This window comes from Paraglaciecola hydrolytica, assembly GCF_001565895.1.
GTDB classification, from domain to species: domain Bacteria; phylum Pseudomonadota; class Gammaproteobacteria; order Enterobacterales; family Alteromonadaceae; genus Paraglaciecola; species Paraglaciecola hydrolytica.
The window spans coordinates 270,551-328,221 of sequence record NZ_LSNE01000009.1; the positions used below are offsets into that span (position 1 = coordinate 270,551).

Annotated in this window: 47 protein-coding genes and 2 tRNA genes (1 of these 49 cut by a window edge); 32 read left to right on the top strand and 17 right to left on the bottom strand. The window is 42.6% G+C overall.

The window, feature by feature from the left end; all coding sequences use genetic code 11:
- A partial coding sequence (locus AX660_RS16925; protein WP_131811828.1) for a TonB-dependent receptor occupies positions 1 to 1,219 on the bottom strand: 1,219 nt, incomplete at its 3' end.
- Between the two features lie 326 nt (positions 1,220 to 1,545).
- On the opposite strand from AX660_RS16925, the gene AX660_RS16930 reads away from it, so the two are divergent.
- The 5 genes from AX660_RS16930 (at position 1,546) to AX660_RS16950 (ending at position 6,536) form a co-directional block, all read left to right on the top strand.
- On the top strand, positions 1,546 to 2,223 hold the full coding sequence (locus AX660_RS16930; RefSeq protein WP_068379318.1) for a histidine phosphatase family protein: 678 nt from the start codon (positions 1,546 to 1,548) through the stop codon (positions 2,221 to 2,223).
- Between the two features lie 44 nt (positions 2,224 to 2,267).
- Positions 2,268 to 3,494, top strand: coding sequence for an acyl-CoA dehydrogenase family protein (locus tag AX660_RS16935; protein WP_068379321.1), 1,227 nt, complete (start codon positions 2,268 to 2,270; stop codon positions 3,492 to 3,494).
- A gap of 14 nt (positions 3,495 to 3,508) precedes the next feature.
- A complete protein-coding gene (locus AX660_RS16940) occupies positions 3,509 to 4,549 on the top strand; it encodes a phosphotransferase family protein (protein ID WP_068379985.1) in 1,041 nt (346 codons plus the stop codon).
- Positions 4,550 to 4,570: 21 nt separating this feature from the next.
- Positions 4,571 to 5,545 carry an NADPH:quinone oxidoreductase family protein gene (locus AX660_RS16945; protein WP_068379324.1) on the top strand — a complete coding sequence of 325 codons (975 nt, stop codon included), beginning with the start codon at positions 4,571 to 4,573 and terminating at the stop codon, positions 5,543 to 5,545.
- Positions 5,546 to 5,633: 88 nt separating this feature from the next.
- Complete coding sequence (locus tag AX660_RS16950; RefSeq protein ID WP_068379327.1) at positions 5,634 to 6,536, top strand: aspartyl protease family protein; 903 nt, start codon at positions 5,634 to 5,636, stop codon at positions 6,534 to 6,536.
- A gap of 132 nt (positions 6,537 to 6,668) precedes the next feature.
- On the opposite strand, the gene AX660_RS16955 is transcribed toward AX660_RS16950, so the two are convergent.
- Positions 6,669 to 7,064, bottom strand: coding sequence for a DUF3718 domain-containing protein (locus AX660_RS16955; protein WP_068379330.1), 396 nt, complete (start codon positions 7,062 to 7,064; stop codon positions 6,669 to 6,671).
- Between the two features lie 387 nt (positions 7,065 to 7,451).
- Here AX660_RS16955 and AX660_RS16960 point away from each other — a divergent pair, with 387 nt between their 5' ends.
- Positions 7,452 to 9,065 (top strand): GMC family oxidoreductase, encoded by a 1,614-nt coding sequence (locus AX660_RS16960; RefSeq protein WP_068379333.1) that lies wholly within the window; start codon positions 7,452 to 7,454, stop codon positions 9,063 to 9,065.
- 31 nt (positions 9,066 to 9,096) lie between these two features.
- On the opposite strand, the gene AX660_RS16965 is transcribed toward AX660_RS16960, so the two are convergent.
- From AX660_RS16965 to AX660_RS16975, 3 genes are all read right to left on the bottom strand, one after another.
- Positions 9,097 to 9,303 carry a DUF2061 domain-containing protein gene (locus AX660_RS16965; RefSeq protein ID WP_068379336.1) on the bottom strand — a complete coding sequence of 69 codons (207 nt, stop codon included), beginning with the start codon at positions 9,301 to 9,303 and terminating at the stop codon, positions 9,097 to 9,099.
- A gap of 110 nt (positions 9,304 to 9,413) precedes the next feature.
- Positions 9,414 to 10,283 carry an alpha/beta hydrolase family protein gene (locus AX660_RS16970; protein WP_082768975.1) on the bottom strand — a complete coding sequence of 290 codons (870 nt, stop codon included), beginning with the start codon at positions 10,281 to 10,283 and terminating at the stop codon, positions 9,414 to 9,416.
- A gap of 1 nt (position 10,284) precedes the next feature.
- Positions 10,285 to 10,905: a TetR/AcrR family transcriptional regulator gene (locus tag AX660_RS16975; protein WP_106404101.1), complete on the bottom strand. Its 621-nt coding sequence runs from the start codon at positions 10,903 to 10,905 to the stop codon at positions 10,285 to 10,287.
- A gap of 179 nt (positions 10,906 to 11,084) precedes the next feature.
- On the opposite strand from AX660_RS16975, the gene AX660_RS16980 reads away from it, so the two are divergent.
- The 4 genes from AX660_RS16980 (at position 11,085) to AX660_RS16995 (ending at position 15,852) form a co-directional block, all read left to right on the top strand.
- Positions 11,085 to 11,936, top strand: a complete 852-nt coding sequence (locus tag AX660_RS16980; RefSeq protein ID WP_068379345.1) for a crotonase/enoyl-CoA hydratase family protein — start codon at positions 11,085 to 11,087, stop codon at positions 11,934 to 11,936.
- Between the two features lie 56 nt (positions 11,937 to 11,992).
- Positions 11,993 to 14,038: an NADPH-dependent 2,4-dienoyl-CoA reductase gene (locus AX660_RS16985; protein WP_068379348.1), complete on the top strand. Its 2,046-nt coding sequence runs from the start codon at positions 11,993 to 11,995 to the stop codon at positions 14,036 to 14,038.
- 883 nt (positions 14,039 to 14,921) lie between these two features.
- Positions 14,922 to 15,269 carry a hypothetical protein gene (locus AX660_RS16990; protein ID WP_082768976.1) on the top strand — a complete coding sequence of 116 codons (348 nt, stop codon included), beginning with the start codon at positions 14,922 to 14,924 and terminating at the stop codon, positions 15,267 to 15,269.
- A 115-nt stretch (positions 15,270 to 15,384) separates the two neighbouring features.
- On the top strand, positions 15,385 to 15,852 hold the full coding sequence (locus AX660_RS16995; RefSeq protein WP_068379355.1) for a hypothetical protein: 468 nt from the start codon (positions 15,385 to 15,387) through the stop codon (positions 15,850 to 15,852).
- A gap of 541 nt (positions 15,853 to 16,393) precedes the next feature.
- On the opposite strand, the gene asnB is transcribed toward AX660_RS16995, so the two are convergent.
- On the bottom strand, positions 16,394 to 18,067 hold the full coding sequence (gene asnB / locus AX660_RS17000) for an asparagine synthase B (RefSeq protein ID WP_068379988.1): 1,674 nt from the start codon (positions 18,065 to 18,067) through the stop codon (positions 16,394 to 16,396).
- A 303-nt stretch (positions 18,068 to 18,370) separates the two neighbouring features.
- The gene (locus AX660_RS17005) at positions 18,371 to 20,020 is read right to left on the bottom strand and encodes a M28 family metallopeptidase (RefSeq protein WP_068379358.1); all 1,650 of its coding nucleotides are present in this window, start codon (positions 20,018 to 20,020) and stop codon (positions 18,371 to 18,373) included.
- Between the two features lie 67 nt (positions 20,021 to 20,087).
- Here AX660_RS17005 and AX660_RS17010 point away from each other — a divergent pair, with 67 nt between their 5' ends.
- Positions 20,088 to 20,900 carry a DUF3025 domain-containing protein gene (locus AX660_RS17010; protein WP_068379361.1) on the top strand — a complete coding sequence of 271 codons (813 nt, stop codon included), beginning with the start codon at positions 20,088 to 20,090 and terminating at the stop codon, positions 20,898 to 20,900.
- A 14-nt stretch (positions 20,901 to 20,914) separates the two neighbouring features.
- Here AX660_RS17010 and AX660_RS17015 read toward each other — a convergent pair whose 3' ends face one another.
- Positions 20,915 to 21,622: a YIP1 family protein gene (locus AX660_RS17015; protein ID WP_068379364.1), complete on the bottom strand. Its 708-nt coding sequence runs from the start codon at positions 21,620 to 21,622 to the stop codon at positions 20,915 to 20,917.
- 164 nt (positions 21,623 to 21,786) lie between these two features.
- On the opposite strand from AX660_RS17015, the gene AX660_RS17020 reads away from it, so the two are divergent.
- From AX660_RS17020 to AX660_RS17040, 5 genes are all read left to right on the top strand, one after another.
- Positions 21,787 to 22,575 carry an ATP-binding cassette domain-containing protein gene (locus tag AX660_RS17020; protein ID WP_068379367.1) on the top strand — a complete coding sequence of 263 codons (789 nt, stop codon included), beginning with the start codon at positions 21,787 to 21,789 and terminating at the stop codon, positions 22,573 to 22,575.
- 12 nt (positions 22,576 to 22,587) lie between these two features.
- Entirely contained in the window at positions 22,588 to 23,781 is a 1,194-nt protein-coding gene (locus AX660_RS17025; protein WP_068379370.1) for an ABC transporter permease, read from the top strand.
- A gap of 242 nt (positions 23,782 to 24,023) precedes the next feature.
- On the top strand, positions 24,024 to 25,304 hold the full coding sequence (locus tag AX660_RS17030) for a diguanylate cyclase (protein WP_068379373.1): 1,281 nt from the start codon (positions 24,024 to 24,026) through the stop codon (positions 25,302 to 25,304).
- 19 nt (positions 25,305 to 25,323) lie between these two features.
- Positions 25,324 to 26,151 (top strand): substrate-binding periplasmic protein, encoded by an 828-nt coding sequence (locus tag AX660_RS17035; RefSeq protein ID WP_235594771.1) that lies wholly within the window; start codon positions 25,324 to 25,326, stop codon positions 26,149 to 26,151.
- Between the two features lie 381 nt (positions 26,152 to 26,532).
- The gene (locus AX660_RS17040; protein WP_201027461.1) at positions 26,533 to 27,735 is read left to right on the top strand and encodes a cation:proton antiporter; all 1,203 of its coding nucleotides are present in this window, start codon (positions 26,533 to 26,535) and stop codon (positions 27,733 to 27,735) included.
- 94 nt (positions 27,736 to 27,829) lie between these two features.
- On the opposite strand, the gene AX660_RS17045 is transcribed toward AX660_RS17040, so the two are convergent.
- From AX660_RS17045 to AX660_RS17055, 3 genes are all read right to left on the bottom strand, one after another.
- A complete protein-coding gene (locus tag AX660_RS17045; RefSeq protein ID WP_068379382.1) occupies positions 27,830 to 31,387 on the bottom strand; it encodes an ABC transporter permease/M1 family aminopeptidase in 3,558 nt (1,185 codons plus the stop codon).
- A 10-nt stretch (positions 31,388 to 31,397) separates the two neighbouring features.
- Positions 31,398 to 32,279, bottom strand: a complete 882-nt coding sequence (locus AX660_RS17050; RefSeq protein ID WP_068379990.1) for an ABC transporter ATP-binding protein — start codon at positions 32,277 to 32,279, stop codon at positions 31,398 to 31,400.
- 249 nt (positions 32,280 to 32,528) lie between these two features.
- Positions 32,529 to 34,670: a M3 family metallopeptidase gene (locus tag AX660_RS17055; protein WP_068379993.1), complete on the bottom strand. Its 2,142-nt coding sequence runs from the start codon at positions 34,668 to 34,670 to the stop codon at positions 32,529 to 32,531.
- A 446-nt stretch (positions 34,671 to 35,116) separates the two neighbouring features.
- Between AX660_RS17055 and aspS the strand changes: the two genes are divergently transcribed.
- The 14 genes from aspS (at position 35,117) to AX660_RS17125 (ending at position 45,865) form a co-directional block, all read left to right on the top strand.
- A complete protein-coding gene (aspS, locus tag AX660_RS17060) occupies positions 35,117 to 36,883 on the top strand; it encodes an aspartate--tRNA ligase (protein ID WP_068379385.1) in 1,767 nt (588 codons plus the stop codon).
- A gap of 15 nt (positions 36,884 to 36,898) precedes the next feature.
- On the top strand, positions 36,899 to 37,372 hold the full coding sequence (gene nudB / locus AX660_RS17065; RefSeq protein WP_068379388.1) for a dihydroneopterin triphosphate diphosphatase: 474 nt from the start codon (positions 36,899 to 36,901) through the stop codon (positions 37,370 to 37,372).
- Positions 37,372 to 37,893 carry a crossover junction endodeoxyribonuclease RuvC gene (ruvC, locus tag AX660_RS17070; protein ID WP_068379391.1) on the top strand — a complete coding sequence of 174 codons (522 nt, stop codon included), beginning with the start codon at positions 37,372 to 37,374 and terminating at the stop codon, positions 37,891 to 37,893. The genes nudB and ruvC overlap by 1 nt, the downstream gene beginning before the upstream one ends.
- Before the next feature lie 31 nt (positions 37,894 to 37,924).
- Complete coding sequence (gene ruvA, locus AX660_RS17075) at positions 37,925 to 38,548, top strand: Holliday junction branch migration protein RuvA (protein ID WP_068379396.1); 624 nt, start codon at positions 37,925 to 37,927, stop codon at positions 38,546 to 38,548.
- A gap of 122 nt (positions 38,549 to 38,670) precedes the next feature.
- Positions 38,671 to 39,678: a Holliday junction branch migration DNA helicase RuvB gene (gene ruvB / locus AX660_RS17080; RefSeq protein WP_068379398.1), complete on the top strand. Its 1,008-nt coding sequence runs from the start codon at positions 38,671 to 38,673 to the stop codon at positions 39,676 to 39,678.
- A gap of 622 nt (positions 39,679 to 40,300) precedes the next feature.
- Positions 40,301 to 40,702 carry a tol-pal system-associated acyl-CoA thioesterase gene (gene ybgC / locus AX660_RS17085; protein WP_068379401.1) on the top strand — a complete coding sequence of 134 codons (402 nt, stop codon included), beginning with the start codon at positions 40,301 to 40,303 and terminating at the stop codon, positions 40,700 to 40,702.
- Positions 40,692 to 41,402, top strand: coding sequence for a protein TolQ (gene tolQ, locus AX660_RS17090; RefSeq protein WP_068379403.1), 711 nt, complete (start codon positions 40,692 to 40,694; stop codon positions 41,400 to 41,402). Before ybgC ends, tolQ begins: the two co-directional genes overlap by 11 nt.
- A gap of 12 nt (positions 41,403 to 41,414) precedes the next feature.
- A complete protein-coding gene (gene tolR / locus AX660_RS17095) occupies positions 41,415 to 41,852 on the top strand; it encodes a protein TolR (protein WP_068379406.1) in 438 nt (145 codons plus the stop codon).
- A gap of 10 nt (positions 41,853 to 41,862) precedes the next feature.
- The gene (gene tolA / locus AX660_RS17100) at positions 41,863 to 42,753 is read left to right on the top strand and encodes a cell envelope integrity protein TolA (RefSeq protein ID WP_068379409.1); all 891 of its coding nucleotides are present in this window, start codon (positions 41,863 to 41,865) and stop codon (positions 42,751 to 42,753) included.
- Positions 42,753 to 44,111, top strand: a complete 1,359-nt coding sequence (tolB, locus tag AX660_RS17105; RefSeq protein ID WP_068379413.1) for a Tol-Pal system beta propeller repeat protein TolB — start codon at positions 42,753 to 42,755, stop codon at positions 44,109 to 44,111. The genes tolA and tolB overlap by 1 nt, the downstream gene beginning before the upstream one ends.
- A 44-nt stretch (positions 44,112 to 44,155) precedes the next feature.
- Entirely contained in the window at positions 44,156 to 44,722 is a 567-nt protein-coding gene (pal, locus tag AX660_RS17110) for a peptidoglycan-associated lipoprotein Pal (RefSeq protein ID WP_068379415.1), read from the top strand.
- 11 nt (positions 44,723 to 44,733) lie between these two features.
- The gene (gene ybgF / locus AX660_RS17115; protein WP_068379418.1) at positions 44,734 to 45,480 is read left to right on the top strand and encodes a tol-pal system protein YbgF; all 747 of its coding nucleotides are present in this window, start codon (positions 44,734 to 44,736) and stop codon (positions 45,478 to 45,480) included.
- 167 nt (positions 45,481 to 45,647) lie between these two features.
- Positions 45,648 to 45,723: transfer RNA gene (locus AX660_RS17120), tRNA-Lys, on the top strand.
- Between the two features lie 66 nt (positions 45,724 to 45,789).
- Positions 45,790 to 45,865, top strand: a tRNA-Lys gene (locus AX660_RS17125).
- 636 nt (positions 45,866 to 46,501) lie between these two features.
- On the opposite strand, the gene AX660_RS17130 is transcribed toward AX660_RS17125, so the two are convergent.
- The 3 genes from AX660_RS17130 to AX660_RS17140 all read right to left on the bottom strand — a co-directional run bounded on the left by AX660_RS17130 (position 46,502) and on the right by AX660_RS17140 (position 52,227).
- The gene (locus AX660_RS17130) at positions 46,502 to 47,839 is read right to left on the bottom strand and encodes a serine hydrolase domain-containing protein (RefSeq protein WP_106404102.1); all 1,338 of its coding nucleotides are present in this window, start codon (positions 47,837 to 47,839) and stop codon (positions 46,502 to 46,504) included.
- 440 nt (positions 47,840 to 48,279) lie between these two features.
- Positions 48,280 to 50,040 carry a sensor domain-containing protein gene (locus AX660_RS17135; protein WP_068379424.1) on the bottom strand — a complete coding sequence of 587 codons (1,761 nt, stop codon included), beginning with the start codon at positions 50,038 to 50,040 and terminating at the stop codon, positions 48,280 to 48,282.
- An 873-nt stretch (positions 50,041 to 50,913) separates the two neighbouring features.
- A complete protein-coding gene (locus AX660_RS17140) occupies positions 50,914 to 52,227 on the bottom strand; it encodes a cation:proton antiporter (RefSeq protein WP_068379427.1) in 1,314 nt (437 codons plus the stop codon).
- A gap of 317 nt (positions 52,228 to 52,544) precedes the next feature.
- On the opposite strand from AX660_RS17140, the gene AX660_RS17145 reads away from it, so the two are divergent.
- Both AX660_RS17145 and AX660_RS17150 read left to right on the top strand, forming a co-directional pair.
- The gene (locus AX660_RS17145; protein ID WP_157884348.1) at positions 52,545 to 53,591 is read left to right on the top strand and encodes a cellulase family glycosylhydrolase; all 1,047 of its coding nucleotides are present in this window, start codon (positions 52,545 to 52,547) and stop codon (positions 53,589 to 53,591) included.
- Positions 53,592 to 53,789: 198 nt separating this feature from the next.
- Entirely contained in the window at positions 53,790 to 54,884 is a 1,095-nt protein-coding gene (locus AX660_RS17150; protein ID WP_068379433.1) for a GGDEF domain-containing protein, read from the top strand.
- 146 nt (positions 54,885 to 55,030) lie between these two features.
- On the opposite strand, the gene AX660_RS17155 is transcribed toward AX660_RS17150, so the two are convergent.
- The 3 genes from AX660_RS17155 to AX660_RS17165 all read right to left on the bottom strand — a co-directional run.
- Positions 55,031 to 55,960, bottom strand: coding sequence for an META domain-containing protein (locus tag AX660_RS17155; RefSeq protein WP_068379436.1), 930 nt, complete (start codon positions 55,958 to 55,960; stop codon positions 55,031 to 55,033).
- A gap of 220 nt (positions 55,961 to 56,180) precedes the next feature.
- The gene (locus AX660_RS17160) at positions 56,181 to 56,696 is read right to left on the bottom strand and encodes a CBS domain-containing protein (protein ID WP_068379439.1); all 516 of its coding nucleotides are present in this window, start codon (positions 56,694 to 56,696) and stop codon (positions 56,181 to 56,183) included.
- Between the two features lie 410 nt (positions 56,697 to 57,106).
- Positions 57,107 to 57,671, bottom strand: the 3' portion of a protein-coding gene (locus AX660_RS17165) for a polysaccharide deacetylase family protein (protein WP_082768978.1). 224 nt of this gene lie beyond the right edge of the window; the window shows 565 of its 789 coding nt (coding positions 225-789); its start codon lies off the right edge, out of view — the gene reads right to left on this strand; the stop codon is at positions 57,107 to 57,109.

A 57,671-nucleotide genomic window follows, 5' to 3' on the forward strand; every position in this document is an offset into this window, starting at 1 on the left:
TATAAGCCAGATCTAAATCTTGTTCGAAATAATAAGCACCCAAAATATAGTTAAGTTTGTCGCTGGTGTAATCAAGGCGTAATTCTTGAGAAAATGACGTTTGCTGAGAATCGTTACTGGTACCAAACAGATCAACATCAGTAAAGTCAGTGTCTATATCGTCGTAAGATTCAAATTTACGCGATGCAGTAATGGATACAAAAGTGTAGTTTTCATCTAAGTCCCAATCTAACTGAGCCGATAAACCGCGGTCTTTCATGCTTGATTCAGGTAAAAATGATACCGCTATTTCACGGTCAAAAAATGCTTTTCCTCCTGGGAAAGCTGTACCACCAAGGCTGGCGATAGCCGCATCAGAACCGTACTTACCGGGGATTTCATTGGCTTCAAAGTTAGTCATTTGTACCGGAGCACCACAGCAAATTTCATTGATTTCAGCATAATCGGCAATGATACGTAAGGTTACATCTTCATTAGGGGTATATAAGGCTTGAGCACGAGCACCCCAGCGATCTCTGTCATTAACTTTATCCTCACCTAATGCAATGTCACTAATAGTGCCATCACGCTGGCTGGTAAAAGCGGTAACCCGGAATGCCAAAACATCTTCAATGGCAGATATTGAGGTGGCACCAGAAAAATTCATTAAACCGTAATTACCAAAAGTCGCTTCGACAAAGGCATCTCCACCGCTATGGCTCGGTGCTGCGGTGGTAACTAAGACGGCGCCAGAAGGCGTGTTTTTACCAAATAAAGTACCTTGTGGGCCACGTAATACTTCAATTGCTGACATATCCACTAAGTTATTGATCAAAGAGTTTTGTCTGGCACGATAAACACCATCAACATACAAACCCACTGAGGATTCAAGCCCAAAGTTTTGCGATGAGGTACCTACACCACGAATAGAGAAACTAGAGTTAGTTGCGCTTTGACTTTGAAATGCGCCCAAACCTGGCACATTGGTTTGTAAGTCATACATATCTTTAATAACAGATTCTGCCATTTCGTCGCCGGTAAAAGCGGTAACAGCAACCGGTACTTCTTGTAAGTTTTGGGCGCGCTTTTGGGCGGTAACGGTAATGGTCTCTAGGCCTTGTTTTTCGGCTTTAGATGTTTGTTCTTGCGCAAAGCCAACAGAGCTTTGCATGGCTAAACTTAAACCTATTAGTAACGATAAGGGATGGCGAGTAAAGTGTTGTGGAAGGCTTTTTGTCATTGTGTGTGCTCTCTGTGTGTGCCAAAAAAATCTGCGTTTAACAGCTATTTTTATACTTATTTGACTCAAACAAGTTGTTGGAAAACATTCAACTGGTCTGCGCTCTTACCACTACGCTACCAAGTTTTGTATGTAAAAGTAAAACAATTGTTTATGAAATGTTATTTTTTGCACTTTTTATCATGCTTTAAGCGACTAATGGAGAGCTATTTTGCTGAATAGAATTGTTAAATCACTTTGGGTGATAAAGTCATATTGAAATAATTAATTAAACTAATAGATGGAACCTGCATACACTCAGGCCACTGTTAGTTTAAGGACATCTTATGTCAGAACTATTTTTGGTGCGTCATGGACAAGCTTCATTTGGAGCTAAAAATTATGACAAATTAAGCCCTTTAGGCCTGCAACAAAGTGTGTGGCTTGGTGAGTATTTTAAGCAACGAAATATCTCGTTTGCACAATTGTGGAGGGGAGATTTGCAACGCCAACAAGAAACCGCGCAAGGCATAGTGTCGCAGCTATCTGAGCCCATCGTTCATTCTGCTAACGTTGCATTAAATGAGTTTGATTTTCAGGTTGTCGCACGAGCTTATTTGAATTTATATCCGCAAGATGCTTTGGCTGCAAATGCTGCTCCAAGTGATTTTTTACGGCTGTTAAAAAAAGCCATGCTGGCTTGGTCACAAGGGGTGTTGGCCACAGAAAATTTAATAGAAAGTTGGGATAGCTTTAGGCAAAGGGTCGTGGATTGTTTATCTCTCATTACTCAACAACAATTAAGCAAACCTATCTTGGTTGTGAGTTCTGGCGGTGTCATCGCTATGATGATGGGCATAGTACTGGGGCTAGATGCTCGTCAGATAATTGAGCTTAATTTACAAATTCGTAATAGTAGCCTAAGCCATTTTCATTTTAATCAACACAGTATCCGTTTAAGTAGTTTTAATAATATTACTCACTTAGACACCCCTGAACGCCTGTCATCAATCACCTTTAGTTAGGTTTTTTGTGTGTCAATACAATAGTTTATCCAAGGGAGAGTAATATGAATTTTGAATATTCTGATAAGACCAAAGGACTTATCGCAAAATTAAATGCTTTTATGCAAGAGCACATTTATCCAATTGAACAGGCATATATCGAGCAAGTATATACCAATGCACGTCAAGAAAGTACTCGTTGGTCTACTCCCAAGTTGATGGAGCAACTTAAACAGAAGGCTCGTGATGCAGGCTTGTGGAATTTGTTTTTACCCCATGAATACCTGCCTTATGGCGCGGGCTTAACAAATCTGGAATATGCCCCTTTATGTGAACTTATGGGGCGAGTAATGTGGAGTTCAGAAGTATTCAACTGTAGCGCGCCTGATACCGGCAATATGGAAGTATTGGCAAAATATGGCTCAGCGCAACATAAAAAAGACTGGCTTGAGCCCTTATTAAATGGAGAAATTCGCTCGGCTTTTGCCATGACCGAACCTGCTGTCGCCTCTTCAGATGCCACTAATATTGAAACGTCTATTGTTAGGCAAGGTGACAACTATGTGATCAATGGTCGTAAGTGGTATACCAGCGGAGCCATGAACGACAAGTGCCAAATCATGGTGGTCATGGGTAAAACCGATCCTAAAGCTGAGCGCCATCAACAACAGTCACAGATTTTGGTACCCATAAATACCCCAGGAGTCACAGTGGTAAGGGCTATGGCTGCCATGGGACATTATGACGAGCCGGTAGGCCATGCTGAAGTGCTGTTTGATAACGTTAAAGTACCCGCTGCCAATTTATTGGTGGGTGAGGGTGAAGGTTTTGCTATTGCCCAAGGACGTTTGGGGCCGGGTCGTATTCATCATTGTATGCGTTTAATCGGTTGTGCTCAGCGTGCTTTAGATATGGCCTGTAAACGTGTTGAAGAAAGAGTGGCGTTTGGTCAGCCACTAAGTAAACAACAATCGATTCGTGAACGTATTGCGCAAATGCATTGTGATATTGAGCAAGCGCGTTTATTGACCCTAAAAGCCGCAGATAGTATGGACAGACATGGCAACAAGGTCAGTCGTGACATTATTGCGGCGATTAAAATTGTGGCACCCAAAATGGCTTGTAATGTGATTGATCAGGCTATTCAAATGCATGGGGCTGGTGGTACTAGTCAAGACTTTATCCTCGCCTCAACCTATGCTTATGCCCGTACTATACGTTTGGCTGACGGGCCTGACGAGGTGCATATGATGCAACTAGGGCGGAATTTAATTAAAGACTATAACAGCTGACAGGAGTGAGCGAATTGAGTGCCACCAATGCAGTAGAACAATTAGACATCAAGGTATTAGAAGCTTATCTACAGCACCACCTTGAGGACTTTTCAGGCCCAATTAAGGCCACAAAGTTTTCGGGTGGACAGTCTAATCCGACGTTTAAGCTTGAAACACCCACACAAACTTATGTGCTTAGGCGTCAACCTCCGGGGAAATTACTTAAATCGGCTCATGCTGTCGATCGAGAGTTTAAAGTGCTGGCAGCACTACAAGATGCAAATGTGCCAGTGGCAAAAGTGTATCACTTGTGTGAAGACCCAAGTGTACTTGGCAGCATGTTTTACATCATGGAATATGTCGCAGGACGGGTTTTTTGGGATAGCTCCTTGCCTGACATAGCTGATAACCAGCAACGTACACAAATGTATCAACAAATGCTCGAGGTCTTGGTGGCCTTGCACAGTGTTGATATTAATAAGGTGGGATTAAGTGACTATGGCCGAGCCGGTAACTATTTTGAGCGCCAGTTTAGCCGTTGGAGTCAGCAATATGAGTTAACGGTAATTCATGATATCCCCGAAATGAACGCACTTATTTTATGGTTAGAGCAACATTTGCCTGAGGACGATGGCAGGGTGTCTTTAGTACACGGTGATTATCGTATGGACAATTTGATGTTCCATCCTAGCGAGCCCAAAATACAGGCGGTATTAGACTGGGAATTATCTACCTTAGGTCATCCTTTTGCAGATCTCGCCTATCAGTGTATGCAGTTACGTTTACCTGAAAATGTAGGCAAGGCTACTGGCCTAGGTGGTGTAGATCGTGCTGCCCTAGGGATCCCAAGTGAAGAGGAGTACGTTGCTCGGTATTGCCAATTAATGGGTATTGATAAGATTGGTAATTGGAATTTTTATTTAGCCTTCAGTTTTTTTAGATTGGCTGCTATCGCCCAAGGTGTGGCAAAAAGGGCACAAGAGGGTAATGCGTCAAATAAAGAAGCGCTCAAAATTGGCGCTTTAGTGCAGCCCTTAGCCCAATATGCCTTAAAGCTGACCAAGGGCCAATAACACAATGAAAACGGAGTAGGCATGAAAGCTATTGTATGTAATGAATTTGCCCCAGTTGAGCAACTTACGTTTATCGATGTACCTGATCCACAGCCTAAAAAAGGTGAGGTAGTCATTGATATCAAAGCCTGTGGGGTTAACTTTCCTGACGGTTTATTGGTCCAGGGTTTATATCAGTTAAAACCGCCAAGGCCTTTTATTCCTGGTGGAGAAGTGGCGGGGGTTATCAGTCAACTTGGTGAGGGCGTAAGTCATCTTAAAATAGGTATGCGTGTTATCGCGCTATGCATGTTAGGTGGTTATGCGCAAAAAGTGGCGTGTCCCGCTACTCATGTACTACCTATCCCTGATGCCATCCCTGATGATGAGGCCGCCGCTTTAGTTACTGCCCATGCCACAGCCCATCACGCCTTAAAACAGCGTGCCCAGATTAAACCTGGTGAAACTTTGTTAGTTACCGGCGCTGCTGGTGGTACGGGCCTAGCGGCTGTGCAGATTGGCAAATTAATGGGCGCTAAGGTCATCGCAGTCTGTTCCACCCAAGAAAAACTTGATGTGGCCAAAGCCAATGGCGCTGACATTCTGATTAATTACAGCGACACCGATCTGAAAACCGCCATTAAAGAAGTCACCAATGGCAAAGGTGTGGACGTAGTGTATGAATGTGTAGGAGGTAATACTTTTCACGCATGTTCACGCAGTATGGCGTGGAACGGACGATTATTGGTGGTGGGTTTTGCTGGCGGTACAATTCCAGAATTGCCGGTTAATTTGTGTTTAGTTAAAGGTTATTCAGTAGTGGGGGTATTTTGGGGCTCCTTTACCCAACATCAACCTAAGGATTTTGCAGACAATATGCACGAGTTACTGATGTGGTATGTACAGGACAAAGTCAAAGTAAACATTGATGAAGTGGTCCCTTTAGAACAAGCTAAAGATGCCCTGAATAAAGTGATGGGCCGTAAGGTGAAAGGGAAAATAAGTTTGCGTCCATAAGACTCTTTTTATACTCTAAACTTGATTGTTAGTCAGCACTTGTTTGCTGGCTTTTTTTTAAGTTTCACTAACAAGGACAGTGGGTCTTATGAAGTATTTGTGTACTTTTCTGTTGTTTCTTTTTTGTAATTCAGGTCATGCAAGCGTTTCAACTTGGGTCGATGTTACTATCGATAACGGTCATATAAAATTCCCTGTCGTAGTACAAGGGTATGCTGGTATGGCCATTTTAGATAGCGGTGCTTTTACCAATGGATTGAATGAAAATTTCAAACTTAAACATAATATTAATGTTGTAGAGGGTAAAAAAATCGATATTCGTGGCGCTTATGGACACGATAAACGTGCTACTTATGTCGACTTTTCTGTTGAAATGTTTGGTGCAAATTTAAGCTTTGAGAACTTACTTAGTGTTTCATTGGGACATTCTGATAATGCGATATTATTAGGTGCTGGTTTTATGAAGCAATTTGTTTTTCAGATTGATTATGTCAATAAACGTATGCGTATATTAGGGCGGGATTCTATAGATTTAAAAAAAGTACAAAACCTCGACATGAAAAGTCAAAGGAGCAGTGGTGTTCCTATTGTCAAGGTTGGCTTAAATAACGAAGAGAATGTTTGGCTATTATTGGATACTGGCAATAATGGTAGCGTTATGCTTGAACGATCAATTGCTATTGCACACCACTGGTTGGATAAATACCCCACTAAGAGCTCTATTATACATGGCGCGATCAGGGCTGGTTACAATGACACCTTCAATTTACCTGAGTTAAAAATAGGCCCTTATACATTAGAAAATGTATTTGTTAGTGTGCCCGCTAAAGGGCAACAGAGTAATTTAACTAAACAGTATCAGGAACCTTTAAGTCGTATAAAGAGTAAAAAAGTTGAGGGTATTTTAGGCTACGATGTATTAAAACATTTTGTCCTGACTATTGATTATGCAGAGGGATTGGGGCATCTCGGAATTCCTGAAAAAGAATAAAAAAACGGCCTCAAAAGAGAGGCCGTTTTCTAAGGAAGAGAAGTTAATCCCCACCCACCATGTTGAACTGTTTCACATGATTGAATTTTTTGCTGTTCACTAGTAACTATTTACTAGTATCTAGCTACTTGCTTAAATACGTTCGTTTAAGGCAGCAACGATAGGTGAGCTGTCTAAACCATTTTCTGCGGCCCAAGCAACAATAGTTTTGCCATCTGATTCTGGGTTGCTTAAGTCACCTTTAGGCATTTTCTTAACCATCATGGTGCCGGTTTCTACTGCGTTGTTAAGCATCGCAGTACGAATTAAACTTTGACCACCACAAGAAATACCTGAGTAATAATCTTGTAATTGCATACGGTAGTCAGATTGTACCATTTTCATTTTTTTGCGTAATTCGCCTTTATCGTCAGCTTTTACGATGGTACAAATGTTTTGTAATGCTTCGTTGATATCAGCATGAGCGCTACCAGCAACGATGAAAGAAGCGGCGGCGATAGCGATAGAAGTTTTAACAATTTTCAACATGGTCAATTCCTCGGGTATTAAAGTTAAGTTGGTTTAGTTTTGAAACGAAGCCTTGTTAATGTTTGCCCCGTTTCGATGGATTCATTAAACCCCAGAGAAAGTGATGAAAAAACCTACAATGTGATACTTAGGTATTTGTAAATATACCAAAATCTTATAAATATGATAATAAAGTTAATTAAAACAGTGTGATACATTAATTTAGCATGATTGATGTTTTTCGTTTTTATTGGATTTAATTGGCAATTTTCGATTAGTAGCGTTTATTTTATAGGCAATTTTCACTTAAAAGGTACTGGGACAGTGTGTTTTAGTACCAAATTGAGTCAAATTTCCATTGACTAAGGCTTTACACTGTCTAACTAATACCTAATTACTTGGAGCTATATGCCATACCCCTCAACAAAATATGATTTTATCATCATAGGTGCCGGCTCTGCGGGTGCAACTTTAGCGGCAAGACTGTCAGAAAACCTAAACTACTCAGTATGTCTTATCGAAGCAGGTGTTAAAGACAGTAACCCATTTATCCATATCCCCTTTGGTTTGGCCCTGTTAGCTCGTTTGCCTAAGTTGAACTGGAATTACGATACAGTGGCGCAGACCGAGTTGAACAATCGTTGTTTGTATTGGCCGCGGGGGAAAGTCTTAGGTGGCTCAAGTTCTATTAACGCCATGTGTTATATCCGTGGTGTTGAACAAGATTATCAAGCTTGGAGTGAAGCGGGTGCCAAAGGCTGGGATTGGCAATCAGTATTACCTTATTTTATTAAATCTGAAAAACAGCAACATGGTGCCAGTGAATATCATGGCGTTGGTGGATTCTTGAGTGTCAGTGACTTACGTCATACTAATCCACTGTCGCAGGCTTTTGTGAAGTCAGCCAAACAGGTAGGTTTGCCCGAAGTGACTGATTTTAACGGTGCAGAGCATCAAGGTTTAGGTTTTTATCAAGTGACTCAAGTAAATGGCCAGCGCTGTTCGAGCGCCAAAGGCTATTTAAGTGAGGCTAAAAAACGCAGTAATCTGACGATATTGACACAAGCTGTGGTAGAAAAAATTCTGATCGATAAAGGCCGTGCCTCGGGGGTGCAGTTACAACTAAAACAACAGCGCTTAAGCTTACATGCCAATAAAGAAGTGCTGTTGTGTGCAGGGGCGATTAACTCGCCAAAACTGTTAATGTTATCTGGCATCGGCCCCAAAGAGCATCTCGCCGAGCAGGGTATCGATACGCTTGTTGATTTACCGGGCGTGGGGCAAAACCTGCAAGATCATCTGGATGTTTTGGTGCAATATCGCTGTAAAAGCCGCACCGCTTATGGGGTGGCATTGAGTGCTATTCCGGCTTATTGCAAAGCGGCTTTTGCCTATGTGTTTAAACGTAAGGGCATGTTGTCGAGTAATATCGCCGAAGCAGGCGGCTTTGCCAGTACGGCCTATGCCGGTGATATCCCCGATATTCAATATCACTTTTTACCGGCCATTTTAGAGGACCACGGCCGTAAAAACGTTTTTGGTTATGGCTATGGTTTGCATGTATGTGCTCTGTATCCTAAAAGTCGTGGCGACATTCGTTTGCAGTCTATGGATCCACAAGCACCGGCGTTGATAAATCCCCAATATTTGAGTCATCCTGATGATCAAAAAGTCGCCATTGCAGGGCTGCGCCAAGCCCGCGAAATATTATCAAGTAGCCAATTTAAACCCTACCAAGGCAAGGAAGTTTCTCCTGGGCCAGAGTTACAAAGTGATGAAGAGCTTTTAACTTTTATTCGTAACAAGGCAGAAAGTATTTATCATCCTGTAGGTACCTGTAAAATGGGGCAGGTTGATGACCCGACTACTGTGGTGGATGAAAACTTAACAGTAAAAGGCATTGCAGGTTTACGGGTTGTGGATGCCTCGGTAATGCCAACGTTAATTGGTGGTAATACTAACGCGCCGACTATCATGATCGCCGAACGAGCGGCAGATTTGATAAAACAGCATTATGTTTAAACCTATCCATCCACTGATTTTGCGGTTTTACTTAGGCGCTAATAGGAATACCAGCCTGTTTTAGCGTCTTTTTCTCCCAAATTTTTTCGTGAATAACATAAGCCACTGTATTAATGGCGGGCTCGACCATGGCAATCAATCCGCCAATTAAAATATTGCCCGTCAATAACCAAGCAACCGTAAAGGCTACTGTAAAATGGGTGATGGCAAAAGTTGTTGTTTTTAATCCAGTTTGCATAATGTACCCCGTGGTTAATTTGTCTTAATTGCTAACCAGTGTAAGGCCACGGGAAAAATAATAAATTGAATAGAAACGATAGGTTTAATCTTAAAAAACTATTAAGGGAGTTATTGAGCAGAACTTTGTAGGGGTAAAAGCAACTCAGGTAACAGAATTTGTGGCCATAAGTTATCTTTAAATTGCGCGCGAAAAAATCCTAAGTGTCCAATGCGGTCTACACCCACCTGCTGTGGTGTATAACATTTAAGTTGTTTGTTATTAGTGCCAAATAAGGCATGTAAGTCCTGCATATTTTGCCAAGATAACATCTCATCATCGCTAAAACACACAGACGTCAGTGGCACTTGTAGCTGAGTAAATTGTTGTCTGACTGCGGCCGACTCTACGCCAACACAGTATTCGGGATGCAAACACCATCTGCGCCATTGATAGATAACCTGTTTGGGTAAGTCGCCTACCATGCCAAGTTTTCTACCGGGAAAATAACCAAAGATACTGGTAAGCAAAGGCACAATGACATACCAAAATAGCGGTGCCTTGCGACGTAATGCGGGGGCGTTATGTTTCCAATAACCTGTGCCCGAGGCAATAGTAATCACTTTAGTCACTTGTTCGATTTGTTTGATCAGCGGAAATATTTGCCCACCTAAACTGTGGCCTAACCAATAAATCGGCAACTTGCTTGGCTGCTTGATGACATTGGCCAAAACCACTGAGCAGTCCTCTTGAGCCCAGTTCAAAATATTTAGGGAATATTCGCTTAAGGCTTTGTCTTGTGATGAACCCATAGCGCGATAATCAAAGGTGGTTACGGCATAACCTTGCTGGTTTAACCATAGTGCCAGCGCTTGATAAAATAGCTGACTCACGCCCATGGCCGGGGCGATTATGATATGGGCTATGGCAGCAACACTTGGCTCAAAACGTGTTAGTTGAATGGATTCAGTGGCATTGATGTTAAGGGCAAAACGCTGCATCTTAGTGCTCGCTACAAAACAAGTTAACGGCACAGTCACACATTTCATCTATGTGGCTGCGATCAGCATAAATCCCATCAATTAATAAACGCGCGATGCCATGAATGGTGCCCCAAGTGACTTGGGCTAGTCGCAAAGTATCTTCACCGGCGGGCATTAAACCTTGTTGTTGCCATTGGCGAGTCATGGTGACCTGTTGATGAAAACTCGGGTAGGCCACATCGCGTAAACTTTGGGTGGCGGTATTTTGTTTCCAAATTGTACGGCCAAACATCAAGTCATACAGCTCGGGATTATCTGCCGCATAGGCAATATAACCTTGGATAAATTGCCGATACTTTTCTCGTGGACTTAAGTCGTGTTGATTAAATATTGCCGTGGCATCCTGTTGCCAACGACTAAATCCGCCCTCGGCTATGGCACAGAGTAATTCATTTTTATCTTTAAAATGATGGTAGGGCGCGGTGCGTGACACGCCCACTTTGTCGGCCAATTTACGCAAGGAGAGGCCATCGATGCCGCCTTCCTTGAGCATGTTACTGGCCGCATCAACTAGGCTACTGCGTAGATCACCATGGTGATAGGTATTCTTTTCGAGCTTAGTTTCTGGCTTGGTGTCCACGGTTTTTACCCTTGTCATTGTACTTAATAAACTTAACTGTGCTGTAGATGCTTTAATACCCCAGCTATCTTGACAGCGTCAACATAAACTCTTATCTTGACGCTGTCTAGTTTAAAATAATGTTAACAGATTTTGGTTGGTTAATATCAAAACCCTGTGTAAGCAAAAGGATAACGCCCGTGTCAGATCTTGATTTTTCATCACTTGAAACCTTAGAAGTCAGCATAGAACAGCACATTGCCCATATTCAATTGTGTCGTCCAGCAGCATTAAACAGCATGATCCCGGCTTTTTGGCGAGAATTACCCAAGGTCGTAAGGCAGATTGATCAAGATGCCAGTGCCCGCGTTATAGTTATTTCATCTCAGGGCAAACATTTCAGTGCCGGTATGGATTTAGCGGTATTTACCGAGATGGGCAAGAGTTTTACTGGCGAGCCTGCACGTCGTGCTGAGCGTACGCGTCGCATGGTGCTGGAGCTACAAGATAGTTTTAATGCCTTAGAAGAGATTCGCATTCCCGTATTAGTTGCTATGCAAGGCGGTGTAATAGGTGGGGCAGTGGATATGATAAGCGCAGCAGATTGCCGATATTGTAGCGAGGATGCCTTTTTTACTATTAAAGAAACCGAGCTAGGTATGACAGCCGATGTGGGCACTTTGCAACGTTTGCCCCATTTGATCCCCCAAGGTTTAGTGCGTGAATTAGCTTTTACCGGACGCAATATGGCGGCGGCCGAAGCCAAAGACTGCGGTTTAGTAAATCAAGTATTTAGTGATCAAGCCACTATGCTCAAAGCCGTCATGGCGATAGCGCAAAAGATCGCGATGAATTCACCCATGGCGGTGGCGGGTTGCAAAGAAATGCTCAATTACACGCGCGATCATAGTGTCAACGACAGCCTCAATTATATGGCTACTTGGCAAGCCGGCATGTTTCAAATGCCAGATGTGCAAGAAGCCATGGCCGCGGGTCAGCAGAAACGCCTGCCCGAATATGCGCCTCTCCATAAAAAAACACCAAACATGTAATACCTCGTGTATTTAAAAACACCTTGTTTAAAGTAACAAATCAGGACACCAATAGAATGAGTAATGCAGTACAAACAGCAGGCCTAGCTAACTATTCCCATTTACTTCAGCCCTTGGATCTTGGTTTTACCACCCTCAAAAACCGCGTATTGATGGGCTCCATGCACACCGGTTTAGAAGAAGCACCCAATGGCCATGTGCGTATGGCTGCCTATTTTGCCGAGCGCGCTAGAGGTGGAGTGGGTTTAATTGTGACGGGTGGCATAGGTCCAAATGATGAAGGTGCAACCCATAAAAATACTCAACGTTTAGACGATAATGAATCTGTCGCCCAGCACAAAGTGATTACCGATGCTGTGCATAAAGAGGGTGGCAAGATATGCATGCAAATCTTGCATACTGGCCGTTATGCCTACAATCCTGCTTTGGTTGCTCCTTCGGCAGTACAAGCGCCCATCAACCCTTTTAAACCTAAAGCACTTGATCAGGCAGGCATCGAAAAACAAATAGACGACTTTATTTTTACTGCCACTCAGGCACAAAAAGCGGGCTATGATGGCGTCGAAATCATGGGCTCTGAGGGTTATTTCCTCAATCAGTTTATTGCCAAACGCACCAATCACCGTGAAGATGAATGGGGCGGTGACTACCAAAACCGTATTCGTTTACCCATAGAAGTGGTGCGCCGTGTGCGTGAAGCAGTCGGCAAAGAGTTTATTATTATCTACCGCCTGTCGATGCTCGATTTAGTCGAAGGCGGCTCAAATTACGACGAAGTGATTGAGCTGGGTTTAGCCATCGAACAAGCGGGGGCGACTATCATTAATACCGGCATAGGTTGGCACGAAGCCCGTATTCCGACCATAGCCACTAAAGTGCCTCGTGCGGCTTTTACTTGGGTAACAGCAAAATTCCGCAAGGCCTTGTCTATCCCTGTTATTACCTCAAACCGTATTAATACACCCGAAGTGGCCGAGCAAGTGCTGGCCCGTGGTGATGCGGATATGGTGTCGATGGCTCGCCCGTTTTTGGCGGATCCTGACTTTGTGATCAAAGCCATGGAAAACCGTGCAGATGAAATCAATACCTGCATAGGCTGTAACCAAGCCTGTTTAGACCATGTATTTGCCGGCAAGATGACCAGTTGCTTGGTTAATCCGCGCGCTTGCCATGAAACCGAAATGAATATCCAGCTCAGCGATGAGGTGCTTAACATCGCAGTGATTGGAGCCGGTCCTGCTGGTTTGGCGGCTGCAGTAACTGCCGCAAAACGCGGGCATAAAGTCACCTTGTTTGACTCTGCCAGTGCCATTGGCGGGCAGTTTAATATTGCCAAGCAAATCCCAGGAAAAGAAGAGTTTTACGAAACCCTGCGTTATTACCAGCGCCAACTCGAACTGCTCCACGTTACCGTTAAACTCAATACCCGTATTGACGTGCAAAGTCTGAATAACAGCGACTTTGATCAAGTATTATTAGCTACCGGCATTAAACCTCGTACTCCGCCATTAGAAGGCATTGAGCACCCAAAAGTATTGAGTTATATCGATGTGATAGTGCATAAAAAAGCGGTCGGTCATAAAGTGGCGGTGATAGGCGCTGGTGGTATTGGCTTTGATGTGTGTGAATATCTTTCACACGGTAGTCAAACACCCAGCTTAGACATACCAGCGTTTATGCAAGAGTGGGGCATTGATATGAGTTTTACTCACCGCGGAGGTATTGAAGGTATGCAAGCTCAGCCCGAGGCCTCACCCCGTGAGTTAGTGTTGCTGCAACGTAAAAGCACCAAAGTAGGCGCAGGCCTAGGTAAAACCACAGGCTGGGCACACCGCACAGGTTTGCTCAATAAGGGTGTGATTATGTTGGCAGGCGTTGAATACCTAAAAATCGATGATTCTGGTTTGCACATTAAAATCAACGACGAAGTCAAAGTGCTAGCCGTAGATAACGTGATCATCTGCGCTGGCCAAGAGCCACTACGCGAGTTGGTGGAAGGTTTAACTAAGCCTTATCAGTTAATAGGTGGAGCAGATGTAGCCACTGAGCTAGATGCCAAACGCGCCATTAAACAAGGTACTTTGGTAGCAATGGAGGTATAAAGGCTGCTGCGCAGCCGCAAGGCTGCGGTACAGCATATTGCTGCGCAACACATGGCCTGCGGCCACTAAGACTATGCGCTGCGCGCGCTAAGGCATGCACTTCGTGCACAAAGTATTCGCTGCGCGAACTGTATGGCCTGCGGCCATCAAGATTATGTGCTACGCACACTGCCATCCATGGCGTTTTTCAAGCCTCGTCCCGAGGCCCGACTTACTTTTTACCAACAGCCGTAAAAAGTAAGCAAAAAGGGCCGCTCTCCGGCCAACTTACTATTCCAATTTAAGCCGCAACTTGTTATCAAACCGGTACGGAGAGCACGTCCGTGTGCTCACCTCACCTTACCCAGACATCCTGTCTGGTCATTTGACAAGTTGTGCCTAAAATTGGGTAAGTTGGAGTCGAGGATAAAGGCATCGCTGCGCGACACAGCATGCGCTGCGCTTACGTCATCCATGACGATTTTTCAAACCACGTCCCGTGGCTCGACCGTACTTTTCTTCAACAGCTAAGAAAAGTAGGCAAAAGAAGCCGCCCCCACTAAACGTTCTATTCCTGATTAGCTTGAATTCCCTAAGCCGCTTTGATGTGTTCCCGACACAACAAAGCTAAACTGGCTTTCCCTGCCAGTTTACTCAGTGAATTCTGGCGCTACTCAGGGAACGTTTATACGGGGAACAAAAGCGCAATTTCTTCGATATCATTCCGCGTTTTAGCACATAAACAGATTCTGGTTAAATACAAAAAATGGCGTTAAAAATTACCGCTTCTATTTTGTTTGAGAGTAGGTATATTAAGTTAATTAAATTTTGAATCGTGAAAAATCCAATTCATGTTAAATCCGGATTTAACATGAATTCCGACTAATTAACCAAGGAAATGTTAATGAAGTTTGTCATATTGTTAAGCGTTACTGTTTTACTTTTTGGTTGTGGATCACTAGACAAGAAAGCACTGCTTGTTAATTCTGGAGATACCAAAGAGCAAGTTACTGCTGTTATGGGTGCACCTGATGACCGTCAATTTAAAGGTGATAATGAAGCATGGCAATACTGTCAGACAGGCGCTGGCTTCGGGTATCATGATTATCGAGTTATATGGTTTTACAAAGGGCAGGTTTCAGGAATTAATTCTTATAAAAGCTCTCGTCCAGCATCATCATGTGTAACAGATATTAAGCAAATAAATTGGGAAGATGCTCCTGATATGTCTTTAGAAATACGTAATAGGTAACTTAACAAGTTGCTACATATCGTTCGTAAACTCATTGGGAAAATAACTGCTGGCCGTTCCGGCCAAAGCGCAGTATTTTCCCATTAGAAAAGCGTTACATTTATAGGAGAGCAATGTGCCCAACCACCCATCACTAAATGATGTACTTGAAGGAAGATGCAACGTTGAGTGGATAGCGCTTTCTGCAGAAAAGTTGGTCATCCGCGATTGGGCTGATTCCGAAAACTCAAAAGGCGATATTTGCAACATGGAGTTGTCAATATTATGTGGGCCATGCTCCTCAGAGTATGAGATTTACAATTTCGGCAGTGTGTCATTGAATATCTATTCCGTTGAAGAAGAACAGATACAGAACCTTGAAGGTGATTCCCCATTGGGAAGCATCAACTTCTATGAGGAGGCCTGCCCAACAATCAATGTGAAGCTCTCTAAGAAGCTAGTGGCACACCTGCTACCCTTCATCGCGAACGATCTGTCGGGTCTTCGAGTGCGCATTTCAATCCCAGACTGGGAGGACAAGCTTGCTAAGTTTCTTCCATTAATGAGCTACCAAGTGTTTTATGAAAAAGATCAAAAAATGTAACAAGGCCATTAAATTCGCTCCCTGCGGTCGCCCGACGTTCGCAAGCTCGCGTGGTTTATGGTGGCGTTAATTCGAAGAACGGTTTCTTTGCTTGCGACTCCGACTTTCCCGATAGAAGTTTCGGCTTGTCAAATGTCCAAACAGGACGTTTGGACAAGGCGAGGCTTACAGGGAGGTTACATCTCGCCGTTTTGACATAAAAGCCGGGACTTATAGCGGATGAGAAAGTCGGTTAGAGCCGGCTTCTTTCTGGTTACTCTATTCTTAGCTGTTGAAGAAAGAGTAACTGGCTCTCACGGATGTGAGACATAAACCAGCATGGATGCTGGTAAGCGTAGCGCATGATCTTAGTCGCGTAGCGATAAATAAGCGAAGCGCATGCTTTGTGCGCGCAGCGCATGCTTTGTCGCGTAGCGATGCTTTGTCGCGTAGCGATGCTTTGTAAGTGAAACGCATGCTGTGTCGCGTAGCGATGAAACCAGCTTTTGCTTCTACAAAAAAGCCAGCTAAGTCGCTGGCTTTTGTTTGTTCATTTGTAAACTTATTTATTCGCTTGTAAATGAACGTTGCGCATAGCGCGTCCTGAAGGGTCAGCATTGCCTTTAAAACTCGCATCCCACTCTAAGGCTTCTACCGTACTACAAGCGATAGACTTGCCACTAGGCACGCATTTAGCGGCTGTTTCTTGTGGGAAGTAGCCTTCAAAGATGGTGCGGTAGTAATAACCTTCTTTGGTATCCGGCGTATTAATCGGGAAACGGAAGGCTGCTGAGGCCATTTGCTGATCAGTCACTTGTGTTTCCACATATTCTTTTAACGAATCAATCCACGAATAACCTACGCCATCGCTGAATTGTTCTTTTTGACGCCATAAAATTTCGGCTGGCAAATATTCGTTATTATCAAAGGCTTTGCGTAATACCCATTTTTCCATTTTGCCATCAAGACACATTTTGTCTTGTGGGTTTAAACGCATGGCCACGTCCATAAATTCTTTATCTAAGAAAGGTACACGACCTTCTACACCCCAAGCTGAAGTGGATTTATTGGCGCGGGCACAGTCAAACATGTGCAAACGTTTAAGTTTACGGATGGTTTCTTCATGGAATTCTTTAGCGTTTGGTGCTTTATGGAAATACAGGTAACCACCAAATATTTCGTCTGCACCTTCACCCGACAATACCATCTTAATACCCATGGCTTTGATTTTACGACTCATCAAATACATAGGGGTAGAGGCGCGGATGGTGGTCGTATCGTAGGTTTCAATGTGGTAAATCACGTCACGTAAGGCGTCTAAACCTTCTTGTACGGTAAAGTGAACTTCGTGATGCACGGTGCCAATCATTTTAGCCACTTTTTGTGCCGCGATTAAATCAGGTGCGCCTTCAAGGCCAACAGCAAAAGAGTGCAAACGAGGCCACCAAGCATCGGTTTTATCGCCATCTTCTACGCGCTTAGCGACGTACTTGGCAGCAACTGCTGATACTAATGAAGAATCTAAACCACCTGACAGTAATACACCGTAAGGCACATCTGACATCAGATGAGACTTAACTGCTTTTTCGAAAGCCACTTTTAAGTCTTCTAAATTAGTTGGGTTGTTTTTTACGTTTTCGTAATCCATCCAGTCACGTTTGTAGTATTCGGTTAACTTACCGTTTTTACTCCACAAGTAATGCCCTGGAGGGAATTCTTGAATGGTTTTACAAACAGGCGCTAAGGCTTTCATTTCTGAGGCAACATATAAATTGCCGTGTTCGTCATAACCGGTATACAAAGGGATAATACCCATGTGGTCACGGGCAATCAGGTAGGCATCTTGTTCTTCGTCATATAAGACAAAAGCAAACATACCTTCAAGTTCATCAATAAAATCAAGGCCTTTTTGTTGATACAAAGGTAGGATGATTTCACAGTCAGACTTGGTTCTGAAGTCGTAAGGGGTGGCCAAATTTTTCTCAAGAGTCTTGTGGTTATAGATTTCGCCATTAACGGCTAACACTTGATTATTATTTCGGCTGATTAAAGGTTGAGCGCCGGTGTCAACGTCGACTATCGCCAAACGTTCATGACACAAGATGGCATTATTATTATTCCAGATACCTGACCAATCAGGGCCGCGATGACGCAGCAATTTGGAAAGCTCTAACGCTTGTGTTCTAAGTTCTGCCACATCAGTTTTGATGCCCAGAATGCCGAAAATACCACACATAAAAAAGTTTCTCTTGAGTTGCGGGTTAGATAAAATTAGCTGGTTACATTGGCGGGTAATGCGTAATGAACCCCTAGGTTCGCGTAAAGTTGACTGTAAAAACATTTCCTCTCGCGCCCTTGAATTTGCCAGTCTGAGCGAAAAAAGCAAGCGGAAACTGTAATTTTTTTACAGTAAGTTATTATCGCAAAGTATAACGGTTTTTTTTAGCGCTTATAATTGGCTTTTTGACACAAAAAATGGCTGATAAATAAGTTTTATCAGCCATTGATGATAACGTGAATTTTAACTTACTTAAGTCTGTTATTTAGCTCGTTGAAACTCGCTAGTTGGGCTCCACTGGGGCCAATCATCGGTATTGGCAACACTGTAACCCACCTCAAATAACAACTGAGCATCTTGGGTTATACCACTTAAATCCCAATTTTCACGGAACTGGTCACAAACCTGATGATAACAGCCCGTAACTATCACATTAGTACGCTTACGATAGTTGGCGGTTTCTTCGTCTATAGGCTCACTACCGCCTTTAGCATAAAGAGCTGGTACACCTTGTTTAGCAAAACTGAAATGATCAGAGCGGAAATACGATCCTGCCTCTGGACGGCTTTCTTGCACTATGACGCGATTTTGGCGCATGGCGGCTTTAGTCAGATAGTTTTCTAATTCAGATTTACCCATGCCGATCACGGCGACATCTTTGGTGCGGCCTAAGACACTCATGGCATCCATATTGATGTTAGCTACGGTTTTGTTAATGGGGATGATGGGATGTTCAGCATAATACAATGAGCCTAGCAAACCTTGTTCTTCAGCCGTTACAAATAGAAAACTCACGGAACGCTGAGGTTTGATATCTAGCTGGGCAAAGGCTTTGGCTAGAGCCAAATTAGCCGCTACGCCGGTGGCATTATCGTGAGCGCCGTTATAGATTTGGTCACCTTCTTTAGTGCTATCTTTACCTAAGTGATCCCAATGAGCTGAATAAATAATATGCTCTTCGGGTTTGGCTGAGCCTGGTAATGTTGCAATAACATTGTGGCTAGTGGATTTTTTGATCGTGCTATTGATGGTGGTTGAAGCACTAAGTGGGAGTGTTTTAGCATAAGGACCAGCCATGGCTAAGGCTTTTTGCTGCGCAAAATCTAAACCAGCATCCGCAAACACTTTTTGTGCGGCTTCTAAGGTTAACCAACCTTCAACGGCCACTCTATCTGCATTGCCGCTATCTGACACCAAACCATATTGTGGGCCACTCCAACTATTGGCAACTACTGACCAACCATAAGAGGCCGGTGCACTTTCATGCACAATAAGCGCACCTGCGGCACCTTGGCGGCTGGCTTCTTCGTATTTATAAGTCCAGCGACCGTAATAGGTCATCGTTTTACCCTGAAACTTACCGCTGTCAGGATTTTCAAATCCGGGATCGTTTACGAGGATCACCACGGTTTTGCCTTTTACATCCAAGCCTTGATAATCATTCCAGTCATATTCAGGGGCGTTAACCCCATAGCCAACAAAAACCAATTCAGAATCTTTAAGCTCTACGATTTCTTTTTCACGTTTAGTGGAGGCTACCATGTCTTGTTTATAGACAAACTGGTTGTCACCTATGGATAACATCACACTGGGATCAGCAGTCATTTCTACCAATTCAACGGTTTGTAAATAACTGTCACCGTTGCCGGGAGCCAAACCGGCGGCGCTTAACTCGCCGACCAAATAATCTAAAGTGAGTTTTTCACCTTGTGTGGTGGGTAAACGCCCTTCAAATTCGTCTGATGCTAAGGTTTTAATATGCTTTTTGATGTCATCGGTGCTGATGTTTTCGTAGACACTTAAAAAGTTACTGCTTTGTTCGGTATTGTTTGTTACTGTGACTTTAGAACAGCTCGTTATAGCCAGCAATGCTGTCATCAGTGTTAGTCTAGTTTTGTCGTAAAATTTCATTTATTTGCTCTTGTAGTTATATTGCACAGCCATTATAAAGCCTTATCACTTTTTACTTAAGCCCTTCATGATAAGCACTTGGCATTCTCTTTATTTAACCCAACTAAGTTGTTTACCCTTTGCACAATTAGACAGTTTGTTTAGTTTGTCTGCCTACCCAAACTGGCTTAATGCTGCTGGTTTGAATGGACTTAAAACCAACTTTTGTGCGGATATAACAGCGCTGCCGGATTTTGTTTGCCAATCTACCCTAGCCGATTCAAACGATTATTACGAACAAATCATCTTTAAACAGCAGCAAATTCCTACGCGACCTGACAATTGGCATGACTTGTTTAATGGCTTGATTTGGTTACAGTTTCCAAGAATTAAACAACTGCTAAATCAATTGCACATTGAAGATATTACTCAGCATGGCTTAAGCCCACGCACACTGCGACGTAATAATCTCACTCACTTTGATGAATGTGGGGTGATCTTGGCAGTAGAAGAGGGCCAAGAGTTTTTGTTTGAACTACTTAGGCAACATCAATGGCATGAGGTATTTATCGAACATAAAGTACTATGGGGTACTAGCATTGTGCCGTTTATGTTTGGTCATGCTAACTTGGAAATGTTACTCCAACCTTTTGTTGGTTTAACCGGTAAATGGTTGGGTATAGTTGTACCTAAGGGGTTTAGCGACTTAGCACCTAAGCAACAACTTAGTCTGCTGGATACAAAACTTGCTGAGCAAATAAATCAGGATGATCTTTTTGCTCAGAAAAAAGCCTTATTGCCACTGCCGTTATTGGGCATACCGGGATATTGTATGGAAAACCAAGATGTTAGTTACTATCAAAATACCGATTATTTCAGGCCTAAAACTCGCCGCGTTTAACCAGAAGCTCTGGATTAAAACAGCAATACCAATAACCACAAACCCCACACAAGTACATAAGGTGCTAGGGCAATACGATAAATCTTAGTCATGCTCATGCCGGTCCACTGATTTAGTCCGACAGTCGTTAAATAAATGACCCACAGATATTCTAATTTTAACGAGCCAAATAAACCTAACCAAGGTGAATCAAAATCAATTGAAAAAATAAAAGCCAGCGAGGTGGGTTCGAGCACCAATTGAGATATTTGTACTGATTGGGAAAACATGGTCAGTAATACACTGATTAGACTGACGGCAACCAAGGGCAAACTAGTCCACCAACAAAAACCAAACCAGTCGGTAAAACCCTGGACACATTCCTCATCCATTTTACTGCATATATTTAAATAGGCGGCCATTATGGCGTTAAATATCAAAAGTTTAGCCACCATGCCAAAGCTCATGCTAAACAACAATATATCGCCTTGGGCCATCATATCACTCATGGCCTTGCGCTCAGCTGGGCTGATATCTTTAGCTGTCATCTGTAATAAGGTGTCTCGCAACCACTCAGTATCAACCGCAGCAAGGTAGCTATAAACCGACAAAAGGGCACAGCCAATAATTAATAAAAACGGGATCCACGACCAGTTATCAGTGACTTTAAGTTTGGCAAATACGCCATTGGGTTTGAGTATGATGTCGCGACAGGCTTGAAAAGGATTATTTACAGCTTCCATTTTTGTTTCTCAATATTGTTTAAGCTAAAAGGTGGGTATAGAGCAACTAACAAGGTAGTCTTGGTTTGGCGATTATTGTTACATACAATATTTTGTTTTTGCATGTAATAAATGCGATATATAGCAGACTATTAGTAGGTACCATAACTCTGTAGGGAAAAGGAATGATAGAAATAAAAAAATTGGCAAAAAAATTTGCAGTGGAAAACCCCAAAAAATTGAGTGAACAAGAGAAAAAAGATCCGCGCCTCAAAGGGCGTTTTTTTCATTCAGTGGTTGATGTGTCGTTTGCTTGTCAAAAAGGTGAAGTCTTAGGTTTGTTAGGGCCAAATGGCGCTGGTAAAACCACCACTTTGCGCATGTTATCGACTGCCATTACACCTAATGCGGGTAGCATTGAAATTAACGGCATTAATGTACTTGCTAATCCACTTATTGCTCGGCAAAAAATCGGCTTTTTATCTGGCTCTACTGGCTTGTATGGACGGTTGACCGGCCGTGAAAATATTGCCTATTTTGGTCAGTTACACGGTTTGTCCGCAGATAAAATTACCAAGCGCATTGACGAGTTAGCCGACTTACTTGATTTGCATAGCTTTCTTGACCGCCGCTGTGAACATTTCTCCACTGGCATGAAACAAAAAACCGCTATCGCCCGCGCAGTGGTACATCAACCTGAAGTAGTGATTTTAGATGAGCCGACCACTGGCCTTGACATCATGGCGACCCAAACCGTATTGGATTTTATCCGCCGTTTAAAAGCAGACGGTACACCGGTTATTTTTTCTACTCACCATTTGGATGAAGTGGCTGAGTTATGTGACAAAGTGGCGGTAATTGATAAAGGGCAAAGCATGTTTTCAGGCGATACAGCCAGTTTCAGAGCCCTCGCAGATGGTTCATTACATAAGGCCTTTATGGCCAGTATCCAGACAACAGCAGCACAGGCTTAAGGAGAAGTAACCATGTGGTTAGTGTTTAAAAAAGAATTGAAAGAATTATTACGCGACAGGAAAACCCTGTTTTTTATGATTGCTTTGCCCTTGCTTATCTTCCCTTTGATCTTTGGTGGCATCGCGTTTATGACCAAACAAGCCATAGAAAAAGCGGAAAGCAAAGTTTTGAAATATGCTTTGGTTGGTGAGCAATATGCCCCAGATATAAGCGAGCACCTGCAACAACCCGATAAATTCACTCGTGTTGAGATAGCGCCAGAGGCTGACTTTAGCCAATTGATCCGCAATGAAACCGTCGATTTTGTCTTGGTTATTCCTGATAACTATTCGGCCGATGTATTAACGGCTGGACAATCTACCATCAAACTTTATTTAAACGATGCTGGTCTTAATTTGGTCTATCAACGGGTAAGTGAAATCACTAAACAACAATCAGCACTATTTCAGCAGGGCGCCTTTGACAAATTAGGTCTGAGTGAAGCTCAACAACATGCACTGATTGAGCCAGTGGTATTGGAAAAAGTTAACACCGCAGATAGCCGCGAAAACTGGGGCGAAAAAATCGGTGGCATGTTGCCTTATCTCTTATTTATCTTGTGTTTACAGGGCGCCATGGCTCCCGCTACCGATCTGGGTGCTGGTGAAAAAGAGCGTGGCACCTTAGAAACCTTGTTAATTTCACCCATCGAGCGTAACAAAATAGTCATGGGCAAGTTTTTAACTATCGCTTTTGCGGGTAGCATGACGGCGCTGATTACCGTGGCCAGTATGGCAGGCTGGGGGCTGGTCTTAAGTCAGGGCATGGCACTCAAATTTGTCGCAGATTTTATGGGGCAAATTGGCATCATTGATTTTGTCTTGATCTTTTTAATGTTGGTACCGGTCGTGGCGATTTTTGCTGCGGTATTACTGAGCATTTCGATCTACGCCAAAAGCTTTAAAGAAGCACAAAGTTATATGGTGCCCTTAGTCTTTTTAGTGTTAGTGCCAGTAATATTAGCCTTGTTGCCCGGAGTGGAATTAAAAGGTGGCTGGGCTTGGGTGCCTTTAACTAATGTGGCACTTGCGATGAAAGAATTGGTCAAAGGCACCATGGATTACTTCCAGTTAATTGCCATATTCGGCTCCACTGTGGTGATAGCCGGTGCAGTGTTAGCCTTTTGTGTGTACTGGTTTAAACAAGAAAAAGTATTGTTTAGATAATAAAGTACTGAGTTAGGAGTAACGTTAAATTAAAAGCCGCAGTGCTTAAAACACAGCGGCTTTTTTTTGTGTAAAAACAAAGGGCGTACTGCGCATTGTCGGTTGAAAATATTTGTCGGTTGAAAATAACTACCCAACTTAAAATAAGTTAGTTCTGCTCATACAATAAGTCGGTTCCATTCAAACAAAGAGTAATCTAATATCGCTGTTAACTTGAAGTATGATGGGATGTATTGTTGTTAATGTTTGTTAGTTTTCTTCGTCCAAATAATCTATCCCAAAAAATGTTGCGTGTTATTTTTTCTATCTACCTGTGTGTCACTTGCCTCATCACCAGCATGCAGTTTTTAAGTGAATATTTGAAAACGCAGGACTCAATCTCAAGTGAGTTGAGGCAGTTGGAAGACACCGTGCGCGGTCCTATCGCGACCAGTTTGTGGCAATACAATCAAACTCAATTGAATGTACTCATTGATGGTCTGGTAAAAATGCCCATTATCGAAGGTGTCGATGTAAGCGATAAATATGGCCAAACCATGATTTCTAAACGTTCTTACACGCCAGACTCAGTCCCTTTGTCCATTTTCGATACAAAATCTGAATTAAATTGGCAACTCCATGAGGAGCAAGTTTTTCTTGGTACCTTAGTACTTTATTCATCGTCAGAAGTGGTATTAGATCGGGTTTTATTTGGATTTGCCTTGATTGCATTTACCGCATTTATAAAATTAACGGTACTATTTTGTTTGTTTATTTGGGCTTTTGATCGTTATATGGCAAGGCCTATAAAAGAGTTGATGTCGCAAGTGGAAGAGGTGCAACTCAGCCAAAACATCAGTAAACGAATTACGCTCTCGAACGTTGAAAATAACGAACTTAGTCAGTTGCAACAGCATATGAATAACATGCTTTGTGCCATCGAAGAGGATAAACAGCAATTATTAGAAGATGAGCAAGCCAAGCGTAATTGGTTAGAGGAGGCAGTCGCTAAGCGCACGGCAGAATTACAAATTTTGAATGAAAAGCTACAAAATCTCGCCAGAACAGATTCTTTAACCGGAGTCTTAAATCGCGGCAGTTTTTTTGAAACAGCACAACATCTATTAATTCTTTGCCAACGACAAAAATCCTCCGGGTCTTTTGTGTTGATGGATTTAGATTACTTTAAAACCATCAATGATAGTTATGGCCATTTTATCGGTGACAAAGTACTCATTCATTTTACCCAAACCATTCAGACATTTTTGCGAAAATCAGATCTGGTCGGCAGATTGGGCGGAGAAGAATTTGCCATATTTCTTAATAGTACAGGCCTTGATGACGCTTTCTTGTTGGCCGATAAAATACGCAAGGCAATTGCCAAATCAGTTTTGCAGGTAGATGGTAAAACCCTTACCTACACTGTGAGCCTGGGTATTGTGACTGCTGGGCCTCAAGATAATTCAGTAGACGAGCTATTTAAACGCGCCGATGTGAAACTCTATGGTGCTAAAGATAAAGGTCGAGATCGTGTTGAAAAATAAGCGGTTTAAGAGCAAACAGTTGAAAAGTAAAAAGCCAACAAGTAAAAAGATGCTGGGTGTGTTGTCTCTTATGTTCATTTTGGCAGCCACCGGCATGGCCAACATGGCTCAGGCTAAGACTTTAAAAGTGTGTTACGACCAATGGGCACCGATGACAATATTTCCCACAGCAAGCTCCTCTGATCGTGGTGTTGTGATCGATATGGTGCAGCAAATATACTCAGCGAAAGGCTATCAACTGGAATATTTTGAAGTGCCTCTAGCCAGAGGGCTAGATATGGTGGCTGAAGGTCTATGCGATATGTTGCCCGAATACCTCCTATCCAAAAATGCAGAAAATGCCTTCGAATACGCCAGTGAAGCAACCTTTGCCTATACCTCAGCCTTTGTCATCAGGCGAAATGATCCTTGGCGTTATAATGGTATTCAATCCATAACAGGCAAACGCATCGCGACCGGGCCAGGCTGGGATTACAGTTCAATGAGTGTGGAATATCAACATTATATCGATGACCCACAAAATTCGAATTTTGTTGAAGTGATCGCGGGTGATGCCGACGTAGTCGATCGGATTTTTCGCATGATTAAAGAAAATCGCGTCGACATATATGCTGACAACGAGCTTGTATTACAGCATGTACTAAATCAACTTAAGTTAGATGATGAGTTAGAGATCGTGCGGCCCGGCTTAGAAAAAAAATTAGTTGAATTCCCCATTTTCTCTAAAAAAATTCCGAGTGCCAAAAGACAGGAGCTGATAAAAATTTGGGATGAAGGCCGTGTGGAAATGCAGGGCAGACCAGAAAAAATACTGCTTAATAAGTATCAAGTTACCTTTACAGACTAGGTATTGCTATTTAACGTGAGAAGCAGCAATTAGCTAAAATACTTATAATTTTTTCTGACTGAATTTGGTCTTAGATACAGATAAAAAACAGCCCTCATCATGGGGGCTGTTTTAAGTTTTACTGCTGTAAAAGCATGTACTAAAGCGTATTAATATTATTGCCGCTATCCCTGTCCATAAAACGTACAAAAGGGTTTGTTTGACGGCGGTTTATAGACAGCAATGGCTTTGATTCAACAAATGAGGAAACCGGCCTCTGTACTGGTTACTCTTAGTGTCCTGCTCACTTCAGCTATGACGGTAGTATTTTCGCCTCGTCAAAAAAGCGATACTGCCAACAAAAAAATACCTAATGAGAAGTAAGGTCTTAACAAGATGTACATGACAACAACAGAAATATTTCTGATCGCTATGGTGATCATTTTTACTCTTCCCTATCTTATTTGGCGTCTTGGTCGCACCGATTACTGGGCGCCCTTGGTTGTGGTGCAAATCATCATGGGCATTGTGCTTGGCCCCGGCGTACTAGGTAAGATATTTCCTGACTATTACGCCTTTGTATTCAACCCCGATGTCATTCTAGCGCTTAACGGTATCGCTTGGTGGGCGGTGATGATCTTTGTATGGATTGCTGGTATCGAACTGGATCTAAAAAAAGTCTGGGCTTACAAACGTGAAAGCAGTATCACCGCCGGACTGGCTTTGGGCACACCACTACTATTCGGTTGTGGGGCAGCGGTGGCGATGATGGGGTTTAGTGATGGGTGGATTGGTAGCAAAGGCATGACCTGGCAATTTATCCTCGGTGTAGGCATGGCCTGCGCGGTAACGGCGTTGCCGATTTTGATTTTACTGATGGAAAAGCTGGAAATCCTGCGTCAGCCAATTGGTCAGCGTATTTTGCGCTACGCCAGTCTCGACGATATTGCTATCTGGGGTGTGCTGGCGCTGATCCTGCTGGATTGGGAGCGTGTTGGACGCCAAGGTATGTTTTTACTTGGTTTTGCGTTGGCGGCGTATTTGTTCCGCAAACTCATGCTCGCGATTGAGGAAAAAGACCGCTGGTATGCGGGTTTTATCTGGTTGGCAATCTGTGGGTTGGCCGCTGACTGGGCGGGTTTGCACTACATGGTGGGTGCCTTCCTTGCGGGTGCGGTAATGGATGGTGAATGGTTTAATCAGGAGGATATGGACAAGCTGCGTCACTTTGTGCTGATGATCATCATGCCCGTGTTTTTCCTTAGTACGGGGTTGCGTACTAACTGGGATGTGGGTGGCACAGCTGTGTTTGTGGCGGCGGCGATACTGCTGGTTGCTTCTGTGGCGGGTAAGCTGGTGGGTGTGCATGCAGCAGGCAAGATCCTGAGGTGGAAAAAAGGTGAGGCTTCGATTATCGGTTGGTTGCTGCAGACCAAGGCGCTGATTATGATCATCTTCGCTAATGTACTGCTTGATAAAGAAATTATCACCAATGAAACCTTTACCGCACTGCTGATTATGGCGGTGGGCAGTACCATGCTGACGGTGCCGGTGGTAGCACCCAAGCTGCAAAAAATAAAAGAGCTCATTTTTCGCTCCAAATAAGCCGCACTTTTCTAAGACATAGCTGTCGTAAGTCAAAGTACTAATGTGAAACAGCCCTCATTGTGAGGGCTGTTTTATTTGGGGCTACTACTAACTAGAGCTTAATAATATTATTGCCGGTATCCCTGTCAATAAAACGTACAAAAGGGTCAATGCCAGCGTAAGTGGGTAGTGTATCTACCGTTATTTCTAAGGTGCTTTCACCACTTTGTAGTGAGTGAACGCCTTGATAAATAACTTTGTTATCTGCACCAAAATCATTGGGATCGGCGCTGAATAAAGCTATTTCAACGTCTTGCGCAAAAGGCTGTTCGTTTTCTTGGCCTTTACCATCGGCACTGTATTTAGCCGCGGAGACAGTGAGTTTGATTTTGAATTTACCGTCAGCCAGCGTTTCACTTTCTACCGCTGTAGCACGCAAATCGTAGAGGGTGATTTGCGCAAACATATCTTGGATAGTAGTTTGCTGTTCAGGGGTGGCAACTTCATTTAAATAGCGCAGTAAATCTAAGGTAGTAGGGTACAAATCACTTCTAAATTTATACTCCTCTAATAATCCCCGTAAGGCTTGATTAAGGGCAGTTTCGCCTAATTCATGCTCTAGGGCCATCATCACAATAGAGCCTTTTTGATAGTGGATATATTGCTGATTTTCAGAGCGCATAAAGGGCATTTCTTCGAGTAACTCCGACGAACGGCCACGTAAATAGCGATCTAACTCATAGGTTAAAAATTTTCTGAGACGGGTTTCGCCGTATTTATTTTTCATCACCATCAGCGCGCTATATTGCGATAATGATTCAGACAAAATGGCACTACCTTGCACATTGGCGGCGTTGAGTTGATGGCCCCACCATTGATGAGCAACTTCGTGGGCGGTCACATAATAAACCGGGTCAATATCCTTAGGATCACGTAAGTCAGTGATAAAACCTATGCCTTCTGAATAAGGTACGGTATTGGCAAAACTCTGGGCAAAACCGCGATATCCCGGAAACTCAATAATACGTAGCTGTTTGTGTTGATAGGGCCCAAAAGCTTGTTGGAAATAATCAATAGAGTCCTTGGCCGACTCAAGCATGCGGTCGATATTCCAAGCATGGCTTGCATGGTAATACACCTCTAAATCTATGCCTTTATAGACTTCTTTTTTGCTTTCCAGTTTGGCCGACATCAGGCTAAAGAAGTTAACCATAGGCGCGTCCATTTCATAACGATAATAGTTACGGCCGTCTTGTTGCCACTCTTTTTGCAGATAACCTGGGGCGATAGCAAATTGATCGCCGCTGGTGGAGATGGTGGCGCTAAAATCAATAAACTCGACACCTGGGCCAAAAAAGCTTTCGTTGTAATGGCTAGAGTCTTCTAGCAAATAAGCCCGTTGCAGTGGTTCAAGATCTCGTTTACGGCGTTCATGGCGGTCGTTTATCCTGATACCTTCATTAAATCCAAAGCTTGGAAATAAGGCGAAATTATCAATAAAAGTACCATTGTTGATTAGGGTTGGATCTTCACCTGCATCTTTAAAACCCTTATGTTCACGCACAACAGCGATGACGCCACTGCGCTCTTCTCCCGGCGCTAATGGCTGGCTAAACTCAAACCATGCAGTATTGAATTTTTCATCCACTTCTCCCAGTTGCCCACCTACAATGGTAACGCTGACATCACGGCTATGTTGTGGCAAGTTAACTAAAAAGCGGTTAATAGCTTGGCTACTGCGGTTTACCACTTTGATTGCTGCGCTCGCTTCAATGCGTCGTTCACTGGGGTAAATATCCACAGTGGCATCTACCGCGGTTACGCTTGGGAAAGCTTGTAGTTCTAGCTCGACATATTTTTTCTCATAGTCAGCGCGAAAATCGAGAATTTCATCCTGGCTGTAGAAGTCGTTGAGTACTTTGGTGTTGTAGTGGATCCATGCGCCGCTGCCTACAAAACATAACAAGGCGACGGTAGCTACCGCCCAGCCTTTACTGCCTAGCTGATAACCTAACATGCTTAAACGCTGTTTAAGGTTAGAGCTCGGGCCGCGCTGCCATAAACCAAAACTGAGTACCCCCAATACCACTGACAAACTTAGCCAGTAAAACATGTACCAGTGCTGGGTTTGCATAAACCAGCCATAACCATTGAGGTCGGAATATTGCAAACGCGGGCCTGCGCCAAAGTTAAACATGTTGTGTTCGATGCCAAGTTGACTAAAGGCTAAGGAGACAAAAAAGTAGCCGACAAACAGCAACATGCCTACGTATTTATTGGGGCTAATGGCTTGTAAAAAGAAGGCCAATAACACTAATAAACAAAAGGGCAGGGCATCAAAATACAACAAACGAATGAAGTACTGACCCAACTCAATATTAGAATAACCCGACAATAATTGATTGATAATGGCGCATACGGTACCCAGTACATAAAGAGCAATCACCACCAGTAACACCGCGACCAGTTTAGATAACCAAAAGGTGAGGTTATGTACTGGCATACTGTCAACAATGTCGCCCATGCCGACGGTGCGTTCGCGCCACACTACTTCAGCACTGTAGTAAGTGATGACAATGATCAACATCAAGGAAAATGAACCACCAATCAAACTCACCATTGTCTGGGTCAGTGGCCAGTTGGGAGTGCCAAACATGCCACTGATTTCAAAAAAATTGGCGATTAACTGAAAACTCGAAAACAGCAATAACACTAAAAAAGCCGGGCTTAAAAATACCTGTTTGATTTCAAAACGAGTGCGACTGGTGAATTGTGCCCACGCATTGGAAGTAAGTGTACGGTGCTGGAAATTTTTAGTGAGTAGGGTGGTATCAATCGCTTCTGCTTTGAGGAGCGTTTTGGATTTTTTAGTGGATAAACTCAGAGGCCGAAACAAACCTCCACCCACTATTAAAATCACACTGCCAATGGCTAACCACAACAAACGGTTTTGCAAAATAAAACCGTCTAAGGCGGGTAACAAGCTGTTTTTCTCAAAGGCTGTCCAGTAACGCGCGTATTCACCAAAGGTGTTAAGTGCAAAGGGATCCAGTAAAGCGCGAATGCTGCGTTGGTCTGGCTCATCAAATACTTGGCCAGCAATAACATAAGATATAAACAAAGCTAAGGCAGATAGATATACCGCCATGGTGCTTTTAAATTGTTGGGCGACTGCATAAAACAGGCTAGCTAAGACAAAAATGGTGGTCAGTGAAAACACCAAAAAAGGTGCCAGATACAAAGCAAAGGAGTTGGCACCAAGGCGCTCGGCATCAAGCCAAGGCATGATACTGCCAAAAAATAAACCCAGCGGTACCATAGCAAACACGGTCACACAGACTAAATAGGCACCGATAAAACGGCCAAGATTATAGCCCAAGGGTTTAATGGGTTTGGTTGAGATAATCTCTGCCATTAAATTAATATCATTGCGGGTAGCGGTATTGGCGACAAAGTTAACCACCATAAACATGCCAAAAATCCCGAGGATCAATAAACTTTGGGTAATGGCAAAGGGGCTGTTAAACAGCACATTACCGCCAGAACCAATCTGCACTTGATCCACTACCATGGCTAAAAAGGGCAGCAGAAAAAATACCATGCAGGTAACAATAAATGAGGGTTGGCGCACAAAATAACGCCATTCAAATCTAAGCATTGCAAGTAACATACACTACTCCTTAAGCGGCTTGATTTGCACGTGAACGATGTAAGGTCGAGAAGTACACATCTTCCAAAGTAGCAGGTGCGCTTTCAAAGCCCTCAGGTGCCTCAGGGGCAAGTACATGTAATACGGTTTTACCGGCAAATAGGCGTTTAGATATCACCGCCAGTTGGCTTTCGAGTTGAGTGGCTTCATCTAAGGTGACCACTTTGCGCCAGATTTGACCTTTTAGCTCTTCAGTTACGGTTAATGGGTTGCCTTGTAACAGTATTTCACCATTGCCAAGCACGGCCATATTGGCACACAGTTCAGATACGTCATCCACAATATGGGTGGATAGGATCACCACTTTTTGCTCGCCTAGACTGACTAATAAATTATGGAAGCGGTTGCGCTCTTCGGGGTCAAGACCTGCGGTGGGTTCATCCACGATCAATAAATCGGGATCACCTAACAAAGCTTGAGCAATACCAAAACGCTGACGCATACCACCGGAAAATCCACTGACTGCTTTTTTACGATGTTGAAATAAATTGGTGTGAGCTAACAAACCATCAACTGCTTCTTTACGTTGAGCCTTGTTACTTAAGCCCTTTAAGATGGCTAAATGATCCAATAAGTCGTAGGCACTAATACGTGGGTAGACGCCAAAATCTTGTGGAAGATAACCTAAGCGCTGACGTAACTCGTTGGGCTGAGTGAGTACATCGGTACCATCAAACACGATACTGCCGGTATCGGGCTGTTGCAGTGTTGAAATGGTGCGCATCAAACTGGACTTGCCTGCCCCATTTGGGCCAAGCAAACCAAACATGCCTTTAGCGATGGATAAATTCACGCCATTGAGTGCTTTGACACCATTGGCATAGGTTTTGGTAATGTTGTTTATTTCGAGCATGCGTGTTTCGATCATAGTGAAATCCCTGACTTGTTATAATTTTAATCCCTAGATTAACAGTGTGAGATCCTCGGGTAAAGTGAGAGGACTGAAGTCTTAAAAACGCTTAAGTCTCTATTGTTAAAGTAGTTTTTGTACGACGTTAACGATAGGCAATATTTGCTTACCAATTGGTAGTGACTTTATCACATACAAAAACGCCCCTAGTTAGGGGCGTTGTATAAAACAAACATATTGTTATGTAGTAGATTAGTGCACTAAACCACGACGTTTTAACAATGCATCGGTGTCAGGTTGTTGTCCACGAAAGCCAACATAGCTTTCCATTAAGTCTTTACTGTTACCAATAGACAGGATTTTTTCACGGAATTCATCACCGTTTTCACGGTTTAAACCGCCATTTTTTTGCATATGAGTAAAGGCATCAGCGGCGAACACTTCTGTCCACAAATAGGCGTAATAACCCGCAGAATAACCACCGGCAAAGGTATGGCTAAAATAAGCCGATTTATAACGTGAGGGTATGGGCGCATAGTCAAGCCCGTGTTTGGCCAAAGCTTGTTGTTCAAAAGCGGCGACATCGGTGATCTTGGCATCTGGGCCAATCAAATGCCATTCCATATCCAGCAAAGCGGCAGCTAAATATTCGGTGGTGTCATAACCTTGGTTAAATTTTACTGAATTAAGCACACGCTCAAGTAAATCCGCTGGAATAGCTTCCCCCGTTTGATAGTGTTTGGCGTAGTTGGCAATCACGCTGGGTTCGATGTTCCAATCTTCATGTGCTTGAGAAGGAAACTCAACAAAGTCACGAGCGGTATTAGTACCGGCTAAGCTCGGATATTTAACTTGCGAAAACAACCCGTGAGCTGCATGACCAAACTCGTGGAACAAGGTAGTGGCTTCGTCAAAAGATAAGAGTGTTGGCTGACCTGGCGCGGGTTTAACATTGTTTAAGACGTTAAATACCACGGGTTTTTCGTTAAACAAAAAGCTTTGAGTAACAAACTCTCCCATCCATGCACCACCACCTTTGCCTTCGCGGGCATAAGGGTCAAAGTAAAACAGACCAATGCTGCTGTTATCTTGATTAAACACTTCAAAACAACGTACATCTGCATGGTAAACCGGTAGGTCTTTACGTTCGCTAAAGTGAATGCCATAAAGTTTTTCCATGGCAAAAAACAAACCCTTTTCGAGTACTGAGTTTAATTCGAAATAAGGTTTAACTTGACTGTCATCTAAGTCATATTTGGCCTTTCTGACTTTTTCGCCATAATAGGCCCAGTCCCAAGCTTGGACTGGCCCAGTAAGACCGTCTGCCTTCATCTGCTCTTCAATATCTGCCGCTTCAACTTTAGCTTTTACTAGGGCTTGTGGGGCTAGTCTATCGAGAATGTCTAATACCGCAGTTGGATTTTTAGCCATTTGATCTTCGGTAGCATAGCTTGCCCAGTTGGCATATCCCAACAAACTGGCTTTTTGTGCACGCAATTCGACAAGTTTTAACAATACAGGGCCATTAGTATCCATGGCACGTCCTGCAGACTTTTGCCATATTTGCTGGCGTAGGTCACGGTTAGCCAAACTGGATAATATGGGTTGGCGAGTGGTATTCACCAAGGTAATCATATAACCCTCTTGTTCAGCACCTTTAGCCGCTTGCGCCAAGCTGGCGATGTCTGACTCTGACAAACCACTTAATTGGTTTTTATCTGTAACGATGATCACATCATTTTTAAACGACGCTAACAGGTTTTGTGAAAACTCAGTTTGTAGACTGGAGATTTGCTCGTTGATATCACGCATAGTGGTTTTTTGTGCATCGTCTAATTTAGCGCCTGCACGCACAAACTCGCTGTAGTAATAATCTACTAAACGTTGATCTTCGGCGTTTAATTTTGCTTTGCTGGCATTGATAGCTTCAACCCGTTTGAATAAGGTCTCATTTAAATAAATGTTGTCATTATGGGCGGATAAAAGTGGTGCAAGTTCTGCTTCGATGCGTAAAAATTCGTCGTTAGAAATCACCCCCGACAAGGCAGAAAACACCGTTGATACACGGCTTAACAACTCACCGCTTTTTTCCATGGCCACTAAGGTATTATCAAAAGTCGCAGGCTCTGGATTATTGGCAATAGTGCTAATTTCGGCAGCGTGCTCGGCCATGCCTTGGCTGAACATGGGCTCATAACTGTCCATTTGAATTTTATCAAATTGTGGAGCTTGGTAATCTAAAGGGCTTTTTTCTAACAATACATTCATCGTTTGTTTTACCGCCATTGTTTTAGTTGAATCAGTTTTGTTAGCTGTGTCGGTTGATACCGAAGGTGAGCAGGCTGTTAAGGCAAGAGCAGCACTGATCGCTGTGGCTACTAAGCTTGTTCGCATATTAATACTTCGCATAATGACTCCGTCGTATTGCTGCTTGATTATTTTTTGCTAAATAAGCAGCTTATTTTTTTGAGGCGGCACTCTAACATGGCATTTTGGACGGCTCAATTGACGATCCAGAGCGTCAGTATTGATTACCAAAAATGCTTGACCAATCGTAAAGGAGCGAGGTGTAGCATAAGCATTAGAACCACAGTTAAATTATTGATAATAATATTAAATATTTACTTGATTGATTATGTAATCCTCACGCAGTAAATCACTTCACTGAGCTAATAAGCCTTGGCTAGGATTGTAACTGCCTGTGTCCTTGGGCTTGAGTTGTGCATGGCTGCAATAAAATCCGCTTTAATTTAAGCCTTGCGATGCATTTTAAAGTTACTTGGGTATATACTACTCGGCCGTAAATTTCATTCGAATTAACTGTTGTAGAGGCGAGTTTCATGCGCACAGATTATTGTGGCAATATCAATGCATCCTATATTGGGCAAACCGTAACCTTATGTGGTTGGGTAAATCGTCGTCGCGATCTTGGCGGTGTTATTTTTATCGATTTACGTGATCGTGAAGGTTTAGTACAAGTGGTATTTGATCCCGATTTGGTTGAGTTGTTTGATACTGCTAACAGTTTGCGTAACGAATTTTGTGTACAGCTAAGTGGCCTAGTGCGTGCTAGACCCGCAGGCCAAGTGAATGCCGATATGTCGACTGGTGAAATTGAAATGTTAGGTAAGTCACTGACTATCCTCAACAAATCCGCACCATTGCCTCTGGACTGGAACCAAGAAAACTCTGAAGAACAGCGCCTTAAATACCGCTATTTAGACCTACGTCGCCCACTGATGAGCGATCGTTTAAAGTTTCGCGCTAAGGTGACTCATGCCGTTCGTAACTTTATGGACGGCGCTGGGTTTTTAGATATCGAAACACCCATATTAACTAAAGCCACGCCTGAAGGCGCGCGCGATTATTTAGTGCCAAGTCGTACCCACAAAGGCCAGTTTTTTGCCTTACCACAATCTCCACAGTTGTTTAAACAATTGCTGATGATGGCGGGTATGGACCGTTATTATCAAATCGTTAAATGTTTCCGTGACGAAGACTTACGTGCTGATCGTCAGCCTGAATTTACCCAAATAGATATCGAAACCACCTTTTTAGATGCTAATGGCGTAATGGCTATTGCTGAAAGTATGATCCGTGATCTCTTTCAAAAAATGCTCAATGTGGACTTAGGCGATTTCCCACAAATGACCTATGCCGAGGCTATGCGTCGTTTTGGTAGTGATAAACCTGATTTACGTAATCCACTGGAATTATGTGACGTAGCGGATCTAGTCAAAGACGTTGAGTTTCAAGTGTTTTCTGGACCTGCCAATGATGCCAATGGTCGTGTAGCGGTAATCCGTGTGCCAGGAGGCGCCAGTTTATCACGCAAACAATTAGACGATTATGCCAAGTTTGTTGGCATCTATGGTGCTAAAGGTTTGGCTTGGATGAAAGTTAATGATCTCGCTGCGGGCATGGAAGGTTTGCAATCGCCAGTACTTAAGTTTTTAAGTGAAGACGTTGCCCAAGGTATTGTGGCACGTTGCGGTGCGCAAACTGGTGACTTGATCTTATTTGGTGCCGACAGTAAAACCGTTGTCACTGAAGCCCTTGGCGCTTTACGCCTTAAGTTGGGTGAAGACCTAGGTTTGTTACAAGGTGAATGGCGTCCATTATGGGTGGTTGACTTCCCCATGTTCGAAGAAGTCGATGGCCGTTTATATGCTTTGCATCACCCCTTCACCGCGCCACGTGATATGACACCAGAGCAATTAGCTGCTGATCCCGCCAACGCGATTTCAAATGCCTATGACATGGTCTTAAATGGTTGTGAGTTAGGTGGTGGTTCGGTACGTATTCACCAACAAGATATGCAAGCTAAAGTCTTTCAGTTATTGGGCATTAGCGATGAAGAAGCGCAAATTAAATTTGGCTTTTTACTTGAAGCATTAAAATACGGAACACCTCCCCATGCTGGCTTAGCCTTTGGTTTAGACCGTTTGGTGATGTTAATGACAGGGGCAACGTCAATCCGTGATGTAATGGCCTTCCCCAAAACCAATACCGCTGCTTGCCCTTTGACTGATGCACCGGGTGAAGCCAATCCAGAGCAATTAAAAGAACTGGCTATTCAGGTTGTTAAACCGACTATCGAAAAATAAGCCTGCTACCGCCAAATGAATAGCCAATGGCGTATTCCTGAATCTGCCCTGATAGTCATTTATGATGATGCGGGGCAGGTACTGGTTTTACAACGTAATGATGACCCTTTATTTTGGCAATCCGTGACAGGTACTCGTGAAGTTGATGAGACGCCTTGCCAAACCGCTCAGCGAGAAGTGTTCGAGGAAACCGGCATTGATATAGCCGCGTTGCATTATCAGTTAATCGACTGCAAAAAAACTAATCTTTACGAAATCCGCCCTCGCTGGCGCCATCGTTACCCCCCTGATGCCGCGGTTAATACTGAATATGTGTTTGCCTTGCAAGTGGCGGTTGCTCAAAACATCGAACTCACCGAACACAGTGCTTTTTTATGGTTAGATAAAAATCAAGCCATGGACAAAGTCTGGTCACCGAGTAATAAAGAAGCCATTATGCTTTTTGTGCCCGACCAACCCGCCATGCTTAATTTTGTGAGTGACACATAATGGCTATCATTTTGGGCATCGATCCTGGTTCTCGCATCACTGGTTATGGCGTCATTAAACAAGTCGGCGCTAAAGCAGAGTATTTAGGCAGTGGTTGTATTCGAATGCAAGGTGATGCACTTGCCCCGCGCTTAAAACAAATATTTGATGGTGTGAGTGAAATTATTGCCCAGTTTCAGCCCACCGAATTTGCCATTGAGCAGGTATTTATGGCCAAAAACCCTGATTCGGCTTTAAAGTTGGGACAGGCGAGGGGAGCTGCCATCGTCGCGGCAACTAACCATGACCTGCAGGTCGCTGAATATTCGGCCAGACAAATAAAACAATCTGTGGTGGGCAAGGGCAATGCCGACAAAAAACAAGTGCAACATATGGTCACCTATTTATTGAAACTTAAGGCTTCACCTCAAGCTGATGCCGCCGACGCATTAGCGGTGGCACTATGCCATAGCCACACCCAACAAAGCCTGATTAAAATGTTGGGCCAAGCCACTAAAACCGTGCGTGGACGTTTACGCTAAATGCACATCTCAAGCCTGACAAGGACATATTATGATCGGTAGTATTCGTGGCATCTTATTAGAAAAACAAGCGCCCGAGGTATTAATTGAGGCGGGTGGCATAGGTTACGAAGTAAGTGTGCCCATGACCAGCTTTTACCAGCTACCCGAGGTGGGACAGGAAGTTTATTTGTGTGTGCACTTTGTGGTAAGAGAAGATGCTCAACTGTTATTTGGTTTTGCCAACAAACAAGAACGTGCGGTATTTCGTGAATTAATCAAAGCCACGGGGGTGGGACCTAAATTGGCTCTAACTATTTTGTCAGGCATGAATGCCCAGCAATTTATGCAGGCCATTAGTTTGGATGATATTACCTCGCTAACTAAGTTACCCGGAGTAGGTAAAAAAACCGCTGAGCGTTTAGTGATTGAAATGCGTGACAGATTAACTAAATTGTCGGTTGCACCTGAACATACTGGTGCTGCCGGACGTGTGGCCAGTTTGCCTATCGAGAATACCTTTTTACAAGTCAATGACGTTAAAGAAGATGCCTTAAGTGCCTTAGTCGCTTTGGGTTACAAACCCGCGCAAGGCAGTAAGGTTATTAACTCTGTGTATAAGCCAGATATGAGCAGTGAAGCACTTATCCGTGATGCCTTAAGGGCGATGATATAATCGAGTATTCGAGCTTTTTACACTGGTTTTAACAGACGCCAACTATTTCCAAGTGGTGCGAGAATACAAGTTCTGTTACTGTATATAAAACCATTACTTAGTACTAACTTGTTGTAATAAAGATGATAGAAGCCGACCGACTAATCCAACCCACTTCCAATCGCGAAGACGAAGTTATTGACCGCGCTATTCGCCCCAAAATGTTGGCCGATTATACGGGGCAGGAGCATGTCTGTACGCAGATGGAAATCTTTATTGCGGCAGCTCGTAAACGTCAGGAGCCTCTCGATCATTTATTGATTTTTGGTCCTCCAGGGCTGGGTAAAACCACTTTAGCCAATATCGTCGCCAATGAAATGGGCGTTGGGATTAAAACTACCTCAGGGCCGGTACTCGAAAAAGCCGGTGATTTAGCGGCATTACTGACCAACCTTGAAGAAAACGATGTACTGTTTATTGACGAAATCCATCGTTTGTCACCTGTGGTGGAAGAAATTCTCTATCCAGCCATGGAAGATTATCAGCTCGATATTATGATTGGTGAAGGCCCCGCAGCTCGTTCGATTAAACTCGAATTACCCCCTTTTACCTTAATTGGCGCGACGACTAGAGCTGGCTCGTTAACATCACCCCTGCGTGACCGTTTTGGCATAGTACAGCGTTTAGAGTTTTATAATGTCAAAGATTTAACCACGATTGTAAAACGTTCTGCGTCTTATCTAAATTTAATCATGGATGAAGCGGGTGCTATTGAGATTGCAAGGCGCTCTAGAGGCACCCCACGGATCAGTAACCGTTTACTGAGACGTGTGCGAGACTTTGCTGAAGTAAAAGCCAACGGCGAGATTACCGCTAATATTGCTAGTCAAGCCTTAGACATGTTGGATGTGGATAGTGAAGGTTTTGATTACATGGACAGAAAACTATTAGTGGCGATCATCGATAAATTTATGGGCGGACCTGTCGGGCTGGAAAATTTGGCGGCGGCGATTGGTGAAGAGAAAGATACTATTGAAGATGTGATTGAGCCGTTTTTAATTCAGCAAGGATTTTTACAACGCACACCTCGTGGCAGAATTGCAACACAAAGAGCCTTTTTGCACTTTAATAAAGACTACTCTCCCAGTTAAACACATTTTGTAACAATATACGTAAATGCCTTCATACATGGTTTATCACCAAAAAAAAGACAAAAAAAACCCACGAAATTCGTGGGTTAACAACAAAACTGTTGCAGGAATATCCAGGGAACACATTAGTCAACGTCAAAATTGACTGGAGAATCCGCCAACTGCAATGCTTGTTCAGCACTACCGTTGTCGAGAAAACAGACATAATTATAGTGATTCTGTATAAGCTGACAAACGAGATAAATTATCTGTTCGCATTAGATTATTTAATGCATAGCTATTGCAAATTGAGGTTAATGGAGTGTTAATAGTTTTTTGTCTGTTAATAAGTTTAATTAAAACAATGATTTAAATTAATTGCTTAAAAATAAATCGATTAATTAAAGTATGGTGAATGTAGCTTGCGTTGTATGTGGAGATGCATGAAAATTCAGATCATTGGATTACTCCGTATGAATAAATTAATTACGATAACTTACTTAACTATCAATTAACTTATTGAAATTTATATTAAAAATATTTACAGTTGGTGATACAAGCAATAAATATAACAAACAAGACTTCCGCATAATCATTCAATTTACCTCAGTCTTTAAATCTACTATTGAGCCTTTTATATAATATGAAGCAATTACACCCCATAAGAGTGTATTACGAAGATACGGATGCTGGTGGCATTGTCTATTACGCCAACTATTTAAAATTTTTTGAACGGGCCAGAACCGAATGGTTGCGAAACTTAGGCATAGAACAAGATGAACTTTTGGAACATTCTGTGGGTTTTGTCGTCAAACGCGTTGAAATGGATAATCACGCGCCTGCACGCTTCAATCAGTTGTTGTGTATTGAAAGCGAAATAGTAGAATTGAAGCGTGCAAGTCTGGTTTTTAAACAAACAATAATAAGCCCAAACCAACAATGTTTGGTTAGTGCGTTAATCAAGGTTGCTTGCGTTAATTTATCCACAATGAAACCACAAGCAATACCTGCAAAAATTTTAGGGGAACTCACCGGTGTCGTCTGATTTAAACTTTTTTGACCTTTTTTTACAAGCCAGCATATTAGTTCAATTTGTGATGTTACTGCTATTAGCGGTATCGATTTTTTCATGGGCGTTTATTTTTGAACGTAGTAAAGCGCTTACCTTTGCGCGTACTGAAATGAAAAAATTTGAAGACAAGTTCTGGTCTGGTGTGGATTTAAATAAACTCTATCAAGAACTCTCTGCTCGCCAGTCTATTGAAGGCATGTCGAGCATGTTTTGTGCAGGTTTTAAAGAATATGTACGTTTGCGTAAAAGCCCTTCTACACCAGCTGAGGCGGTGATGGATGGCTCTTACCGTGCTATGCGTGTGGCATTGTCGAGAGAAATAGACAGCTTGGAAAATCGTTTGCCCTTCTTAGCCACGGCGGGCTCTATCAGCCCCTATATCGGATTATTTGGAACTGTGTGGGGTATCATGAACGCCTTTATAGCCTTGGGTGAAGTACAACAAGCTACTCTGGCGATGGTTGCGCCCGGTATAGCAGAAGCCTTGATCGCTACGGCTATGGGTTTGTTTGCTGCTATCCCAGCGGTTATTGCCTATAACCGCTTTAGTCACCAAGTTGAAAAACTTGAAAATAACTATGGCAATTTTATGGAAGAATTTTCGAGCATATTGCATCGTCAGGCTTTAGCCAGCAACGCTGACTCTGCCGCCCGTCCAGTTAGCCATAACTAAGGTTACACACCCATGAATACCTATACGCGCAAACGCAGACGGCCGGTTTCAGAAATTAACGTAGTGCCCTATATCGACGTAATGTTGGTGTTGTTAATTATTTTTATGGTGACAGCGCCTTTGATTACTCAGGGAGTTAAAGTTGATTTACCTAAAGCCGAAGCGGCATCCTTAGATAAAGACAGTAAGCCCCCACTAATAGCTTCAGTTGATGCGCAAGGAAAGTTTTATTTGAACGTGGGAGATTCTCAAGATCAGTCCATGTCAGCGGTTGACCTTGCAACCTTAGTGGCAGCACATTTGCAGTTAGAGCCAACGACACCCGTTGTGGTTAAAGGTGATGGGGCTGTGCCTTATAGTGAAGTCGTACAATTAATGGTTTTGCTGCAACGTGCTGGTGTCCCCTCGGTTGGTTTAATGACCGATCCACCTGAGAAGAAAAAGCGATAGGCATGTTTAGATGAAAAAGTTTTCTTTGCCTTTATCTTGGTCGATAGCGCTGCATGTCAGTGTAGGCATAGTGTTAACTGTGAGCATGAGTTTTCACACCCCCTATCCAGAAGACGTATTTTTGGATGCGCCGCTCATCGAGGCAACCATGGTTGACCAACAAACCCTCGAAACACAGGTTAAAAAAATTAAAGATCAACAAGATGCTGAGCGTCGAAAAGAAGATCAGCGAGTAAAAGATCTTGAACGTCGAGCAGAGGAAGCTGAAAAGAAACGTCAAGAACAAGAACTGGAAGTGGCCAAACTCGAAGAAGACACTAAAAAACAACAGGAAGAAAAGAAAAAAGCCGATCAGGCAGCTGTCGCTGCGCGAGAAAAACAAAAACAAGAAAAAGCCAAAGCGGAACAGCTTGAAGCTGAGCGTAAAAAGAAAGAACAGGAAAAGAAAAAAGCTGACGAACAAGCCAAATTAGCTAAAGAAAAACGTGAAAAAGAAGAAAAAGCCCTAAAAGAAGCCGAACGCAAAAAACAAGAAGCCCGTGAAAAAGCGGCTCAGGAAAAAATGCTTGAAGAACAATTGCAAGCGGAACAAGCCGGCAGACAGCAAAGGCGCAATAAACAGGTGCTAAGTGAAGTGCAAAAATATGAAGCACTGATCAGGCAAACCATACAACGCAATCTGATAGTAGATGATGCAATGAAAGGCCGTTCGTGCCGTTTGAACATACGTTTAGCATCAAATGGTTTGGTCACTCAAGTGAAAGAGCTATCGGGTGATGCGATACTTTGTCGGGCAGCTATTGCTGCAGTGAAAAAGTCGGATACTTTGCCTGTATCCTCAGAAGCTGATGTATTTGAAAAACTCAGAGATATTAATTTAACCGTTGAGCCAGGATTATAATGTTGAAAAATAAAGTCTTATTGATTTGTAGTTTGTGGTTGTTAGTAAGTGTTAAAAGCTTTGCTGCGCTAGAGATTGTGATCACCGAAGGTATCGATACGTCTCGCCCAATTGGGGTGGTACCATTTAAGTGGATTGGTAATGGTTTAATGCCAGAAAAACTGACTAATGTCATTGCTGCTGATTTAAAACGTAGCGGTAAATTTAACCCTATTGATGCGACCAGCATGCCTCAATACCCTAGTAATGATAAAGAAATAGATTATCGTGCTTGGGTCGCTACGGGTGTTGAAGCGGTATTAGTTGGCACTGTTGAGTCAGTGGGTATTGATCAATATAAAGTCGCTTTTGAGTTGATTGACGTGGTACGAGGCCAAATTACCGGTGGGCGCTCACAAATGCTGAGCAATGGTAAATTGATTGCCAGTAATGATCATTTAATGGAAGCGCGCCAAGCTACCATTAGTGGTAAGGATTTTCGTCAATATGCCCATCGTATTAGTGATGTAGTGTATGAAAAACTAACCGGCGAAAAAGGTGCATTTTTGACTCGCATCGCTTACGTTGTTGTACGAGATAAAACGACTACTGAGTTTCCGTTTCAATTGGTGGTGGCCGATTACGACGGTGCTAATGAAACTATGTTATTACGCTCTAAAGAGCCCTTAATGTCACCGTCTTGGTCACCCGATGGGACTAAGTTGGCTTATGTCAGTTTTGAAAATAAAAGACCGCAAATATTCATCCAAGATCTCTATACTATGACTCGGACACAAATGTCTGATTTTAAGGGAATAAATGGTTCTCCTCGCTTCTCTCCTGATGGCAAGCAATTAGCTCTTGTATCTTCTAAAGATGGTAATCCAGAGATTTACGTAATGGACATCGCTAGTAAACAAGTACGGCGTATTACAGATGATCGGGCAATTGACACCGAACCGAGTTGGACACCTGATGGCAAGAGCTTAGTATTTAGTTCTGAGCGGGGTGGTAAACCACAGATTTATCGAGTAGATTTAGCAACTAATAAAGTAAGACGATTAACGTTTCAAGGCGAAATGAATTTAGGCGGTACTGTTACACCAGACGGTAAGCAATTAGTTTTTGTAAATCGTACCCGTGGTGATTATCATATCGCCAGACAAGACATGAATAGTGGTAATATGCAAGTGCTCACAAAAACATTTTTAGATGAGTCACCCAGTATTGCTCCGAATAGTAGTATGATAATATATAGTACATTACATGAAGGGAAGCAGGTATTGTCACTCGTTTCGTTAGATGGAAGATTTAAAGCGCGTTTGCCTGCAGCGGATGGGCAGGTGAAAGCACCAAATTGGTCACCGTATTTGTTATAATGTTCAACCTATTGATTTAGTTTAGATTAAAATAAGGAAAAATAATGCAGCTTAATAAAATATTTAAAGGCCTAGTCATCGCTTTACCAATAGTGACTATGGTTGCCTGTTCGTCTGGCCCAAGCGAAGAAGAACAACAAGCAGAACGCAATCGTATTGCGGCAGAACAAGCAGAAGCTGATCGTCTGGCTCAGGAAGCGCGTAATGCTCAAGTACAAACTGGAACTATGACCCCAGTTTTGTCACCAGCGGAAAAAATGAAACAACAGTTGCAAGCTTTGCAAAATGAACAAACTGTTTATTTCGATTTTGATCGTTCTACTATCAGCTCAGATTTTTACTCTGTGTTAGATAAACATGCTGCTTTCCTTACTAGTAACCCTGGTCAGTCAATTGTGGTCGAAGGCCACTGTGACAGCCGTGGTACTCCAGAATACAACATCGCATTGGGTGAGTTACGTGCTAAATCAGTACAAACTTACTTGCAAAATGCAGGTGTAAGTTCATCACAAATATCAGTTGTTTCTTACGGTGAAGAAAAACCTGTAGTAAGTGGTGCGACTGAAGCGGCTTTTGCTAAAAACCGTCGTGGTGTATTAGTTTATCAATAAAAGTAGTTATCATGATTAAACGCAAGTTTGCGCTTAGTCTGCTAGCTGTCTACGGAGCCGCAGTAATTGCGGCTCCTGCGCCTGTAGCGGACGTTACCAGCGGTAGTAATGATCAACGTATAGAAGCGTTGGAAAGAATGTTTGCCACGCGCACAGAGGCACAACATAGGCTCCAGTTACAGCTTGATACTATGCAGCAAGAAGTTAATGAACTGCGTGGTAGTATTGAAACCCACAACTATCAATTAGAGCGTATTCTTGAAAGACAACGAGAGTTGTACGCTGAAATTGATAAACGTATGTCTGCAGTGATGAATACCCCTCCAGTAAACCAATCCAGTGGCCATAATGATGTGCAACAGAGCGGTGCTGTGGTTTTATCTGCGAATGAAAATGAAGCTTATGACAAAGCCGTTAATCTGATTTTAAAAGACAAACTTTATGATCAGGCCATCCCAGCATTCCAAACCTTTCTGCAAAACTTTCCGAATTCCAGTTATGCATCAAATGCTTACTATTGGTTAGGACAATTATTGTTTAATAAACAAGATTGGGCGGGTGCCAGTACTCAGTTTCAGGCTTTGATCAACAAATATCCAGACTCAAACAAACGCGCAGATGCGTTGTTGAAATTAGGTATTTCAGAGATGGAAAGAGGAAATTCCGCACGAGCTAAACAATTGTGGGAACAATTAATAAAAGAATTACCAGATTCGCCATCTGCTAAGTTAGCTGAAAAGCGCCTTAAAACTTTATAAAAAAAGAGTAGATTGCTAAATACTCGTTATATTTTTGTTCAGTAATTGACTCAATTGTTTGCTTTTTCAGCAAACAAACCAAATTACTAAAATAAAATGGCTTTTGGCTTGCACTGTAATTTCAATTGAGTATTATATGCGCCCGTCGCAGTGAGGCGGGTGGAAATGGGTCGTTAGCTCAGTTGGTAGAGCAGTTGACTTTTAATCAATTGGTCGCTGGTTCGAATCCAGCACGACCCACCAATTTCCAAGGTTACATTGATAGATAATCTTTGTAGCTTATCACTGAAAGTAGTACTTCAATTAGATGGGTCGTTAGCTCAGTTGGTAGAGCAGTTGACTTTTAATCAATTGGTCGCTGGTTCGAATCCAGCACGACCCACCATCTAAACAAAAAATTCCTCGATATATAAATTCCCAGATATATATAAACCATCCCAGCACGGTCGTGAGGGGTGAGAACCAGTTGTTCGACTATTTTGTCGGGAACAAAATTATTCATCGCATCCCTGCGATTCACCTGCTACGCAGGCCAGCTAAAGCTGTTCTAAACTGTTCCAACAGTTTTTGGTGAACACGCACAGCGTAACCCGAAGGGCGTAAGGCAGGATGCCTGAAGTAATCCAGCACTCACTGATATCCAAAATCTATATTCAATGTAACAACACATCCATGTGGGGGGCTTCCAGCCAAATCGTCCACGATTTGTCGTTCAGAACTCTCGGCGTGACGTTAAGTCACTCCTCGCTCGCTTTGCTCACCGTTTTTCACCCAGCACGACCCACCATCTAAACAAAAAACTCCTCGATATATAAATTCCCAGATATACATAAACCATCCCAGCACGGTCATGAGGGCTAAGAACCAGTTGTTCGACTATTTGTAGGGAGCAACGATTCATAGCATCTCTGCGGTTCAGCTGCTCCACAGGCTGTTAAAGCGGGTCTAAATTACCCAGTTCTATCTGCAAATAAAAAAGCGGCTAGGTAAGGCCTAGCCGCTTTTTTATTCCTTGAACAAATCACTCTCTGGTAAATTTGAAATCGCCTCCAGCCTGTTTAAGTTGGAAGGTGGAGTAATCAACTTTTTCACCGTTGGCTGCAAAGAGGATTATTAACCCTGCATCTTCGAAACGAAACTCTGAATTTGAATATGGTGTAAGGTTAAAGGGGGCTTGGCCGGTGGCTTGTGCTGTGAGCTGGCCTTTTTTAACCTTAATGGTAATTTTAAGGGCTATGGCTTGTGACGCAAACTCACCTTCATATTTAACTAAGTCTGTTTCTGGCAGTTCAATTGCTTTTTGGTCAAAATCAGGGATCTCAAATTTTCGGCCAAAGACAATACTTAAAATGCCAATTGTAAGGTCGTTCACGCCATAGTTCATACCATTGGCAGTCAAGGCGAACGCCAATCCATCATCTGTAAAATAGCCCACTAACGAACTAAAACCATCAATGCCGCCATTATGACCATAGGCTGTTTTGTCGTAGAAGGGGAATTTGAACAGGCCTCGCCCAATACCTTCGTTTAACTCCTGCATTTTTGCCAGAGAATCTGCGGATACAAGCTTGCCTGTCAGCAGACTTGTAAGGAACTTTGCGAGCTCTGTGGGCGTAGATACGATGGCGCCAGCACCATGGGGAATACTCATATCAGTCACAGTCTCTGGTGACCATCCCTGTACATAGGGTTTATAAGATTTAGCCTGATTATTGGCCACCGTAATTGGCCCTCCATAAAACGTTTTAGTCAGGTTTAACTTAGTAGCAATACGTTGTTGTAGTTGATTGGCGTAGGAGTCTTTGCTGATGTCTTCTAAAATGTAACCCAGCAGTACATAACCCGTATTTGAGTAATTTGCCCGACTGTCTGGCTTGAAGTCACTGTCCAGTTTTTCGATTAATTTGACCATCTCAGCTTTGGTTTTAGCTTGAGTCATATACTGAATATATTCAGGTGTATTGGTAAAATTATGGATCCCACTGCGGTGACTTAAGAGCATAGAAATGGTGATTTTTTTAGCATTTTTCACTTTAGGATAATACGTGGCCAAGGAGGTATCTAAAGAAAGTTTGCCCTCGTCAATCAGTTGAAAAATCATGGTGGAGGTAAATACTTTACTGATTGAACCGATGCGGTATTGAGTGTCTTTATTGGCTTTTTGTGTGTTTTCTACGTCGGCAAAACCGATTGATTTTTGGTAAATCGCTTCACCATTTTCAGTGATCGCCAGACTAAACATGGCCTTGTCATGGGTTTCGAGGGTGTCTAGATAGTGATCGAGTTTGGCTGTGTCAAAATCCTGAGCCGAAACACCAAAAATACAGATAAAACAAATGAGGCTAAAGGTTTTTTTCACTATGCGATCCTTACAATATGATTCGGTTTAAAAAGAGTACAGACTAGGTCGGGGCGAAGCAACTGTTGTTTTTTTATGCAAATTTTTTACTCAGCTAGAATTTTTTCGCAGAATTAGGGGCTTGTTACACTTAGCCTCACACATCACCTTTCGCATAAACTAAGCAGAGGATAGTTACGAATAACAATAAAACCAGAATAATGTTGCTAGCACTGATATTGACAGGCCTTAACGCTTGTCAGTCAGGCTCAAAGGGGCTGTTAGCTGAGGAAAGAGAGATAATTGAGTCTGCGTCAACTCTTTGGGTAAAACCTACAATCAAAACCACTGGCAGGCACTGGCTATGTTGTTCTCGGCTAAAGCGACCAGGATGCCACCTTAGGCAGTGAATTGTCGGATTCCTGTCCCTTTGCAGCTAAACCCTAAAATATTTACGGCGCTTACACTTCAGGCGCTGTGTCTGCTAGCCTAAATTTACCTGTACTAATGTTGGCGGTAAATTCTTCATAACTCATTGGTTTACCGAGTAAATAACCCTGTACAATATCGACTCCGATTGCCTTAACGATAGCTAACTGCTCGCTTGTTTCAACACCTTCAGCAACTACTTTGCTTTCCAACGCGTGGGCCATACTTACCATCGCCCGAGCCAGTAATAGTGTTTTTCTATCGTTTATTATTTTTGTAATAAACGAGCGGTCTATTTTTATTTCGTCAAAGGATAATGACGATAGATATGACATTGCAGAGTAACCCGTGCCAAAATCATCTAGCGATATTCTAATGCCTTGTTTGCGTAATTGTTCAAGTTCTGCAATGACATCTTGATTAAAATTAACTAATTGTGCTTCAGTGATTTCTAAAGTCAGTGTTTGTGCAGAAAGTTCATATTGCTCTAATTGCTTATTAATCCGCTCTGCTAAACCTAGCCTAATCTCGTTACCCGATAAGTTAACGCTGAGTCTGGGCATGTTGTTAAATTTTTCGTGTAATTGGTTGATTAACAAACAACTTTGCTGCAATACCCAGGTGCTGATCGTCAGCATTACTCCTGACTTTTCTGCGATAGGAATAAATTCTGCTGGAGAAACTAAACCAAATTTTTCTGATTTCCAGCGTAATAAAACTTCTGCACCACACAAAAAATATGGCTGACTTAACAAAAATTTAGGCTGCACTACGAGATACATTTCATCATGGGCAATGGCCTTGCGTAAGCCTTGTTGTAATTCGATCTTACGTTGGCTCAGGCCTAACATTTTTTCGTCATAAAACTGGTAGTGGGTATTTTTCGACTTTAAATGTTTGACCGTATACATAGCCATATCAGCAGCTTGTAACAAAAATGTGGCTTCACTGCCGTGGTCAGGCCAAATACTTATGCCAATTGCACAGCTGATTTCAAAGCTATGACTACCTAAAATAAAAGGCAAGGATATGGCATCGTTAATTGACTCAGCGAAGCTCGCTAACTTATGAGCGTCTCCAGTCTTAATGATGAGTACAAATTCGTCACCACCTAAACGAGTGATTATTGGAGCCTGTTTCCTAAACGTTTTAAGTCGTTGGCCAACCAAACATAATAATTCATCGCCTAATCGATGGCCGTAACTGTCATTGATTAATTTAAAGCCATTAAGATCAATAAAAATGACAGCAAACTTTTTTGCATCGGCGCGAGTTTTAATTAGTGTTTTTAATTCATTGAGCAAAAAGTTGCGATTGCCTAATCCCGTTAGAGAATCACGATTGGCTAAGTTTTGTAATTGAAGCGTTCGCTGTTCTACTAGCGATTCTAACTTATGGCTGTATTCATGCAGTTGTTTTTTATTAGCGGTTTCTTCCGAGATATCGTCCAACATACCCACTAGTAATTGACGACCATCAGCAAGTTTCAAGGGTAATTTTAAGGTATGACAAGTAATTAACCCTTTGCTTGCAGTAACGACTTCTACAACATCAATCACTTTTCCTTGTGCCATAACGTCTTCGTCTATTTTTCGAAAACTTTTGGCTTCCTCTACATCATCAAAAAAATCAAAATCTGTAGTACCAATAACTTTTTCGGGAGGAATAGCAAATAGCGCTGCCATTTTTTTATTCCAAATAACAAATTTATAATTGTCATTCGGATCTTTGGCAAACACCGCAATGGGAAGTTGTTCGATAATTTCTAGTAATAATTCGCCTTTTAATAACATAAAGTGAAAATTCCAGAAATGGATATTAACTTAATTTGATAAAAACAAAACAAAGCGTGAGATAGGTAATTCATTATTACTGGTATCCTAATACTCAACAAAATAGCGAGTTGCTTAACGTTTATACTGGGCACTACCGTCGTAATTATTAAGCGTCAGCGTATCGGCAGGATAGAGCATCTGCTTTAGCTATACAATAAATGTGACTTTAGAGGTATTGACTCGATAGAAAACATTGGGGGGATCGCCACCGTTGCGACAAGAAAACCCACAAAAAATGCAATTATGAATAGCAGGTCATCGCTCCATAAGTAGAAGCCAAAACCAAGGCCGTCGGTATGGAATAGAACAACTTTCCGGCAAAGGTAATTAAGTGTTAAAACTAAAGCTGTAATACACCACATAAAACACCTGCACCTCCTGCAAAATAGGAAAACTCATATAATTTTGTACATCTTCACTCTGCAAAAATATTCCTTAAGGCAGATTCGTTAACCAGGGGGAGAAGAACTCCCATCATGACGTTTTTGTTATTAGCCATTTCCCGCAGCGTCAATTTACTTTGTATTGTAGGAATTTAGTTCAGACACTTAAATGTTCAAATTTTTAGAAGATAAAGATGGTTGTTTTTGGGCTTTCAATTTCAGGAGCTTGCCTGAAGGCGGTGATGTAGCCATGCACCCCAAATTTTGTTAAAACCATGGCCATTGGGTCGGGATCGTTGGTATTAGTTAGAAGAGGCTGTGGGCCTTGGAATGTGGACAAAAAAGTAAACACTATGATTAGTAAAGTTTTTGAGGATGCTTAATTTGACCTTGTTTGTCTAATTAAGTATCCCCAATGTTGCCCTGCTTATTATTCTTTAAGTTAATGTTAGCTTCGCTTATGTCCTGCGGAGCCATCAGAAGACTCATCGTGTTGTTTCACCAAAGGCTTAACACTTAAACCGTGGACAAAAATTGAAAGGGTAATGGTGATAAATACGACGTGGATCAACTCCAGCGCAATATCTTCCGGCAAACCATGTTGAATGGCATACATTAAATAGTAGAGCGAGCCTATACCACGCACCCCAAACCATGCGCTCATACCACGTATTTTCATGGGCATGCCTGAGCGCCACAAACCGATGTAAACACTTAAGGGGCGTGCCACCATAAAAACAAATGCGGCAAATCCGACCGCTCGCCAACTCCAAGAATCGATAAAAAGTGTGCCACCCAATAAAATGATCAAAAGTAACTCAGATATACGTTCTAGATGTTCATTGAAAACCAAAGTACCTTCGCTTAAATGTTGAAAAGAAGCCTTTTTTTCATGGCTAATCGTTATATCTTGCAATGTGGCTTTTACTTTCTGTTTGCTTTTGTTTTGCACCAGTGAGGTTTCCATTTGTCGCAAGGCAACGGCGGCGGCAAACACCGCTAAAAAGCCCCAAGCGTCTACCACCAAACTTACACCGTAAACGGTGGCAATGAGTCCCAGTCCGAGAAAGTCATGCAACACGGATATTTTTTGGCGATAGCTGCGCACATACCAGACTAGATAACCTAATAAGCAGCCAAAAAATACGCCAATGGCAAGGCCGGCTAAGGTTGCCCAAATGACATCGATAAGAAACCACTGAGCACCAAAATCACCCAGTTCATGCAGGCCTAATAGTCCTAAACCCAACATTACAAAGGGAAAAGCACTGCCGTCGTTTAGTCCGGCTTCGCAGGTTAAAGCAAAACGTAATTGGTCTTCGTCACCATGGTGACGCACTTGCACATCGGTGGCTAAAACGGGGTCGGTTGGCGCAATAATGGCACCTAATAATACGGCAGCACCCAGCGGTAGTTGTAGTACCAAATGAGCAAAAGCGGCGACCAGAGCGACGGTGATAAACATGGAAAAAAATGCTAATTGTAGGGGGCTACGCCAGCGTTGAAAGGTTACTGGTACGGGCATCTTAACACCTGCGGCAAATAGCGAAATCAACACCGCACATTCAGTTAAAACTTCCAAAAACTTAGATTCTTCGAGCGGATTAAAATGGAAAAGTGCAAACCCAGTGGGACCCACAATGATCCCCACAGCGAGATAAAACATCGATGAGGTAATAGGTAGACGATTTATCACCACAGTAAGAAAGCCCATGCTCAACATTAGGGCACCAATTAACATAAACCAGGAGGCTATCGTCATACTTTTTAATCGTTGCTGTGGTGTGAGTGCATTTGTTATTTAGTCTACACGCATTACCCCAAGCCAGTTAAGGAATCCCTTGTCAGTAATGAAATAATTGAGTTTGATTTTTTACGGCTAGTTGTGTTGCCATCTGTGTATCAAAACGAATGTGTGTACTAGGTATTATTGGTGAAAATAAGATCCTTAGAAACCGTAAGGAAATTAGCTAAATTGAGCGGACTCTTACGGGGCGAATACGTGCAGCTGCCTTACAATTCCAATGATTAGAGCTATAGTAGGACGCAAAAATACATCAAAAAAAAATGGTAGGCCAAATGTTATCTAGAGTTTTGTTGCATACGTCTCGCTGCTTATTGCTTAGTTTATTGGCTCTTTTATCCTTTGTGCCACTGTTACATGCGGGATTCTCAGTTAAAGGTGCAGCGGTAATGGACGGCAAAGGCCAACCTTTTGTCATCAGTGGTTTTAATGTTACTCATGCATGGTTGCCGCAAAACACTCCTGTAGCGATTAATGCTGCTGCAGCTTATGGTGCAAATACCATTCGGTTAGTCTTAAGTAATGGTCATATTTGGCGAAAAACTTCCATAGACGAGGTACTAGCTATTATTACGCAAGCTAAGTCTTTAGGCATAGTGACCATGCTGGAAGTACATGAAACTACGGGCTTTGGCGCTAATTCTGCGGCTATCTCTATCGCTGAGGTCATGCCTTATTGGTTATCGCTGGTTGACGTGCTTAAAGGTTCTGAAGACTATGTGATGATTAATATTGGCAATGAGCCTGTACATGGTGAAGGGGAGTTAGCCAATTGGAAACAGCCCCATATTGATGCAATTCAGGCTTTACGTTCAGTGGGTTTAAAACATTTGCTGGTAGTGGATGCCCTAAGTTATGGGCAAGATTATGGTCGTCTAATGGCGAAACACGCGCCTGATATTACTCGTGCCGATCCCTTGCACAATGTTTTATACAGCGTGCACATGTACCAAGTTTATCCAACAGCACTTAAGGTAAAACAGTATTTTGATGATTTTAAAGCCATTGATTTACCATTGATCGTTGGTGAATTTGGTGACGAACATCAGGGCTCTCCAGTAGACGAAGATGCCATTATCAACTTGGCAGCACAATACCAAGTGGGTTTACTGGCGTGGTCGTGGACAGGTAACAATAAAGAAAATCAGCATTTGGATTTAGCCATCAAAGGTGATGTTGATAAACTATCTACGTGGGGCCAACGTTTTTTGTTAGGTGAAAATGGCGTGTGTCAAAAATCACAATTAACCACTTCTTTGTTGGTAGAGTTGGAACAGCAAAAATTACTCAGAACTCGCTGCATAAATAGTCCTACTAAGTAGCAGAATCTCCAGAGTTTAATCACAATAGTTGTATGCAGGTAAACCCGCCAGACGTCAAACCCTCAAGTTGGCTAAACATCTAGGCTAGGAGCCTAGTTTGAATGACAGGGATATTAACGACAACTTATAGGGTAGTTTGTGGCAAAATAGCCCTAACTATGTTCTGTATCAATACTCAGCACGCCTAATAATAATAACATGATGATTACCCCAAAATTTGTTTCTGCCCTTACGCAGATTGGTACACAAAGGCTCGATCCTGTCGAGGCATCCAAAGTCCAAATAACCAATATTGTTGCCCTAATTACCTGTGTTGTGGCATTTATTTATGCTCTGTATTTTCATTTCGCCTTGGACCAAGGTTATATTGCTTTGGCCAATCTGGGCTTTGTTTTGTGTTATTTTTTGCCCGTTTTAATTAACTATAAATACTTCTACAGACTGGCAAAGAGCTGGTTTTTTATGGTGTTGATTGCCCATGTTTGTTTATTTGGTTTTTATGTTTTTAGCCAGGCAGCGGGATTTCATTTTTATTATTTGATTATTATTCCTGGTGTTTTTTTGTTGTTTAATCAACAAGATAAGATCGAAAAATTTGCCTTCTGTTTACTGGCCATTTTGCTATTTTTTGTGAGTGAGTTGAGTGTGCATTCTGCGCCCATGATAGTTCTGGCGCCTACAGCAGAAAAGACGCTGTTCCTGTCGGTTATTTTTGTCATTATGACAGAGACCTATTTTATTATGTCTGTGCTCAGTCGTAATATCGGTTTGTATGAAAATGAACTTAAGTTGATGGCCTCTACTGACATATTAACCGGCATCAACAATCGACGGATTTTTATGTTGCTTGGCAAAGAATTATTTGAACATGCCCGGCGTTACAATAATCCCTTGTCATTAATGATGTTGGATATTGATTATTTTAAAAAAATTAATGATCAATATGGCCATCTTGTGGGTGACAAGGCGCTGCAACAAGTTGCCTTAACCTTGCAGGCTAACCTTAGGGCCAGTGATGTGTTGGCGCGTTATGGTGGTGAAGAGTTTGTTATATTGTTGCCACAAACCGATAGTACTAACGCTTTAGAACTGGCCCAAAAGTTACGGGAAGAAGTCAGCCTTATTCGACTCGAGATTAAAGGCTTTGAGCCGATTAGTTTTACGACAAGTATAGGTTTAGCTCAATATCACGACCAACTAAAATCGGTCACTCAATTGCTAAATAATGCTGATAAGGCTTTATATCAGGCAAAAAAGGCAGGTCGAAACAAAGTACTGGCTTATCAAGTCTGAGCGACTACAGTTTACTTAGCTACAGTCTTGATGTTCAAAGGTATTTTGCAAATCACTTAAGATTTTGAGCAGTTCAACAAGGTCTTTTTCCCTTAGGCTGTCATGCCGTTGTTCAATGGCAAGACTCCCATATTACGTGGTTGGCATTACCAGAATGTCATCGAACCGCTATCGTATTTGAGCTCCAAAATAAGCCGCCCTTTCCCCGTAAAAAAGTAAGAGCTGACATTTGTTAACATCTTAGAAAACTCTTGCTCTTGCGAGTCTGCACAGAACATGCGGGTCGAGATCATTTTGCTCAATGTGATTTGATTATCCGTGACGCTAAATTCACCCTGCATAGCGTTACAGTCAGTGGTTATCAAAACCTTGCCATTGGCTTCAAATTTGAGACTAAATTTTTGTGCCAATTTAGGTTTTTGCTCTGAGTCATTGTTGTATTGTGTTTTTTCCCAATACCAAGTTTTCATGCCTAAGGTCATTCTTGCTGGGTCGGCTTCCCCGGCAAAGTTTGGCTCTACTGCTATGAGTTGCTGTGTATCGGCATCATAAACAAACCGCTGCTCTGTTGTTATGGAAGGCAAGGTTGTGTAGGCATCACTCTTCAAACGGTCTAGCAACTGCACCGTAATTCTATTTTTATCAACGCGAACTTCATGGGGTTGAATGCGATCACCCAACAAAAAAGCTTTACTGCCTTTAAAATGTTCGCCTTCACGGATCGCCACAACCAGATAATAAAAAATGCCACTGCCAACACCATTTTGACTCAAAATTAACACAGCATCCTGTTGGCCATCGCCATTCAAATCGGTTTTAGTTGGTGTTCCCCAAACTTGGGTTATCAGCTTAGTGTTTGAGTCTGGCGCGGCACTTTCTTCGGCATAACCGTTAAGCAACTCTATGTCTTGCTGATTTATATTAAAGCGCGTATTAAGTGGACTTAGCTTATCTTGCGTTACGTTCAGTTCTTGATGAAGGCCATATTGGCAAGCTTGCATAAAGACCAACATTAGCGCCAGCCCACCATATTTCAGCCGCAAACGTTTAATTGTCAGCTCTAAAAAAACACTCATATTCATCACCTTAGGCCTTTGAAAATTTCACCATGAACTTGAGTTTTATACCCAAACAAAAGGGGCGTATATAGCGTTGTTATTGCATTCTGCTTTTATTTAATACCCTACAGATAATAACTAATTTAGACCCAAAAAAAAGGCCGTTTGAGGATAAATTTCTTTGTATTGCTGAAATATATCTAAGACATACGCTCGTTTAGCCCTCTATAAAATCAAACTACTGTGCAAGTATGCGCAAGATATCCATAGCGGTTAATACTCCCACCAACAGGCCGTTTTGGGTAATAAACAAACGATGAACTTGTTGGGTCAAAATCATGTTATAGGCTTGTTCTAAACTACTGTTTATGTCTATTGAAACGACTATTGGGGTCATTATCGAGTTGACAGTGCAATAGTCCTTGGCGCGATCCTGAATGCGTCGAACTTCAGCTTCACTAATCGGGCCACCAAAAGGGCCGTAGTGTTGGCGAACCAATTTAATGATGTCTTGTTTGTTGGGTTCGTTACTTTCAAAACGAATAATATCGGATTGTGTCACCACTCCGACTAATTCATCATCTGCAGCAATAACAGGTGCCCCAGAGATATCATGTTTAATAAAAAACTGTGACAAACGCTTAATTGACCAACCTTCATATACAGTGAGTACTTGTTTCGACATCGCCTCAGCGAGTGTGATCTGTGCCAAGATCTCTCGTAAATCACTTTGTAAATTTACTTGAATATCCATAGTCACCTTTACTTTTTCAATATATTTATAGTGGCAATATAACCTGAATTATCCGAGGCAAAAACCGATAATATTATGCTCTGGTTTGCCAAATAGGGGCCGGCTAAGAATCAAAGTATTCTATGGAATAAACAATAAGATAAGTGCATGCGCTGCGTGTACTTATCGCTGCGCGACCAGGCATTCGCTTCGCGAACTGGCATCCATGCCTTATTTCAAGCTTCGGGACGAGGTTTGAAAAATCGTCATGGATGACGTAAGCGGAGCGCATGCCGTGTCGCGAAGCGATGCTTCTAAAGTTCGCGCAGCGAATACGTGGTCGCGCAGCGATAAGTGCACGTAGTGCATAATCTTACTGGCCGTAGGCCATGCTCGTTGCGTAGCAACACATCACTGCGCGTAGCGCACTGCTAGCGCTTGTGCTGCGCCAACATAATATTACGGTAGGTATCTACCCAATATTTATCCTGATTAGCCACTAAGTAATCTAAAAATTTAGCATGTTCTGCTGTGGTAACAACAAGATGATCCCCACCTATGCCATGAAACAAGACGTTGACCAATTTAATGTTTTTTGGCTGTTTTTCGATAAAGGCAATAATTTGCTCAGCGTTAATATCGCTGGGGGCAATGAGCTTGGCAAAATTAGGATCTTCATTACCTTTAACCCCGATAAACTGATCTTTTACTGCCTCAACATAATTGCCGTCTTTGGCCATTTGGTCATAACAAGGAGGGGTAAGGGTATGCACAGTTTCACCGTCAATTGCGCGGAGTAGGGTATTCGCCACTGTCACTTCGTCTACCATCGCCAGTACAGGTCTATTATCTAAATTGTTATGGACGGGCACCCAGTCGCGGCCGGGTTGCGATTTTCGACAGGCGTGGAACAAGGTATGGTTGCCGAGCTCGTGGCCTTGTTTGGCCAGTAACGTCCACTCTTCAATTCTATTTTTAAAGGCTTGTGACAAGGGC

Bases quoted from the DNA above. Each gene is read 5' to 3' on its own strand.
- asnB (WP_068379988.1), bottom strand. From the start codon at position 18,067: ATGTGTGGTATTTTCGGCATTCTGGGCATCAAAACTGATGTGGCAGAA.
- tolB (WP_068379413.1), top strand. From the start codon at position 42,753: ATGTTGAAAAATAAAGTCTTATTGATTTGTAGTTTGTGGTTGTTAGTA.
- ruvC (WP_068379391.1), top strand. From the start codon at position 37,372: ATGGCTATCATTTTGGGCATCGATCCTGGTTCTCGCATCACTGGTTAT.
- AX660_RS17150 (WP_068379433.1), top strand. From the start codon at position 53,790: ATGATGATTACCCCAAAATTTGTTTCTGCCCTTACGCAGATTGGTACA.
- AX660_RS17160 (WP_068379439.1), bottom strand. From the start codon at position 56,696: ATGGATATTCAAGTAAATTTACAAAGTGATTTACGAGAGATCTTGGCA.
- tolA (WP_068379409.1), top strand. From the start codon at position 41,863: ATGAAAAAGTTTTCTTTGCCTTTATCTTGGTCGATAGCGCTGCATGTC.
- AX660_RS16935 (WP_068379321.1), top strand. From the start codon at position 2,268: ATGAATTTTGAATATTCTGATAAGACCAAAGGACTTATCGCAAAATTA.
- AX660_RS16960 (WP_068379333.1), top strand. From the start codon at position 7,452: ATGCCATACCCCTCAACAAAATATGATTTTATCATCATAGGTGCCGGC.
- AX660_RS16985 (WP_068379348.1), top strand. From the start codon at position 11,993: ATGAGTAATGCAGTACAAACAGCAGGCCTAGCTAACTATTCCCATTTA.
- AX660_RS17155 (WP_068379436.1), bottom strand. From the start codon at position 55,960: ATGAGTGTTTTTTTAGAGCTGACAATTAAACGTTTGCGGCTGAAATAT.
- AX660_RS16965 (WP_068379336.1), bottom strand. From the start codon at position 9,303: ATGCAAACTGGATTAAAAACAACAACTTTTGCCATCACCCATTTTACA.
- AX660_RS16930 (WP_068379318.1), top strand. From the start codon at position 1,546: ATGTCAGAACTATTTTTGGTGCGTCATGGACAAGCTTCATTTGGAGCT.
- AX660_RS17005 (WP_068379358.1), bottom strand. From the start codon at position 20,020: ATGAAATTTTACGACAAAACTAGACTAACACTGATGACAGCATTGCTG.
- AX660_RS17015 (WP_068379364.1), bottom strand. From the start codon at position 21,622: ATGGAAGCTGTAAATAATCCTTTTCAAGCCTGTCGCGACATCATACTC.
- AX660_RS17010 (WP_068379361.1), top strand. From the start codon at position 20,088: ATGATAAGCACTTGGCATTCTCTTTATTTAACCCAACTAAGTTGTTTA.
- ybgF (WP_068379418.1), top strand. From the start codon at position 44,734: ATGATTAAACGCAAGTTTGCGCTTAGTCTGCTAGCTGTCTACGGAGCC.
- AX660_RS17145 (WP_157884348.1), top strand. From the start codon at position 52,545: ATGTTATCTAGAGTTTTGTTGCATACGTCTCGCTGCTTATTGCTTAGT.
- AX660_RS17025 (WP_068379370.1), top strand. From the start codon at position 22,588: ATGTGGTTAGTGTTTAAAAAAGAATTGAAAGAATTATTACGCGACAGG.
- nudB (WP_068379388.1), top strand. From the start codon at position 36,899: ATGAATAGCCAATGGCGTATTCCTGAATCTGCCCTGATAGTCATTTAT.
- pal (WP_068379415.1), top strand. From the start codon at position 44,156: ATGCAGCTTAATAAAATATTTAAAGGCCTAGTCATCGCTTTACCAATA.
- AX660_RS16955 (WP_068379330.1), bottom strand. From the start codon at position 7,064: ATGTTGAAAATTGTTAAAACTTCTATCGCTATCGCCGCCGCTTCTTTC.
- AX660_RS16945 (WP_068379324.1), top strand. From the start codon at position 4,571: ATGAAAGCTATTGTATGTAATGAATTTGCCCCAGTTGAGCAACTTACG.
- AX660_RS17045 (WP_068379382.1), bottom strand. From the start codon at position 31,387: ATGTTACTTGCAATGCTTAGATTTGAATGGCGTTATTTTGTGCGCCAA.
- aspS (WP_068379385.1), top strand. From the start codon at position 35,117: ATGCGCACAGATTATTGTGGCAATATCAATGCATCCTATATTGGGCAA.
- AX660_RS17140 (WP_068379427.1), bottom strand. From the start codon at position 52,227: ATGACGATAGCCTCCTGGTTTATGTTAATTGGTGCCCTAATGTTGAGC.
- AX660_RS16970 (WP_082768975.1), bottom strand. From the start codon at position 10,283: ATGCAGCGTTTTGCCCTTAACATCAATGCCACTGAATCCATTCAACTA.
- AX660_RS16950 (WP_068379327.1), top strand. From the start codon at position 5,634: ATGAAGTATTTGTGTACTTTTCTGTTGTTTCTTTTTTGTAATTCAGGT.
- AX660_RS17055 (WP_068379993.1), bottom strand. From the start codon at position 34,670: ATGCGAACAAGCTTAGTAGCCACAGCGATCAGTGCTGCTCTTGCCTTA.
- AX660_RS17020 (WP_068379367.1), top strand. From the start codon at position 21,787: ATGATAGAAATAAAAAAATTGGCAAAAAAATTTGCAGTGGAAAACCCC.
- AX660_RS17030 (WP_068379373.1), top strand. From the start codon at position 24,024: ATGTTTGTTAGTTTTCTTCGTCCAAATAATCTATCCCAAAAAATGTTG.
- AX660_RS17135 (WP_068379424.1), bottom strand. From the start codon at position 50,040: ATGTTATTAAAAGGCGAATTATTACTAGAAATTATCGAACAACTTCCC.
- ruvB (WP_068379398.1), top strand. From the start codon at position 38,671: ATGATAGAAGCCGACCGACTAATCCAACCCACTTCCAATCGCGAAGAC.
- ybgC (WP_068379401.1), top strand. From the start codon at position 40,301: ATGAAGCAATTACACCCCATAAGAGTGTATTACGAAGATACGGATGCT.
- ruvA (WP_068379396.1), top strand. From the start codon at position 37,925: ATGATCGGTAGTATTCGTGGCATCTTATTAGAAAAACAAGCGCCCGAG.
- AX660_RS16990 (WP_082768976.1), top strand. From the start codon at position 14,922: ATGAAGTTTGTCATATTGTTAAGCGTTACTGTTTTACTTTTTGGTTGT.
- tolR (WP_068379406.1), top strand. From the start codon at position 41,415: ATGAATACCTATACGCGCAAACGCAGACGGCCGGTTTCAGAAATTAAC.
- AX660_RS17040 (WP_201027461.1), top strand. From the start codon at position 26,533: ATGACAACAACAGAAATATTTCTGATCGCTATGGTGATCATTTTTACT.
- AX660_RS17050 (WP_068379990.1), bottom strand. From the start codon at position 32,279: ATGCTCGAAATAAACAACATTACCAAAACCTATGCCAATGGTGTCAAA.